At 70.6% G+C, this 54,898-nt stretch carries 54 protein-coding genes (1 of these 54 cut by a window edge); 28 read left to right on the forward strand and 26 right to left on the reverse strand.

The window, feature by feature from the left end; translation table 11 throughout:
* The coding region (locus tag VJ693_RS07455) for a hypothetical protein (RefSeq protein ID WP_324152915.1) at positions 1-207 on the forward strand (207 nt) is incomplete at its 5' end.
* A gap of 55 nt (positions 208-262) precedes the next feature.
* Here VJ693_RS07455 and VJ693_RS07460 read toward each other — a convergent pair.
* The 4 genes from VJ693_RS07460 to VJ693_RS07475 all read right to left on the reverse strand — a co-directional run bounded on the left by VJ693_RS07460 (position 263) and on the right by VJ693_RS07475 (position 4,462).
* Entirely contained in the window at positions 263-1,018 is a 756-nt protein-coding gene (locus VJ693_RS07460; protein WP_324152917.1) for a hypothetical protein, read from the reverse strand.
* Positions 1,019-1,689: 671 nt separating this feature from the next.
* A complete protein-coding gene (locus VJ693_RS07465) occupies positions 1,690-2,658 on the reverse strand; it encodes an alpha/beta hydrolase (RefSeq protein WP_324152919.1) in 969 nt (322 codons plus the stop codon).
* A 22-nt stretch (positions 2,659-2,680) separates the two neighbouring features.
* Positions 2,681-3,385 carry an SDR family oxidoreductase gene (locus VJ693_RS07470; RefSeq protein ID WP_324152921.1) on the reverse strand — a complete coding sequence of 235 codons (705 nt, stop codon included), beginning with the start codon at positions 3,383-3,385 and terminating at the stop codon, positions 2,681-2,683.
* A 75-nt stretch (positions 3,386-3,460) separates the two neighbouring features.
* The gene (locus VJ693_RS07475) at positions 3,461-4,462 is read right to left on the reverse strand and encodes an NADP-dependent oxidoreductase (RefSeq protein WP_324152922.1); all 1,002 of its coding nucleotides are present in this window, start codon (positions 4,460-4,462) and stop codon (positions 3,461-3,463) included.
* 128 nt (positions 4,463-4,590) lie between these two features.
* Between VJ693_RS07475 and VJ693_RS07480 the strand changes: the two genes are divergently transcribed.
* Both VJ693_RS07480 and VJ693_RS07485 read left to right on the forward strand, forming a co-directional pair.
* Positions 4,591-5,202, forward strand: coding sequence for a TetR/AcrR family transcriptional regulator (locus tag VJ693_RS07480; RefSeq protein WP_324152924.1), 612 nt, complete (start codon positions 4,591-4,593; stop codon positions 5,200-5,202).
* Between the two features lie 95 nt (positions 5,203-5,297).
* A complete protein-coding gene (locus VJ693_RS07485) occupies positions 5,298-6,011 on the forward strand; it encodes an enoyl-CoA hydratase/isomerase family protein (RefSeq protein ID WP_324152925.1) in 714 nt (237 codons plus the stop codon).
* 75 nt (positions 6,012-6,086) lie between these two features.
* On the opposite strand, the gene VJ693_RS07490 is transcribed toward VJ693_RS07485, so the two are convergent.
* From VJ693_RS07490 to VJ693_RS07510, 5 genes are all read right to left on the reverse strand, one after another.
* On the reverse strand, positions 6,087-7,013 hold the full coding sequence (locus VJ693_RS07490) for a YihY/virulence factor BrkB family protein (protein ID WP_324152926.1): 927 nt from the start codon (positions 7,011-7,013) through the stop codon (positions 6,087-6,089).
* A gap of 56 nt (positions 7,014-7,069) precedes the next feature.
* The gene (locus VJ693_RS07495; protein WP_324152928.1) at positions 7,070-7,990 is read right to left on the reverse strand and encodes a Tim44-like domain-containing protein; all 921 of its coding nucleotides are present in this window, start codon (positions 7,988-7,990) and stop codon (positions 7,070-7,072) included.
* Positions 7,991-8,084: 94 nt separating this feature from the next.
* On the reverse strand, positions 8,085-10,337 hold the full coding sequence (locus tag VJ693_RS07500; protein ID WP_324152930.1) for a xanthine dehydrogenase family protein molybdopterin-binding subunit: 2,253 nt from the start codon (positions 10,335-10,337) through the stop codon (positions 8,085-8,087).
* Between the two features lie 10 nt (positions 10,338-10,347).
* Positions 10,348-10,821, reverse strand: a complete 474-nt coding sequence (locus VJ693_RS07505; RefSeq protein WP_324152932.1) for a (2Fe-2S)-binding protein — start codon at positions 10,819-10,821, stop codon at positions 10,348-10,350.
* 33 nt (positions 10,822-10,854) lie between these two features.
* On the reverse strand, positions 10,855-11,898 hold the full coding sequence (locus tag VJ693_RS07510) for an XdhC family protein (RefSeq protein ID WP_324152934.1): 1,044 nt from the start codon (positions 11,896-11,898) through the stop codon (positions 10,855-10,857).
* 143 nt (positions 11,899-12,041) lie between these two features.
* Between VJ693_RS07510 and VJ693_RS07515 the strand changes: the two genes are divergently transcribed.
* The gene (locus VJ693_RS07515; protein ID WP_324152935.1) at positions 12,042-13,007 is read left to right on the forward strand and encodes an AraC family transcriptional regulator; all 966 of its coding nucleotides are present in this window, start codon (positions 12,042-12,044) and stop codon (positions 13,005-13,007) included.
* A gap of 3 nt (positions 13,008-13,010) precedes the next feature.
* On the opposite strand, the gene VJ693_RS07520 is transcribed toward VJ693_RS07515, so the two are convergent.
* The 9 genes from VJ693_RS07520 to kdpF form a co-directional block, all read right to left on the reverse strand.
* Entirely contained in the window at positions 13,011-13,742 is a 732-nt protein-coding gene (locus VJ693_RS07520; RefSeq protein ID WP_324152936.1) for a transporter substrate-binding domain-containing protein, read from the reverse strand.
* Between the two features lie 116 nt (positions 13,743-13,858).
* The gene (locus tag VJ693_RS07525) at positions 13,859-14,737 is read right to left on the reverse strand and encodes a pirin family protein (protein ID WP_324152937.1); all 879 of its coding nucleotides are present in this window, start codon (positions 14,735-14,737) and stop codon (positions 13,859-13,861) included.
* A gap of 138 nt (positions 14,738-14,875) precedes the next feature.
* Positions 14,876-15,568 carry a two-component system response regulator KdpE gene (kdpE, locus tag VJ693_RS07530; protein ID WP_324152938.1) on the reverse strand — a complete coding sequence of 231 codons (693 nt, stop codon included), beginning with the start codon at positions 15,566-15,568 and terminating at the stop codon, positions 14,876-14,878.
* Positions 15,565-18,303: a DUF4118 domain-containing protein gene (locus tag VJ693_RS07535; RefSeq protein WP_324152940.1), complete on the reverse strand. Its 2,739-nt coding sequence runs from the start codon at positions 18,301-18,303 to the stop codon at positions 15,565-15,567. The genes kdpE and VJ693_RS07535 overlap by 4 nt, the downstream gene beginning before the upstream one ends.
* Positions 18,300-19,265 carry a magnesium and cobalt transport protein CorA gene (locus VJ693_RS07540; protein ID WP_324152942.1) on the reverse strand — a complete coding sequence of 322 codons (966 nt, stop codon included), beginning with the start codon at positions 19,263-19,265 and terminating at the stop codon, positions 18,300-18,302. Before VJ693_RS07540 ends, VJ693_RS07535 begins: the two co-directional genes overlap by 4 nt.
* 45 nt (positions 19,266-19,310) lie before the next feature.
* A complete protein-coding gene (kdpC, locus tag VJ693_RS07545) occupies positions 19,311-19,934 on the reverse strand; it encodes a potassium-transporting ATPase subunit KdpC (protein ID WP_324152944.1) in 624 nt (207 codons plus the stop codon).
* 20 nt (positions 19,935-19,954) lie between these two features.
* Complete coding sequence (gene kdpB, locus VJ693_RS07550; RefSeq protein ID WP_324152945.1) at positions 19,955-22,060, reverse strand: potassium-transporting ATPase subunit KdpB; 2,106 nt, start codon at positions 22,058-22,060, stop codon at positions 19,955-19,957.
* 4 nt (positions 22,061-22,064) lie between these two features.
* Positions 22,065-23,855 carry a potassium-transporting ATPase subunit KdpA gene (gene kdpA / locus VJ693_RS07555; RefSeq protein WP_324152947.1) on the reverse strand — a complete coding sequence of 597 codons (1,791 nt, stop codon included), beginning with the start codon at positions 23,853-23,855 and terminating at the stop codon, positions 22,065-22,067.
* On the reverse strand, positions 23,855-23,947 hold the full coding sequence (kdpF, locus tag VJ693_RS07560) for a K(+)-transporting ATPase subunit F (protein ID WP_324152949.1): 93 nt from the start codon (positions 23,945-23,947) through the stop codon (positions 23,855-23,857). The genes kdpA and kdpF overlap by 1 nt, the downstream gene beginning before the upstream one ends.
* A gap of 305 nt (positions 23,948-24,252) precedes the next feature.
* Between kdpF and VJ693_RS07565 the strand changes: the two genes are divergently transcribed.
* The 5 genes from VJ693_RS07565 to VJ693_RS07585 all read left to right on the forward strand — a co-directional run bounded on the left by VJ693_RS07565 (position 24,253) and on the right by VJ693_RS07585 (position 30,105).
* Positions 24,253-24,636: a hypothetical protein gene (locus tag VJ693_RS07565; protein WP_324152951.1), complete on the forward strand. Its 384-nt coding sequence runs from the start codon at positions 24,253-24,255 to the stop codon at positions 24,634-24,636.
* A 108-nt stretch (positions 24,637-24,744) separates the two neighbouring features.
* On the forward strand, positions 24,745-25,911 hold the full coding sequence (locus tag VJ693_RS07570; RefSeq protein ID WP_324152953.1) for a substrate-binding domain-containing protein: 1,167 nt from the start codon (positions 24,745-24,747) through the stop codon (positions 25,909-25,911).
* Complete coding sequence (locus tag VJ693_RS07575) at positions 25,908-27,881, forward strand: sensor histidine kinase (RefSeq protein ID WP_324152954.1); 1,974 nt, start codon at positions 25,908-25,910, stop codon at positions 27,879-27,881. The genes VJ693_RS07570 and VJ693_RS07575 overlap by 4 nt, the downstream gene beginning before the upstream one ends.
* Before the next feature lie 92 nt (positions 27,882-27,973).
* Complete coding sequence (locus VJ693_RS07580; RefSeq protein ID WP_324152955.1) at positions 27,974-28,651, forward strand: protein-L-isoaspartate(D-aspartate) O-methyltransferase; 678 nt, start codon at positions 27,974-27,976, stop codon at positions 28,649-28,651.
* 14 nt (positions 28,652-28,665) lie between these two features.
* Positions 28,666-30,105, forward strand: coding sequence for a cytochrome P450 (locus VJ693_RS07585; RefSeq protein WP_324152957.1), 1,440 nt, complete (start codon positions 28,666-28,668; stop codon positions 30,103-30,105).
* A 3-nt stretch (positions 30,106-30,108) separates the two neighbouring features.
* Here the strand turns inward: VJ693_RS07585 and VJ693_RS07590 are convergent, their stop codons facing one another.
* Positions 30,109-30,414: an antibiotic biosynthesis monooxygenase family protein gene (locus VJ693_RS07590; protein ID WP_324152959.1), complete on the reverse strand. Its 306-nt coding sequence runs from the start codon at positions 30,412-30,414 to the stop codon at positions 30,109-30,111.
* A gap of 438 nt (positions 30,415-30,852) precedes the next feature.
* Between VJ693_RS07590 and VJ693_RS07595 the strand changes: the two genes are divergently transcribed.
* The 10 genes from VJ693_RS07595 to VJ693_RS07640 all read left to right on the forward strand — a co-directional run bounded on the left by VJ693_RS07595 (position 30,853) and on the right by VJ693_RS07640 (position 40,161).
* Positions 30,853-31,389, forward strand: a complete 537-nt coding sequence (locus VJ693_RS07595) for a hypothetical protein (protein ID WP_324152961.1) — start codon at positions 30,853-30,855, stop codon at positions 31,387-31,389.
* A 62-nt stretch (positions 31,390-31,451) separates the two neighbouring features.
* The gene (locus tag VJ693_RS07600; protein WP_324152963.1) at positions 31,452-32,570 is read left to right on the forward strand and encodes a cytochrome c oxidase subunit II; all 1,119 of its coding nucleotides are present in this window, start codon (positions 31,452-31,454) and stop codon (positions 32,568-32,570) included.
* Between the two features lie 40 nt (positions 32,571-32,610).
* Entirely contained in the window at positions 32,611-34,356 is a 1,746-nt protein-coding gene (locus VJ693_RS07605; protein ID WP_324152965.1) for a cytochrome c oxidase subunit I, read from the forward strand.
* A 10-nt stretch (positions 34,357-34,366) separates the two neighbouring features.
* Positions 34,367-34,990, forward strand: a complete 624-nt coding sequence (locus VJ693_RS07610) for a bb3-type cytochrome oxidase subunit III (RefSeq protein ID WP_324152966.1) — start codon at positions 34,367-34,369, stop codon at positions 34,988-34,990.
* A gap of 16 nt (positions 34,991-35,006) precedes the next feature.
* Positions 35,007-35,750: a heme-copper oxidase subunit III family protein gene (locus VJ693_RS07615; protein WP_324152967.1), complete on the forward strand. Its 744-nt coding sequence runs from the start codon at positions 35,007-35,009 to the stop codon at positions 35,748-35,750.
* A gap of 9 nt (positions 35,751-35,759) precedes the next feature.
* A complete protein-coding gene (locus tag VJ693_RS07620) occupies positions 35,760-36,101 on the forward strand; it encodes a cytochrome C oxidase subunit IV family protein (protein ID WP_324152969.1) in 342 nt (113 codons plus the stop codon).
* Between the two features lie 9 nt (positions 36,102-36,110).
* Positions 36,111-37,031, forward strand: a complete 921-nt coding sequence (gene cyoE, locus VJ693_RS07625; protein ID WP_414652239.1) for a heme o synthase — start codon at positions 36,111-36,113, stop codon at positions 37,029-37,031.
* A 106-nt stretch (positions 37,032-37,137) separates the two neighbouring features.
* A complete protein-coding gene (locus tag VJ693_RS07630; protein WP_324152971.1) occupies positions 37,138-37,551 on the forward strand; it encodes a hypothetical protein in 414 nt (137 codons plus the stop codon).
* 21 nt (positions 37,552-37,572) lie between these two features.
* Entirely contained in the window at positions 37,573-39,591 is a 2,019-nt protein-coding gene (locus VJ693_RS07635) for an AsmA family protein (RefSeq protein ID WP_324153007.1), read from the forward strand.
* Between the two features lie 144 nt (positions 39,592-39,735).
* Positions 39,736-40,161, forward strand: a complete 426-nt coding sequence (locus VJ693_RS07640) for a response regulator transcription factor (protein ID WP_324152973.1) — start codon at positions 39,736-39,738, stop codon at positions 40,159-40,161.
* 7 nt (positions 40,162-40,168) lie between these two features.
* Here VJ693_RS07640 and VJ693_RS07645 read toward each other — a convergent pair whose 3' ends face one another.
* On the reverse strand, positions 40,169-40,801 hold the full coding sequence (locus tag VJ693_RS07645) for a response regulator transcription factor (RefSeq protein ID WP_324152975.1): 633 nt from the start codon (positions 40,799-40,801) through the stop codon (positions 40,169-40,171).
* A gap of 93 nt (positions 40,802-40,894) precedes the next feature.
* Between VJ693_RS07645 and VJ693_RS07650 the strand changes: the two genes are divergently transcribed.
* From VJ693_RS07650 to VJ693_RS07665, 4 genes are all read left to right on the forward strand, one after another.
* On the forward strand, positions 40,895-42,256 hold the full coding sequence (locus tag VJ693_RS07650) for a CHASE3 domain-containing protein (RefSeq protein WP_324152976.1): 1,362 nt from the start codon (positions 40,895-40,897) through the stop codon (positions 42,254-42,256).
* 139 nt (positions 42,257-42,395) lie between these two features.
* Positions 42,396-42,728 carry a hypothetical protein gene (locus tag VJ693_RS07655; RefSeq protein ID WP_324152978.1) on the forward strand — a complete coding sequence of 111 codons (333 nt, stop codon included), beginning with the start codon at positions 42,396-42,398 and terminating at the stop codon, positions 42,726-42,728.
* Between the two features lie 60 nt (positions 42,729-42,788).
* Positions 42,789-43,229: a BON domain-containing protein gene (locus VJ693_RS07660; RefSeq protein ID WP_324152980.1), complete on the forward strand. Its 441-nt coding sequence runs from the start codon at positions 42,789-42,791 to the stop codon at positions 43,227-43,229.
* A 19-nt stretch (positions 43,230-43,248) separates the two neighbouring features.
* Complete coding sequence (locus tag VJ693_RS07665; RefSeq protein ID WP_324152981.1) at positions 43,249-43,404, forward strand: hypothetical protein; 156 nt, start codon at positions 43,249-43,251, stop codon at positions 43,402-43,404.
* A gap of 14 nt (positions 43,405-43,418) precedes the next feature.
* Here the strand turns inward: VJ693_RS07665 and VJ693_RS07670 are convergent, their stop codons facing one another.
* Complete coding sequence (locus tag VJ693_RS07670) at positions 43,419-44,714, reverse strand: HD domain-containing phosphohydrolase (RefSeq protein ID WP_324152983.1); 1,296 nt, start codon at positions 44,712-44,714, stop codon at positions 43,419-43,421.
* Positions 44,715-44,968: 254 nt separating this feature from the next.
* Between VJ693_RS07670 and VJ693_RS07675 the strand changes: the two genes are divergently transcribed.
* Both VJ693_RS07675 and VJ693_RS07680 read left to right on the forward strand, forming a co-directional pair.
* Complete coding sequence (locus tag VJ693_RS07675) at positions 44,969-45,490, forward strand: DUF6622 family protein (RefSeq protein WP_324152985.1); 522 nt, start codon at positions 44,969-44,971, stop codon at positions 45,488-45,490.
* Positions 45,491-45,527: 37 nt separating this feature from the next.
* Positions 45,528-46,637, forward strand: a complete 1,110-nt coding sequence (locus VJ693_RS07680) for a polymer-forming cytoskeletal protein (RefSeq protein WP_324152987.1) — start codon at positions 45,528-45,530, stop codon at positions 46,635-46,637.
* 14 nt (positions 46,638-46,651) lie between these two features.
* On the opposite strand, the gene VJ693_RS07685 is transcribed toward VJ693_RS07680, so the two are convergent.
* The 5 genes from VJ693_RS07685 to cobA form a co-directional block, all read right to left on the reverse strand.
* Complete coding sequence (locus VJ693_RS07685; protein ID WP_324152989.1) at positions 46,652-48,415, reverse strand: diguanylate cyclase domain-containing protein; 1,764 nt, start codon at positions 48,413-48,415, stop codon at positions 46,652-46,654.
* Complete coding sequence (locus tag VJ693_RS07690) at positions 48,412-49,449, reverse strand: extracellular solute-binding protein (protein WP_324152991.1); 1,038 nt, start codon at positions 49,447-49,449, stop codon at positions 48,412-48,414. Before VJ693_RS07690 ends, VJ693_RS07685 begins: the two co-directional genes overlap by 4 nt.
* Before the next feature lie 94 nt (positions 49,450-49,543).
* Complete coding sequence (locus VJ693_RS07695; RefSeq protein ID WP_324152992.1) at positions 49,544-50,065, reverse strand: GNAT family N-acetyltransferase; 522 nt, start codon at positions 50,063-50,065, stop codon at positions 49,544-49,546.
* Positions 50,062-50,661 carry an XRE family transcriptional regulator gene (locus VJ693_RS07700; RefSeq protein WP_324152994.1) on the reverse strand — a complete coding sequence of 200 codons (600 nt, stop codon included), beginning with the start codon at positions 50,659-50,661 and terminating at the stop codon, positions 50,062-50,064. Before VJ693_RS07700 ends, VJ693_RS07695 begins: the two co-directional genes overlap by 4 nt.
* 54 nt (positions 50,662-50,715) lie before the next feature.
* Complete coding sequence (gene cobA / locus VJ693_RS07705) at positions 50,716-51,540, reverse strand: uroporphyrinogen-III C-methyltransferase (RefSeq protein ID WP_414652238.1); 825 nt, start codon at positions 51,538-51,540, stop codon at positions 50,716-50,718.
* A 156-nt stretch (positions 51,541-51,696) separates the two neighbouring features.
* On the opposite strand from cobA, the gene VJ693_RS07710 reads away from it, so the two are divergent.
* The 3 genes in view from VJ693_RS07710 to VJ693_RS07720 are tightly spaced (at most 20 nt apart) and all read left to right on the forward strand, a layout consistent with a single transcriptional unit that may run on beyond the window.
* Positions 51,697-53,427, forward strand: coding sequence for a cytochrome D1 domain-containing protein (locus VJ693_RS07710; RefSeq protein WP_324152996.1), 1,731 nt, complete (start codon positions 51,697-51,699; stop codon positions 53,425-53,427).
* 20 nt (positions 53,428-53,447) lie between these two features.
* Positions 53,448-53,810, forward strand: coding sequence for a cytochrome c (locus VJ693_RS07715; protein WP_324153009.1), 363 nt, complete (start codon positions 53,448-53,450; stop codon positions 53,808-53,810).
* Positions 53,807-54,898: the 5' portion of a cytochrome D1 domain-containing protein gene (locus tag VJ693_RS07720; RefSeq protein ID WP_324152997.1), read on the forward strand. 99 nt of this gene lie beyond the right edge of the window; only the first 1,092 of its 1,191 coding nucleotides appear in the window; it begins with the start codon at positions 53,807-53,809; its stop codon lies beyond the right edge, outside the window. The genes VJ693_RS07715 and VJ693_RS07720 overlap by 4 nt, the downstream gene beginning before the upstream one ends.

The following is a 54,898-nucleotide window of genomic DNA, read 5'->3' on the forward strand; positions in this document are numbered from 1 at the left end:
ACGCCCGCAGGCGGACGACTCGGCCTCTATACGGGCACAGATCCGATCCGGCACAGGCTCCTCGGCCTCGGCGACACCGTCTTCGGCGCCACCGTGGTCGACTTCGCATTGAATCCCGTTTCGATCAATGGACTCGGCCAGATGGCGATCCGCGTCGCGCTCGGCGATCGGCGCCAATTCATCTTGCGCGGCGACCCGGTGGCGTGAGGTGCGCGTTGGTGCACGTTGCCTCCTGACGCAGCGCAACACGTTCGCCGACCCGTCACCGGCTATACGAGATCAGCGCCTGCGAAGAATGGCTGACGTTGGAGGTCGGTGAGTCTTGCGGGTATTGATAGTTGGTGTCGCACTTGACAACACGGCCCAGCTGAATGGACCACCAGCAGGTCGACACCGATGTGTACGGCGTCGAAGGAGGCCACCCAGTACCGGCATCTGAATACGACGCTTCGATTCGAATGCGAAGGGTGTCAAATGTCCCCGCGGGAACGGTGATGCGCTCCAGCGCCTCCACCGTCCGCGTCTCGACGAGGCGCTCCTTGTTGTTCGAGCTGCATGCGGAAATCACGTCGCTCGTCCAAGTCTTTCCGATGTGCAGCGGGTACTTGAAGGCCTCGTAAGCCGGCGTATACGTGCAGATGTCCGGAAAGCTGCTCGTCCAGTCGAACTCGTAGGTCAGCTGGCGCCCTGCGCTGTCATAGGTGTTGCGGCTGATGGGCTCGCTCGAGTAGTCGACGACGGTGTGTTCCTCCACATAGGCGCCATCGGGCTGCACCGACGTCACTTCATCCCGCCAGACCTTGCTGAACGTGCGGCCACTGATCATCGTGAATTCCGGCGTCCAGTGGTAGGTTTCTCCCACCACCGCGGACACGCGGCCGTATTCCGTCGGCGGCGGCTCGTTGCCGCCGCCCTCGCCACCCCCGCCGCCGCCGCAAGCACCCAAGAGCATCGTCGCCGCCAGCGTGGCCGCGCCAACGACGCGTGCGCACGTCCGCCTCCACAAACCCTTTCGCATGCTTCCCCTCCCGTTGGAGTCCGTCGCGCGCGACGATAGCGAACAACCCAGGCCACTGGCTCAACGAATTGCTGAGGGCCGTTTCGCACTGCACGAGTGCGCGAGGGTTCGCGTCACACCACCACCAGCGAGCCGCCAGCGTGGCTGGTCACGGGCATTGAGTTCGCCGTGAACATGAACCTGTTGACGTAGAAGCTCGCGTTCGTTGGCAGCCCCCTCGGCTTCTTGTGCGGCCCCGCGCAAGTCTCAACACATGAAGGGTCGACGATGGACTCGACCCTTGGAGCTTCGCGAGCAAGCGCCGCCCATGCGATCTTGTCTGATGATCTGGCAAATCTGCAGCGAACGACCGGTGAAGTTCCTGCGTCGCCCGTACAGGAGGCGCTCGACGGGTGACGGCGCCGACATCGGGAACAGCAGCAGGTCGGGCCCGTCGCCGAGCATCCGATCCCATACCTCACGCAGGCTGCTGTCGTAGCAGATGGCCACACCGATGCGTCCAGCCGGATGTTGAGCCCGGGCCGCTATCGCACATTGACCTCGCTCACGGCAAGGGCGCCACGACAGGTCTGGTGGCGGTCATTTCGCCCCTGATCGGACCGCGGCGTTGGAAGTCTTGCCGTCTCTGCCAGAGGCTGTTCATCGCTTGCGAGCACGACAGTTTCCCAGCCCTAGCGCGCGAGGAACTCGAGTGCCTCGGGCACGAGCTCAGCGTGGTTTTGGAACAGGCCGCCATGGCCGGCATCGGGGTAGATGACCAGGGTGCTGTTCGGAAGCCGACGCGCGAGATCGTGCGAATTCGGTGTCGGGACCATCCTGTCGTCGTCGCCGTTGACGATCAGGACGGGCTGCTTGACGACGGAGAGGTCAGCGGGTTTCTTCCGGCCCCAAGCACTGAGCGCCTGGAGCTGCGCCACGTAGGCGCCCACGGCGATCTCCTTGTCACGGTTCTGCGAACGCTCCTCCAATCGCGCCAGGAACGCCTTGCCCGCCTGGATGCCGTTGGGTGTGCGGGTGAAGAACAGGTACTGCTTCGGATCCTGGCCTGTGAGCAAGCCCCGGAGCAAATCGTAGTTCGCAACGCCAGCCACGGCGCTGATGCCTTCTCCGCCAGCCGGACCAGTGCCGGCCAGAATCATCTTGCGCACGAGCTGCGGTTCCTTCAGCACGATTTCCTGCGCGATCATTCCGCCCATCGAGAAGCCGAACAGGTCGACCTGCCTGAAACCCGTCGCTTTGATGAAGCTGATGGCGTCGACCGCCATCTGTTCGATTGAGTTCGAGGGCGTTCCGGTGGACGCACCGACACCTCGGTTGTCGAACACGATCACGTGGTGCCTGTCCGCGATGCCGTCGACGACGCGAGGGTCCCAGTTGTCCAGCACGGCGGCCAAGTGGTTCAGGAAGACAACGGGGGTGCCGCCATGCTGCTTGCCGAGCTCTCGGTAGGCGAAGGCGACGCCACCGGCGGACAGGGTCTGTGTCGGCACTGTGATCCAGCTGAAGCCTGGTGCTTGGGACACCTTCGCTTGATTGGCCTGGGCACTGTCCGGTGAAGCGTCACGCGACTGCGCTGGCGCTGAAGTGAACAACGAGGTCAAGGCCAATGTCAGGGCGACTCGATGGATGAGGTTGCGCATGCTGTGCTCCGTTGAAGCAGGTTCACGCCTGCTGGGGAAGGTAGCTGGGCCGCGCCGCCGTCAACCCGTGCTTGACCTGCTCGGTGAGTTCGTCGGCCAGCACTTCGTCGAGGCCCGCTTCGAGTCCGTCCAGTGCCCGCTTGACGATCGCTTCGGGGCTGGACTTCGGTACATCGAACCCACGCGTGAGATCGGTGTCGACGTAGCCCATGTGCAGCGCCAGCACATGCGTCGCCTGCTCTGCCAGTTCGGCGCGCAGCGCATTGGTGAGCGACCAGGCGGCGGATTTGCTCGCCGAGTACGCCGCCAGCCCACCGCCGCTGACCCAGGAGGCAACCGACAAGACGTTGAGGAAGCCGCCTCCACCGTGGCTCTTGAGGATCGGCGCGAAGGCCTTGCTGATCCGCAATATGCCGAAGAAGTTGGTCTCGAAGATGCGCCGCGCGACGTCTTCGCTGTCTGCGGCGAGAAACCCGCCGGGCTGGGCGATGCCGGCGTTGTTGATGACCAGCGTCACGTCCGATGCCAGCGCTGCGGCGGCGGCCACCTCCTCCGCCTTGTTGACGTCCAGCCGCAGGGCGTGAACCCCACGTTGGGTGATGGCGGCGGGGTCGCGTGCAGCCGCATAGACCTTGCGGGCACCCCGCGCGAGCAGTTCATTTGCGAATGCGAGGCCGATGCCACGGTTCGCGCCCGTGACAAGCGCCACGGCGTTCTCGATCTTCATTGCGTTCTCCAAAGTGGGTGAGGAAGTGGGTGGGCACCGGCGCGGGCGCGCCGCCCGTCTGCGTGTCGATGGCAGCTATCGCATCTGCACGACGACCTTGCCCTTGGAGCGGCCCTGGGCGAGGTATTCCAGTGCTTGCTTGGCCTGCTCGAAGGGGAACACCTTGTCGATCACGGGCCGGATGCGCTGCGTCTCGAGCAGATTGCCGATCTGGGCGAGTTGATCGCCGTCGGGGCGCGCAAAGAGGAACGAGTAGTCGACGTCCTGCTTCTTTGCCAGGCGCATGATCTTGCGGCTCATCAGCGCGAATACGACCGTCAGGACGAGATTGAGCCGGCGAGCGCGAGCGAACGCGACGTCCAGTGGCCCGACCAGCGAGACGATCTTGCCGTGTGCCTTCAGGATGCCGATGGACTTCTCGATCGAGTCACCCCTGACGGTGCCCAGCGCCGCGTCGTAGCCACGCAGCACGGCCTCGAACTCCTGCCTCTTGTAGTCAACCACCTTGTCGGCGCCCAGGCTGCGGACCAGTTCGACATTGCCGGTGCTGGTGGTCGTGCCCACCTCGGCTCCCAACCACTTGGCCAACTGGATCGCGAAAGTGCCGATACCGCCGGAGCCTGCCGGGATGAACACCTTCTGCCCCGAGCGCAGACCGATGCGCTCTTTCAGCGCCTGCCACGAGGTCAGTCCGACCATCGGGATCGATGCTGCCTGCACGAAGTCCAGGTTGGCCGGCTTCAGTGCGGCATCGCTCTCGGGCACGACCGCGAACTCGGCGATCGAGCCCGTGCCCCGGTCGAAGATGTTGGCGAAGACCGCATCGCCCGGCTTGAAGCGGGTCACCCGGTTGCCGACCTCGATCACCACGCCGGCCAGATCGCTGCCCAGCGTGGCAGGAAGCTGGAACTTCACGACGGCCTTGAAGAGCCCGGTCGGAATCATGTTGTCGATCGGGTTCACGCTCGCCGCGTGGACCTGGACCAGCAGTTCATCGGCCTTGATCGTGGGGCGTGGGACGTCGGCGAACCCGATCTCGGGAGACTTGCCATAGCGTTTGAAGGTGAGTGCTTTCATGGGGGCTCGCATTGCTTCGGTGTGTGCTTCTCGCCGGGGCTTGGCGAGTCGAATGACTCAATGATGATGGTCATAATCTTAAAAGTCAAGACTTTGATGATGAGTATCATCAATGTATAGTTGCAGATATGAAGGTCACCAAGGCACAAGCGCAGGCCAATCGAGCTCACGTCATCGAGACGGCCTCCCAGCTGTTTCGCGAGCACGGGTTCGATGGGGTCGGCGTTGCCGATCTGATGGCGGCAGCGGGCTTCACCCATGGCGGCTTCTACAAGCACTTCGGCTCCAAGGCCGACCTGATGGCGGAGTCGACGGCGTGCGGCATCGCGCAGACCAAGGCGCTGTCCGAAGGGGTGGACGCCTCGACGTTCGTCCGCCACTACCTCTCGCGTGGGCACCGGGACCATCGCGCCACCGGTTGCACGATGGCTGCGCTCGGCGGGGATGCCGCACGGCAACCAGAGTCGGTCCGGGTCGCCTTTGCCGACGGCGTCGAAAAGCTGGTGGAAACGCTGAGCCAGCAGAGCGGCACGTCGACTGCAGCGGACGCCGCGCAGGCGCGAGCCAAGGTTCTCGACGTGTTGACGCACGCGGTGGGCGCCCTCGTCATGTCGCGGGCTTGCCCGGACGATTCACCTCTGGCCGATGAAATCCTTGCCGTGAGCCGGGATGCCATCCTCGAGTCGTTTCGGCCGCGACAGGCGACCAGGGCCACTTCGCGCCGGCGAAGCGCTGGCTGACCTGTCGGACTTTGCGCATCCACGCGAAGCATCCCCGGCCCGCGCGCGAGCACTGTCGCCGAGCCGGCTTGACAGCGTTTTGCTACCCTGAGTGCATGGTGGAACCGACACTGCTTTCGACGCTCGGCAAAGGCGTCTTGACGTTGACGCTGAACCGCCCCGCGAAGCTCAACGCGATCGACAACGCCTTGGCAGTCGCATTGCTCGAAGAACTACAGGCAGCAGCCAACAACCCAGAGGTGCGTGTGATCCGCCTGCGTGGCAATGGGCGGGCCTTTTGCGCGGGGCGCGATATCAGCGCGCCGCCCACCGAGCGGGATCTCGAACTGGTCCAGGGCGTTGCCGTGGCCATCGTGCGCCACCCCAAGCCCGTGGTGGCGGCCGTGCACGGCTGGACCGTGGGCGCAGGGTTCGAGTGGACGATGGACGCCGATGTGGTGGTGGCTGCAGACGATGCGAGGTTCAAGCTGCCCGAAGCGTCGATCGGCGTCTTCGTGACCGGTGGTCTCATGGCTACTCTGCCAGCCATCGCCGGACTGTCGCGGGCCAAGGCCATGATGCTGTTGGGCGAGGAGTTCAGTGCACGTCAGGCTGTCGACTGGGGACTGGCCCACCGGGCGGTACCGACCAATCAACTGGACGAAGTCTCGATGGCTGCGTGCCAACGACTCGCGGCGCTCGATCCGACCGTCGTTGCACACTACAAGCGCGTGCTCAACGCTGTCGGCCTCGACCGATTCGACCGTGCGATCGAGGAGGAATCGAACGCGACTCATGTGCTGGTGAAGGCTCCTCCACTCGGGACCTGAGCGCCGCATCGGCGCGGAGTCGGTGCAGAGTCCCCGCATGCCCCCAGACCTCCAGTGCCGCCCCTGACCAAGGGCTCAGCGCCCGGCCGGCCCCGGGCGTTCGACCACGAGCTCGCGATGAACCAGCACCGCCGAGTTGCGCGGCACCACCGCCAGCCCGCTCGCCTGCAGGCAGGTCCGCGTGAAGGCCGCCCCGAACAGCAGGATCAGCGACGAGTAGTAGACCCACAGCAGCACCAGCACCACCGAGCCGGCGGCGCCGTAGGTCGAGGCCGTCGCGGTGTAGGCGAGGTAGGCCGCGATGGCGTAGCGGCCGATCGAGAACATCACGGCCGTGACGAGCGCGCCCAGGGCCACGTCGCGCCAGCGCAGCACCACGTCGGGCAGCACCTTGAAGATGGCGCCGAACAGCAGCGCCACCACCACCAGCGACACCACCAGCTCAGTGCCGCTGAGCAGCGCTGCCACCGCCGGCACGAACTGGTGGGTGAACTGCAGCGCGGCGCGCAGCACGACGCCGAGCAGCAGCGAGACGAGCAGCACGAAGCCGATCGACAGCACGACGGTCAGCGACAGCAGGCGGTTGCGGATGAAGGTCCGGACGCTGCCGCGGTCCGGCCGCGCCGCGACGCCCCAGATGGTGTTCAGCGAATACTGGATCTGCGCGAAGACGGTGGTGGCCCCCATCAGCAGCGCGCCGATGCCGAGCACCGTCGGCAGCAGGCCCGACTCGCGGATGCGCGAGCGGGCGACGGCCTGCTCCACCGCCACCGCCGCGGGGTGGCCCATCACATCCTGCAGCTGGGCGACGATCTGCCCCTGGGCCGCCTCCTCGCCCAGCACGATGCCGATGACCGCCACGGCGATGATGACGGTCGGTGCCAGCGAGAACAGTGTGTAGAAGGCCAGCGAGCCCGCGTGGCTGAAGGCGTTGCTGTCCAGCCAGAGGCGGCCGGCGTCGAGGGTGATGCGCCACCAGCGCAAGGCGGCTTGCTTCCACATGGGTCAGCTCCGTCCTGTCATCTCCCTCGCCTGCCTCGCGCGGGCGCGGTGGGCCGTCAGGCCGTGGTGCTCTGCGCGATCCCGGCGATGGCCCATTCGCGGCTGCCGTCGGTGGGCTTCACGAGGTGCCAGACCTCGTCGAACGGCGCCGCCGGAGCACCGAGCTCTTCGCGCACCAGGCCGTGGAAGCGCACGCTGACGATCTGGCGCTCGCCTTCCTCGGCAAAGTCGATCACCTGGGCGTCGAGCTGCACCACGTCGGTCTGCTGGGTGGCATCGTGGCGGTCTTGCAGGTCGAGCCGGAAGGTGGCGAACATTTCGGGCGTGGCGAACTGGCGCAGGTCCTCCAGGTTGCCGGCATCGTTGGCGGCCTGCATGCGGATGAAGATCAGCTTGGCGATGCGTTCGAAGGCGGGCGCGTCGAAGCCGGGCGGCAGGCGGCCCAGCGCGACCGCCGATGTCGCAGCCAGGCTCGCCCCGGCCACCCCCGCGGTGGCGCTGCCCGTGCCGTAGGTGGGGGCCTGGCGCTGCGGCGTGGCGGTGCCGGCATGGGGCATGCCCGCCGGCGCCAACCGGGGGCCGCGGTTCGCCGTGGCGGGGCTGAGACGCCGCAGCAGGAAGCGCACGGCGAACACGGCCACCCCGGCCAGCAAGACCATCGTCAGCACATTGCCGAACTCGGCCCCCATGCCCAGGTGGCTCGCCAGCGCGGCCAGGCCGAGGCCAGCCGCCAGGCCGGCGATGGGGCCCATCCACGAGCGCCGCGGCGGGGTCATCGGCGCGGCCGCCGTGCCGGCCGCCGCGGTGCCGGGCGTGGCCGCCGGCTGGGCCGGCGCGGCTTGCGTCGGCTGGGGGGCGGGCGCTTGCCGCCTCATGCCCGAGGTGCGGCCCCCGCCCAGGCGTGCAGCCTCGGCATCGGCGGCCACGAAACTCAGGCCGGCCAGGGCCACGAACAGCGACAACAGGATTCGTTTCACGCGAGCTTTCCTCGTACGGGGAAGCCCATCATATGGGGGCGGGCGCCGCCGAACACAAGCCGGCGGCGCCCGGAGCCCGAATGCCGGCGCGCCCTCAGGCCAGCTTGAACGGCAGCTCGCGCAGCGGCTTGCCGGTCAGCGCCGCGATCGCGTTGGCAAACGCCGGGGCCAGCGGCGGCAGGCCCGGCTCGCCCATGCCGGTCGGTGCGTCGGCGCTGGGCACGGTGTAGACGGCGATCTGCGGCATGTCGGTGATGCGCGGCACGGGGAAGTCGCCGAAGTTGCGCTGCTCGACCACGCCGTCCTTCAACGTGATCGCGGCGCCGGGCAGGCACATCGACAGGCCCATCAGCGCCGCGCCCTGCACCTGCGCCTCGACCGTGCGCGGGTTGACGACGAAGTTGCAGTGCACGCCGGCCGTCACCCGGTGCAGCACCGGCTTGCCGTCCTTCACCGACGCCTCGACGACGTAGGCGACCACCGAGTTGAAGGACTCGTGCACCGCCACGCCCCAGGCCTGGCCAGCCGGCAGCTTCTTCTTGCCGTAGCCGCTCTTGTCGACCGCGAGCTGCAGCGCGGCGCGGTGGCGCGGATGGTTCTCGCCGATCAGCTTCAGGCGGTAGGCCACCGGATCCTGCCTGGTCGTGCGGGCGATCTCGTCGACCAGCGTCTCCATCACGAAGGCGGTGTGGGTCGAGCCCACGCTGCGCCACCACAGCACCGGCACGTTGAGCTTGGGGTGCTGCACCGTCAGCCGCATCGGCAGCTCGTAGGGCTCCTTCATGCCCTCGACCGCGGTGGCGTCGATGCCGTCCTTGACCATCATCGGCTCGAAGGGCGTGCCGGCGAGGATCGATTGCCCGACGATCACGTGGTCCCACGCGGCGACGCGGCCCTCGGCATCGAAACCGATGCGCGCGGTGTGCAGGTGCATCGGGCGGTAGTAGCCGCCCTGGATGTCGTCCTCGCGACTCCACAGCGTGCGGATCGGCGCGTCGATGCCGGCCCCCTTGGCCGCCTTGGCGACCGCACACGCCTCGACGACGTAGTCGCTGGTCGCAATCGCGCGCCGGCCGAAGCCGCCGCCGGCCATCTGCACGTTGACCTTCACGTTCTGCGGCGGCACGCCGAGCACCTTGCTCGCGGCCATGCCGTCCAGCCCGGGCATCTGCGAGCCCATCCACAGCTCGGCGCGGTCGCCCTGCAGCTGCACCGTGCAGTTCAAGGGCTCCATCGGCGCATGCGCCAGGTAGGGGAAGACGAACTCGGCCTCGATGCGGTGCGGCGACCTGGCCTGATCCGCCAGCGCCGACACGTCGGCGTCGAACTTGCGCGGGCCCGGTTGCTTGGCCAGCGCGCGGTACTGATCGAGCTGGCGCGCGCTGTCGACGCGCTCGACGCCGGCCGTGTCCCATTCGAGCTTCAGCGCCTCGCGGGCCTGCTTGGCAGGCCAGTAGCCGTCGGCGACGATCGCCACGCCCTCGCCGCCGCGGTCCACCGGGACGCGCAGCACCGCCTTGACACCCTTGACCGCCTTGGCCGCGCCGTCGTCCACGCTCTTGAGCTTCGCGCCGAACACCGGCGGGCGCGCGACCACCGCGGTCAGCTGGCCGGGCAGGTGCACGTCGATGCCGTAGCCTTGCTGGCCGCTGCTCTTGGCCTTCGCGTCCAGCCGCGTGGTCGCGTGGCCGATCAGGCGGAAGTCCTTCGGGTTCTTCAGCGTCACGTCCGAAGGCACCGGCAGCGCCATCGCGGCCTCGGCCAGCTCGCCGTAGCCGAGCTGCTTGCCGCCCGGGCCGATGACCGCACCGTTGCGCGTGCGCAGCGTGGCGGCATCGGCCTGCCAGCGCGCCGCGGCCGCGGCCACCAGCATGGCCCGCGCGCGGGCGCCGAGCTCGCGGTACTGGGTGTAGCTGTGGGCAATCGAGCCCGAGCCGCCGGTGATGTGCATGCCGAAGACCGGGTCGACGTAGGCCGGGTCGTTGCTGCCATGCTGGCTGCGGACCTTGGACCAGTCGGCATCCAGTTCCTCGGCCAGGATCATCGGCAGCGCGGTCTGCACGCCCTGGCCGAAATCGAGCCGGTTGATCGTGACGGTCACGATGCCGTCGCGGGCAATGTGGACGAAGGCCGAGGGCTGCTGCGTGGGCTTCAGGCCGGCCGGCTTGGCCGCGGCGCCATCCTGCGCCAGCGCGGCCAGCGGGAACGCACCGAGCGCGAAGCCGCTGGCGGCACCGAGCTTGAGGAAGCTTCGCCGGGCGATGCCCGGCGTCTGCCCCGCATCGCGTGAAAGCATGGCCTGCAGCGCCTTGGGCAGTTCGTGGGCGAAGTCTTGTTCGAAGTGCATGGAGGCTCCTTCAGGCCAGGGCCTTGGCGGCGTCGCTCACCGCGGCGCGGATGCGGGCATAGGTGCCGCAGCGGCAGATGTTGCCGGCCATCGCGGCGTCGATCTCGGCTTCGGTCGGCCGCTTGCCCTTGGGCAGGGACTTGAGGAAAGCGGTGGCCGACATGATCTGGCCGCTCTGGCAGTAGCCGCACTGCGCCACGTCGTGCTTGACCCAGGCCGCGTGCACGGCCTGGCCGACCTTGTCGTGGCCGTCGGTGACCGCCTCGATGGTGGTGATCTTCTGGCCGGCCGCGCCCGAGATCGGCGTCACGCAGGAGCGGATGGCCTTGCCGTTCATGTGCACCGTGCAGGCACCGCACTGCGCCGCGCCGCAGCCGAACTTGGTGCCGGTCAGGCCCAGCGTGTCGCGCAGGGCCCAGAGCACCGGGGTCGTGGGGTCGACATCGAGCTGCTGCTCGCGGCCGTTGACGTTCAGGGTGGTCATGCAGTGTCCTCCTTGGTCATGACATTTGAAGCGTTAGCAACAGGCGGCGGCCTGCAGCTCGGGTTGTTGCATCGGGGCGGCGCGCCGGTTCTTGGCCTCGGCCACGCCCATCACCGCCGGCAGCGCCACGCCGTTCTTCAGCGCGAGGATCTCGGCCAGCACGCTGATGGCGATCTCGGGCGGCGTCTTGCTGCCGATGTACAGGCCGATCGGGCCGCGCAGGCGCTCCAGCGCCGGCCGATCAAGGCCGAAATGCTCGGCCAGGCGCGCTCGGCGGGCGCTCTGGTTGCGCCGGCTGCCGATCGCGCCGACGTAGAAGGCCTCGCTGTCCAGCGCCTCGAGCAGCGCGAGGTCATCGAGCTTGGGATCGTGCGTCAGCGCGACCACGCCGCTGCGGCGGTCGGGACGGAAGGCGCGCACCGCGTCGTCGGGCATGTCGGTGACCAGCGTCGCACCCGGCACGTTCCAGGCGCCGCGGTATTCCTCGCGCGGGTCGCACACCGTGACGGCGAAACCGCAGGCGATGGCCGTCGACGCCAGCACCTCGGCGAGCTGGCCGGCGCCGATCAGCAGCAGGCGGTAAGCGGGGCCGAAGGTGTTGGCCAGCTCACCACCGTCGGCACCCAGGTCGACGCGCAGTTCCTCGGGCGCATCGGCTGCGGCCAGCCTCACCCGGCCGTCGGCCAGGCGAACGTGGCGGCGCACCAGCCGGCCTTCATCGAGCATGCGCACGAGCTCGGCCAGGCCGGCGGCGTCGGGCTCGTGCTCGAGCAGCAGCTCCAGCGTGCCGCCGCACGGCAGGCCGAAACGGTGCGCCTCGTCGGCGCTGACGCCATAACTGACGAAAGCCGGCGGGCCCGCCGGCCAGGCCTCGGCGGCCCGGTGGATCAAGTCGTCTTCGATGCAGCCGCCGGAGACCGAGCCGACCACGGCGCCATCCTCGCGCAGGGCCAGGATCGAGCCCACCGGGCGCGGCGACGAGCCCCAGGTGCGCACCACGGTGGCCAGCAGCGCGCGGCGCCCGGCGGCACGCCAGTCGCGCAGGTGGCGCAGCACCGTCACGTCGAGGTTTTCCATGGCGGCGAGTGTCAGTCAGGGGCCCCGGTCGCCGTTAGCCTGATGCTGCGAGTTGTTTGCCTGATCGTCCGGTCATGGCGAGCCAAGGGCAACAAGCGGTTGCCGCTTCGCTAGCATTCACCGCCTGACCCAGGAGAACGGCCATGCTGCAGCGAGTGAACGAGCCCGACCCGGATGCCGGGCGCATGGAGACGGCGCGCCGGGTGGTTGCCGAGGTCATTCGCCGCCGGGCGCCCGATGGCGAGATGCACCGCCCGGCCGCGCTGCCGGCGCTGGCGATGTTTCGCAGCACCGCCGCGTCGGGCCCCGTCTGCGGCGTCTACGAGCCCGGGGTCGCGCTGATCGTGCAAGGCAGCAAGCGGGTGCTGCTGGGCGCCGACACGTTCCTGTACGGCGTCAACGATGTGCTGATCACCTCGCTGAACCTGCCGACCGTCGCGCAGATCCTCGAGGCCAGCCCCGACAAGCCCTACCTGTCGCTGTTCCTGGCGATCGACGTGCACGAGATCGCCCGGCTGATGGTGGACGGCCAGGTGCCGCCGCCACGCGCGCAGACGGCCGAGCGCGCGATGGCCACCGGCCGCGTCACCTGGCCGCTGCTGAGTGCCTTCCAGCGCCTGGTCGAGCTGCTGGACGAGCCGGAGGCCATCCCGGCCGTGGCACCGCTGGTGCAGCGCGAGATCCTCTACCGGCTGCTGGTCAGCGACCAGGGCGACCGGCTGCGGCAGATGGGCTCGGTGGGCAGCCAGAGCCACCAGATCGGGCGGGCGATCGACTGGCTCAAGGCCCATTTCGCGCAGCCGCTGCGCATCGACGAGCTGGCGAGCCAGGTGCGCATGAGCACCTCGACCTTCCACCACCACTTCCGCGCGCTGACGGCGATGAGCCCGCTGCAGTACCAGAAGTGGCTGCGCCTGAACGAGGCGCGGCGCCTGATGCTGGCCGAACGGCTGGACGCCTCGACCGCCGCGTTCCGGGTCGGCTACGAGAGCCCGTCGCAGTTCAGCCGCGAATACAGCCGCCAGTTCGGCGCGCCACCGATGCGCGACATCGCCGGCCTGCGCCAGGAGCAGCGGCCGGGCCCCGCGCGCGTGGCGACGGTCGAGTGAGGCTCACGGCACCTCGACCGTGATCGCCTTGTTCAGGCGCTCGATCACCTCGTCCGGCACCGCCTTGCTGCACAGGATGTGACGCCGTTCGCCGGGCGGCAGGTCGGTGAAGTGAACGACCTTCAGCCCGGCGGCCGGCCCGTCGGTCTGCTCGGCGAGGTAGGTGGCCTCCTCTTCGGCCGCGAACATCAGGTGGGCGCGTTGCGCCGCGACCATGCGCGCCATCGCCTGCGTCTCGGCGCTGGTCACCACCCGCGCCGGGCGGATCTGCGCGAGCATGCCGTCGATCAGCGGGCCGTAGGAAAAACCGTCCTTCACCAGCACGGCGAGGCCCGGGTGGCGCAGCGTCTCGGCCAGGGTCGCCGCGGGCGGCGTGAAATCGGCGCGGGCCAGCGCGACGGTCGGCCGATCGCGGTAGATCGGCTTGGTGAACTTGAACTGCTGGTCGCGCTCGGCGTTGCGGAACCAGCCGACCGCGCAGGCCGGTGTCGGGCTGTCCTTCAGCGTCACCAGCTGGCGCACGGTCGGCAGCTGCACCCAGCGGAACGCGATGCCCGCGCCCTTGAAGGCCTGGGCGGCCGGCGTCGCGGTCAGGCCGACCACGTCCTCGCTGCCGGGTCGCCTCATCACGTACGGCGGCCGCTCGAAGTAGTACAGCTCGATGACCTCGCCCGCCTGCACAAGCGCGCCGGCACACAGCACACTCAGCGCCGCGGCGCGCGTGACGCCACCCACCAAGCAAGGCGTTCCGAAGGAGCCGCCGCCCTTCAAGTGGCGTGCGCGGATCCGGCTTTGCCGGTCCGCTGCGCGAGCCCCCTCGGGGGGCAGCGACCGGAGGGAGCGTGGGGGCCTCATACACCGGGATGCAAGGGCCGCGGCGGCATCAGCAGGCCGCCGGTCTCGCCGGGGATCGCCTCGAAGCCGCCGGCGGCCCAGCGCTCGGCCGCGCGTTCGATCAGCGCGCGGTCGCTGGCGACGAAGTTCCACCACATCACGCGCGGCGGATCCAGCGGCGCGCCGCCGATCACGACCACCCGCGTCGGCAGGGCCGAGCGCAGCACGGCCCCGTCGGGCCCCAGCACGACCGCCATCTCGCCGGCGGGCAGCACCTCGCCCTTGAGCTCGATGCACTCCTCGGGGCTGTAGATCGCCATCTCATCGGCCAGCCGCGGCAGCGTCCACGGCACACCGGCCGGCAGCGCGATGTCGAGGTACAGCATCGGCGACGCGGCGCGCACCGGCGACGCCAGGCCGAAGCCCTCGCCGAGCAGCAGCCGCACCGTCGCGCCATCGATGTCCAGCTGCGGTATCGCCTCGGCCGGCACATGCTGGAAGGCCGGCTCGCCCTGCTCCGCGTCCGGCGGCAGCGCGACCCACAGCTGCAGCCCGTGCAGCCGGCGCGGCCGGCCACGCTGGGCCTCGGGCGTGCGCTCGCTGTGCACGATGCCGCGGCCGGCGGTCATCCAGTTCACGGCGCCGGGGGTGATCTCCTGCACCGTGCCGAGGCTGTCGCGGTGCAGGAAGCCGCCTTCGAACAGGTAGGTGACGGTGGCCAGGCCGATGTGCGGGTGCGGGCCGACATCGGTGTCGGCCTCGGCCGGCAGCGACACCGGTCCGAAGTGGTCGAAGAAGACGAACGGCCCGACCGATCGGCGCGCGGCCACGGGCAGGGCCCGCCGCACCTGCAGCCCACCGGCCAGGTCAGTGACCCGAGGCGTCCAACGTTGCATCCGCGCCTCCTTCTGTCAGTGTGCACCCCATCGGGCGCGCGCAGCGCCGCCCCACCAAGTCGTCTGCGCGGATCCGGCTTTGCCGGTCCGCTGCAGAAGCCCCCTCGGGGGGCAGCCCCCGGAAGGGGGCGTGGGGGCTCACAGTCTGAAACGATAGCCGATCCCCGCCTCGGTGACGAGGTGGCGCGGCATCGACGGGTCGGCCTCGATCTTCTTGCGCAGGTTGGCCATGTGCACCCGGACGTAGTGGGTGTCCTCGGCGTGGCCGGGCCCCCAGACGGCCTGGAGCAGCTGGCGGTGCGTGATCACGCGGTCCGGCTGGGCCGCCAGATGGGTCAGCAGGCGGTATTCGATCGGCGTCAGGTGCACGGCCAAGCCGGCGCGCTCGACGACGCGGCGCGCCAGGTCGATGCGAACTTCGCCGAACGCGACAACCGGCTCGCCGGCGGGCGTCTGCCGTGCATGCCGGCGCAGCTGCGCGCGCACGCGGGCCAGCAGCTCGCCGGCGCCGAAGGGCTTGACGAGGTAGTCGTCGGCACCGGCATCGAGCGCCGTGATCTTGTCGGCCTCGCTCGAGCGCGCCGACAGCACGATGACCGGCATCGCCGACCAGCCACGCAGATCCCGGATGAAGTCGACACCGTCGCCATCGGGCAGGCCGAGGTCGAGCACGACGAGCTCGGGCCGGCGGGTGCCGGCGTCGATCAGCGCCCGCTTGACGCCATCGGCCTCGAACACCTCCAGGCCTTCGGATTCGAGCGCCAGCCGAACGAAGCGGCGGATGTCGGCCTCGTCCTCGACGACCAGCACGCGTGCGGGGGCCGCGCTCACCGCCAGTCCTCCGGGCTCGCTGCGGGCAGCGCCAGCGCCTGGTCGGCCCCGACATCGCTGGGCGGCTCGCCGCGCGGCAGCGTGATGGTGAAGCGCGCTCCCCCACCCGCCGGGCCACCCGGCCGCGTCTGGCCGCGGATCGTGCCGCCATGGGCCTGCAGGATGGCGCGGCAGATGGCCAGCCCGAGGCCCACGCCGGGCGTGGCGCTCTCCTTGCGCCCGCGTTCGAACTTCTCGAAGATCGCCTCCTCGCGCCCGCGCGGCAGGCCCGGGCCATGGTCGTCGACGTCGACGATGACCTCGTCCGCGTCGGCTCTCGCGCTGATCTCGATGGCCGAGCCGGGCGGCGTGTACTTGGCGGCGTTCTCGAGCAGGTTGACCAGCACCCGCTCGATCAGCGCCGCATCGAGGTGCAGCAGCGGCAGGTCGTCGGCGAGCGCCACGTGCACCGGCCGGCCCGCGAGGGCCGGTGCCACCGCCGCCAGCGCGCTGCCCACCACCTCCTCCAGCGGCTGCCATTGCCGGTTCAGCTGCACCGCGCCGGATTCGAGCCGCGCCATGTCGAGCAGGTTGGCCACCAGCGCATTCATGCGCAGTGCCGACTGGCGCATCGCCTGGGCGATCTCCTGTTGCGGCCCGGCCAGCGCCGGGCGTGTCAGCGCGAGCGAATCGGCCAGCCCGACCATCGCCGCCAGCGGCGTGCGCAGGTCGTGCGAGATGGCCGACAGCAGCGAATTGCGCAGCCGCTCGGACTCCATCTGCACGGTCGTCGTCTGCGCCACCTCGATGTAGTGGATGCGCTCGAGCGAGATTGCCATCAGCGAGGCGCAGGTGTCGAGCACGCGGCGCTGCTCGGGGCCCCACAGGCGCGGGTCGGCCGGCTCGATCGCGAGCACGCCGCGCAGCCGCATCGGTGCCTTCAGCGGCAGCACCAGGCAGGCGCTGGCGGGCAGCGTATCGGTGCCGCGCCCGGCAGCCTCGCCGCGGTCGTAGGCCCATTGCGCGACGCCCATGTCGACCGCCGCCGTACCGCCGGCGGCCGGCTGCAGGCGGTCCTGCCCATCGGCCACCAGCAACGCGCTCTTGGTGCCGAACTCGGCCTCGAGGAAACGCGCGCCGATTTCGGCCACCTGATCGCTCACCAGGGCGCCGGAGAGATCGCGCGACATCTCGTACAGGCCCCGCACCCGATGCTCGCGCTGCGTGGCCGCTTCGGCCTGCACCTTCAGCCCGGCGGTGAGCTGGCCGACGACCAGCGCAACCACCAGCATCACGGCAAACGTGACCAGGTACTGCGCGTCGCTGACGGCGAAGGTGAAGCGCGGCGGGACGAAGAAGAAGTCGAACAGCGCGACGCCGAAGAACGCCGCCGCCACCGCCGGCCCGCGCCCCCACAGCAGCGCGACGCCGATCACCGCGAGCAGGAACAGCATCACGATGTTGGTCAGCTCCAGCACGCCCAGCAAGGGCGTGGCGGCCAGGGCGATCGCCGAGCAGACTGCCAGCGCCGCCGCGTAGCCGCGCCAGGCGCCGGCGGCCAGCGCGGGCGGCGGCTCGGCGGCCGGGCCCGGCCTTGCCGCACCCGCCGGCGGCAAGGCGACCTGCAACACGTCCAGGTCGCCCGCCTGCGTGGCCACCATGTCGGCCAGCGACCGCTGCCAAGGCCAGCGCAGCGGCCGCTCGCGCCGGCCCACCACCAGCCGCGCGAGGTTGTGCTCGCGCGCGTAGCGCACGAGCGCCGGCGCCGCGTCGGGCGCAGCCAGCGTCGCGGTGGTCGCGCCCAGCTCCTGCGCGAGCTTGAGCACCCGCAGCACATGCTGGCGCTCGGCCTCGCCCACGCGCTGCAGTGCCGGCGTCTCGACGTGCACCGCGTGCCAGCTCACATCGAGCTGCGCGGCCAGGCGGGCGCAGCTGCGCACCACCTTCTCGCCGTGCTCGCCCGGGCCCACGCAGGCCAGCAGCGCCTCGCGGTTCGGCCACACGGGTGCGACCGCACTCTGGCGCCGGTAGGCCTGCATCTCGTCGTCGACGCGGTCGGCGGTGCGGCGCAGCGCCAACTCGCGCAGGGCGAGCAAATTGCCCTTGCGGAAGAAGTTCTTCGTCGCACGCTCCGCCTGGTGCGCGATGTAGACCTTGCCAGCCGCCAGGCGCTGCAGCAGCTCGTCGGGCGGCAGGTCGACCACGACGACCTCGTCGGCCTCGTCGAAGATCCGGTCGGGCACCGTCTCCCAGACGCGGATGCCGGTGATGCCGCTGACGATGTCGTTCAGGCTCTCCAGGTGCTGCACGTTCATCGTCGACCAGACGTCGATGCCGGCGTCGAGCAGCTCCTCGACGTCCTGCCAGCGCTTGGGGTGGCGCGAGCCCGGCGCATTGCTGTGCGCCAGCTCGTCGAGCAGCACCAGCGCACCGGCGTGGCCGGCGGCCCAGGCCAGCGCAGCGTCGAGGTCGAACTCCTGCAGCGTGCGCTCGCGGTAGGGCACCGCCTTGCGCGGCAGCAGCGGCAGGTCGCGCAGCATCGCCTCGGTGTCGCTGCGGCCATGCGTCTCGACCAGGCCGACGATCAACGCCGCCCCCTGGGCCTTCGCCGCGCGCGCGGCGAGCAGCATCGCGTAGGTCTTGCCGACACCGGCCGAGGCACCGAAGAAGATCTTCAGCTTGCCGCGCCGGGCGCGTGCCTCCTCGGCCTGCACACGTTGCAGCAGGGCGTCGGGGTCGGGGCGCTGGTCGGTCATAGCCAGCCGGCGCGGCGGAAGCGCCACCACAGCAGCCCGGCGGCACCGGCGATCAGGCCCAGCGCCATCGGGTAGCCGTAGTGCCACTTCAGCTCGGGCATGCCCTCGAAGTTCATGCCCCAGATGCCGGCCAGCGCAGTGGAGACGGCAAAGATCGCCGCCCAGGCCGCCAGCCGCTTGGTGGTTTCGCTCTCCTCGATCGTCACCATCGACAGGTTGACCTGGATCGCCGTGCCGATGGTGTCGCGGATCGCGTCGATCGAGCCGTTGATGCGCACGAGGTGGTCGTGCACGTCGCGGAAGTACTCCTGGGTCGACACGCACACGGCGGGCACGCGGCCGCCGTGCAGCTTCGAAGCCACCTCGAGCAACGGCGCCACCGCATGGCGAAGCACGGTCGCGCGGCGCTTGAGCGCATACAGGCGCTCGATGTTCCAGCGCGCCGCACCACGGTCGAAGATCTGCGTCTCGATCTCGTCCAGGTCGGTCTCGATCGCATCGAGCAACGGGAAGTAGCGGTCGACCACCGCGTCCATCAGCGCATAGAAGACGAAACCCGCGCCATGGCGCAGCAGGTGCGGCTCGCGCTCGCAGCGCTCGCGCACGCCAAGGAAGTGTTGGGCGCTGCGGTTGCGTACCGACAGAACGAAGTTCGCGCCGACGAAGACATCGACCTCACCCACATGCAGCTCGCCGCGCTCGACCTCGAGCAGCTGCATCACGAGGAACAGCGTGCCGCCGAACTCTTCCAGCTTGGGCCGCTGGTGGCCATGGCGCGCGTCCTCGACCGCCAGATCGTGCAAGCCGAACTCGACCTGCATCTGCGCCAGCTCGTCGTCGGTGGCATCGCGCAGCGCGACCCAGACGAAGCAGCCCGGGCGCCCGAGGTAGTCGCTGATCTCCTCGGCGCTCAGATCGGCAAGCTTGCGGCCATCTTCATAGGCGACACAGTTGATCAGCATGGCGGGGTGCGGGACTTGGTGTTCAATCTTCGCACGCCCCCTGGCCTACCGGGGCCTCGCCGGCAGCGCGTCCAGCGCGAGGTTCAGCTTCAACACGTTGACGCGGGGCGTGCCGAGAAAGCCCAGCCAGGCCGGTTCGCTGTGTTGCTCGATCAGCGCGCGCACGTCGGCATCGGGCAGGCCACGGGCACGGGCCACGCGGGCAGCCTGGTAATCGGCCGCGGCGCGGCTGATGTGCGGGTCCAGCCCGCTGCCCGAGGCCGTGACGAGGTCCACCGGCACCGCCGCCGTGTTGCCCGGGTCGGCGGCGCGCAGGGCCTCGATCCTGGCCTTGACCGCGTCGTGCAGCGCCGGGTTGCTCGGGCCCAGGTTGCTGCCGGTCGAGGCACCACCGTTGTAGGCCATCGGGCCGGTGGCCGAGGGCCGGCTCCAGAAGTGCCCGGGGGCGCTGAATGCCTGGCCGATCAGCGTCGAGCCGACGACGCGGCCGCTGGCATCCTTCACCAGGCTGCCGTTGGCCTGCTCGGGAAAGACCGCCTGGGCCACGCCGGTGGTCAACAGCGGGTAGGCCAGGCCGGTCAGGAGCGACAGCGCGATGAACAGCGTCAGCGCGGGCCGCAGCAGGCCCTCGGCCGGTTGGGCTTCCAGGTGGGTGGCTTGAACTTGCATGGTGTGACTCCGTTGTCGCTTCAGCTCAGGCCAAGGGCGACCAGCAGCCAGTCGATCAGCTTGATGCCGATGAAGGGCACGATGACGCCGCCGAGGCCGTAGATCAGCAGATTGCGCCGCAGCAGCAGCGCGGCACCGACCGCGCGGTAGGGCACGCCCTTGAGCGCCAGGGGGATCAGCGCGACGATGATCAGCGCGTTGAAGATCACCGCCGACAGGATGGCCGAGCTCGGGCTCGCCAGCCGCATCACGTTCAGCGCCTCGAGCTGCGGGTAAGTGGTGACGAAGGCCGCCGGGATGATCGCGAAGTACTTGGCGATGTCGTTGGCGATCGAGAAGGTGGTCAGCGAGCCGCGCGTCATCAGCATCTGCTTGCCGGTCTCGACGATCTCGATCAGCTTGGTGGGGTTCGAATCGAGGTCGACCATGTTGCCGGCCTCTTTCGCCGCCTGCGTGCCGGTGTTCATCGCCACCGCCACGTCGGCCTGGGCCAGTGCCGGCGCGTCGTTGGTGCCGTCGCCGGTCATCGCGACCAGCCGGCCTGCGCCCTGATGCTCGCGGATCAGCTTCAGCTTGGCCTCGGGCGTGGCCTCGGCGAGGAAATCGTCGACGCCGGCCTCGGCCGCGATCGCCGCAGCGGTCAGCCGGTTGTCGCCGGTCACCATCACCGTCTTGATGCCCATGCGGCGCAGCTCGGCGAAGCGCTCCTTGATGCCGCCCTTGACGATGTCCTTCAGCTCGATCACGCCCAGCACACGGACCTGCCAGGGGCCGCCTTCGCGCCCCGTGCCGTCGCAGACCACCAGCGGTGTGCTGCCGCGGCGGGCCACGTCGTCGACCTGCGTCTGCAGCGCGAGCGGGAAGCTGCCGCCCAGCGCCTCGACGTGCTTGCGCACCGCATCGGCCGCGCCCTTGCGCACCTGGCGCCCCGGGTGGGTCCCGTCTTGCAGATCCACCCCGCTCATGCGGGTCTGCGCCGTGAAGTGCACGAAGTGAGCGCCGAGCGCCGCGACATCGCGCTCGCGCAGCTTGAACTTCTGCTTGGCCAGCACGACGATGCTGCGCCCCTCGGGCGTCTCGTCGGCCAGCGAAGCAAGCTGAGCCGCGTCGGCGAGCTCGGCCTCCTTCACGCCCGGCGCGGGCAGGAAGGCCGAGGCCTGGCGGTTGCCCAGCGTGATGGTGCCGGTCTTGTCCAGCAGCAGCACGTCGACATCGCCGGCGGCCTCGACCGCACGGCCCGAGGTCGCGATCACGTTGGCCTGCATCATGCGGCTCATGCCGGCCACGCCGATGGCCGACAGCAGGCCGGCGATCGTGGTCGGGATCAGGCACACCAGCAGCGCGATCAGCACCAGCAGGCTGACCGGCTGGCCGGCACCCGTGGCCTCGACGCTGAACTGCGAGAACGGCAGCAAGGTGACGACCACGCCGAGGAAGACGATGGTCAGCGCCACCAGCAGGATGGTCAGCGCGATCTCGTTCGGCGTCTTCTGGCGCTTGGCGTTCTCGACCATCGCGATCATCCGGTCGACGAAGGTCTCGCCGGGGTTGACCGTGACACGGGCGATGACCCAGTCCGACAGCACGCGCGTGCCGCCAGTCACGGCCGAGAAGTCGCCGCCGGACTCGCGGATCACCGGCGCCGATTCGCCGGTGATCGCGCTCTCGTCGACCGAGGCGACGCCCTCGACCACCTCGCCGTCGGCGGGAACGACGTCACCCGCCTCGATCAGAACGATGTCGCCCTTGCGCAGGCTGTCGGCCTCGGTCGGGTGCCACTTCATCGTGGTGCGCGAGACGCCGGCCGTGAACGCGCCCTCGAGCTTCTTGGCCCAGGTCTTCTTCTTGAGCCCGCGCAGCGAGGCCGCTTGGGCCTTGCTGCGCCCTTCCGCCAGCGCCTCGGCGAAGTTGGCGAACAGCACGGTGAACCACAGCCACAGCGCGACGCCGATCGTGAAGCCGCCGGGTTGCTGCGCCGCCAGCAGCGTGGTGAACGCGCTGCCGACGAAAACCACGAACATCACCGGGTTGCGCCACTGGACGCGCGGATCCAGCTTCTTGAACGAATCGACCAGCGCCGGGCGCACCAGCATCGGGTCGAACAGGGGGAGTGTCTTCTTGCTCATGTGATCACTTCCAGAGCATCAGGTGCTCGACCACCGGGCCCAGCGCCAGCGCGGGAACGTAGTTCAGCAGGCCGACCAGCAGCACGGTGCCGATCAGCAGCGTGATGAACAGCGGGCCGTGGGTGGGCAGCGTGCCCGCGGTGACAGCCAGGCGCTTCTTCGCCGCCAGCGAGCCGGCGATGGCCAGCACGGGCACGATCACGCCGAAGCGGCCGAACCACATCGCGATGGCGAGCAGCACGTTGTAGAAGGGCGTGTTGGCCCCCAGGCCGCCGAAGGCGCTGCCGTTGTTGTTGGCGGCCGAGGACAGCGCGTACAACACCTCGCTGAAGCCATGCGCCCCGGGGTTGAAGATGGTCGCCCGGCCGTCCGCGCTCATCACCGCGATCGCTGTACCCACGAGCACCAGCAGCGGTGTCACGAGGATGGCGATCGAGACCATCTTCATCTCGTAGGCCTCGATCTTCTTGCCCAGGTACTCGGGCGTGCGGCCGATCATCAGGCCGGCGATGAAGACGGCCATGATCGCGAACACCAGCATGCCGTACAGGCCGGCGCCGACGCCGCCGAACACCACCTCGCCGAGTTGGATCAGCACCAGCGGCACCGCGCCACCGAGCGGCGTGAACGAGTCGTGCATGCCGTTGACCGCACCGCAGGAAGCGGCGGTGGTGATGGCCGCGAACAGGCCCGTGGCGCCGATGCCGAAGCGGGCCTCCTTGCCTTCCATGTTGCCGCCCGGCTGGGTGGCGCTCGCCGCCTGGTCGGCACCGAGCGAGGCCAGCACCGGGTTGCCCTGCTGCTCGAAGCTCATCGCGGCCATCGCCATCACGACGAACATGACCGCCATCGCGGCGATCACCGCGAGGCCTTGGCGCTGGTCGCCGACCATGCGGCCGAAGACGAAGCACAGCGCGGCCGGGATCGCGAAGATGCCGAGCATCTGCAGGAAGTTCGCCAGTGGCGTCGGGTTCTCGTACGGATGCGCCGAGTTGGCGTTCAGAATGCCGCCACCGTTGGTGCCGACCATCTTGATCGCGAGCTGCGAGGCCAGCGGGGCCATCGCCAGCGTCTGCGTGTCGCCGCGCTTGTCCTCCATCACCGGCTGGCCCTGGCCGTCCTTCAGCGCCTGGCCGTCGGCGCCGAGCCTGGGCTCCTGCCAGGCCTGCGTCTCGACGGTCCTGGCCTCGACGTAGGCGCCCAGGCTCTGGATCGCGCCCTGCTGGACCAGCACCAGCGCGAAGACGAACGAGATCGGCAGCAGGATCCACAGCGTCGCCCGGGTCAGGTCGGCCCAGACGTTGCCGATGGCCGAGGCGCTGTGGCGCGCGAAGCCGCGCACCAGCGCGATGACGACGACGATGCCGGTGGCGGCCGAGAGGAAGTTCTGCACCGCCAGGCCCAGCATCTGGGTCAGGTTGCTCATCGTCGTCTCGCCGCCGTAGCCCTGCCAGTTGGTGTTGGTGACGAAGCTGATCGCCGTGTTGAACGACGAGTCGGGCGTCACCGGGCCCATGCCCTGCGGGTTGAACGGGAGCATGCCTTGCAGGCGCTGCAGCGCATAGACCGCCAGCACGCCCAGCCCGTTGAAGATCAGCAGGCCGATCGTGTAGCGCAGCCAGCCCGATTCATGCTCGGGCTTGACGCCGGCCAGCCGATACAGCGGCGCCTCGATCTTCTTGCCGAGCTCGAAGCGGCCGGCCATCACCTTGTCGATCCACGTGGCCAGTGGCCAGGCGATCAGCGCCAGCACCACGAGATAGGCGACCAGCAGGCTCCAGGAGGACGCGGTCATCAGGAAAAGTCCTCCGGCCGCAGCAGCGCGGCAACGAGGTAGACGAACAGCCCGGCCGCCAGCACGGCGGCGATCACGGTCAGCGCGCTCATGACGGCTTGCGTGCGTGCATCAGGTGCGCGCAGCCCTTGGCCAGCCCGAACACGACGAACCAGAAAGCTGTCGCCAGGCACAGATAGATCAGATCCATGAGACCTCCTCGTCACAGTGGGAGGGATCGTACGAAGCACGGTGTCAAGTTGGCCGCAAGACTGGCCCGCGTGGCATCAAGAACGCATCAAGACACCGCTGGCGGTGGCCTGCCAGAGGCTGTTCCGTAAAGAGTCTTCACACCAGCCTCCACGCCGATGCGAGAATCTTCGCCTCGCGCCCCGTCACCACTCGCGCCACGCCCGCCGTGCCCAACATCACCCTCGCCCGCCGCCAGAACGCACTGGCGCTGTTCCAGCAGTTCGCCGAAGGCCGCATGCGCGCCGGCGAGCCGCCCAAGGGCCTGGAGCAGGCGTTTGCGCGGGCCCTGCAGGTCAGCCCCAGCATGTGGAGCCAGATCAAGTCGAGCCGCCCGATCGGCGACAAGCTGGCGCGGCAGATCGAGGCCGCCTGCGGCCTGCCGCGCGGCTGGCTGGACGACGAGCACGACACGCCCGGGCTGTCGCCCGCCGAATCGCAGTTCCTGGAGCTGGCTTTGCAGGCCTGGCGCGGCAGCAACGCGAACGGACGCCGGGCGCTGAAGTCGATGCTGAAACAGGCGCTCCAGGCGGCGCCGGCCAGCGCCGCCTGAGGCCCGCCGCCGGCTGACCCTGGTCGATTGCCACCGCGGGTGGCCGCTGATACCCTCATCTCGCGTTGGCGGCCCCCAGCAGTTCGGCGGCCGGGCGCAGGAGGTCGCATGCCGCTGGTCCGCCCTCGCCGTTCTGACGCCATTCCGGGTGCCGCTCGGGGTGCCGTCCTGGGTGCGGCCCTGTGCGCGCTGCAGCTGTCCGCGGCGAACGCCGGCGCCGCCGCCCCCGACCCGGGCATGCTGCAGCGTGCGGGCGAGATCGTCGCCCGCTACTCGGCCGCCGCGCCGGCCTGGGACGGGCCGTCGAGCGGGCCGCCGGGCCTGTCGGGCAAGACCCTGGTGGTGGTGGCCGACAACCTGCGCAACGGCGGTGTGATCGGCGTCGCGCAGGGCGTGCGCGAAGCCGCTCGCGAGCTGGGCTGGAAGGTCAAGCTGATCAACGCCTTCGGCCAGGATGGGGGCCGCGCTGCCGCGCTGGCCGCGGCCGTGGCGGCCCGGCCCGATGCCGTGGTGCTGGCGGGCCTGCCGGCGCAGCGCTTTCAGGCGGATCTCGCACCCTTCGCGGCCGGCGGCATCCCGGTGGTGGGCTGGCACGCCGGGCCCGAGCTCGGGGCGATTCCCGACACCCCGGTGGCGATGAACATCACCACCGAGCCGCTGGACGTGGCCCGCGCCGCCGCCAGCGTGGCGATCGTCGACGGCCAGGGCCGCGCCGGCGTGGTGATCTTCAGCGACTCGCGCATCGGCATCGCGTGGGCCAAGGCCCAGGCGATGGCCGAGGTGGTGCAGCAATGCGCGACCTGCCGCGTGCTCGAGGTGGTCGACCTGCCGCTGGCCTCGCCGGCCGAGCAGGTGGCCGCGGCCGGCCGGGCGCTGCTGGCCCGCCACGGGGCCGGGTGGACCCATGCGCTGGCGATCAACGACCTGTACTTCGACCACCTGGCGCCGATGTTCGCTGCGCTGCCCGAGGGCGCGCCGACGCCGTCGCTGGTGTCGGCCGGCGACGGCAGCGCCTCGGCCTTCATGCGCATCCGCGCCGGGTTGTTCCAGACCGCCACCGTGGCCGAGCCGCTGCTGATGCAGGGCTGGCAGGCGGTCGACGAAGTCAACCGGCTGCTCTCGCACCAGCCGCCCAGCCTGTACTTCGGGCGCCCGCGCCTGTTCACCGCCGCGAACCTGAACACCGATGGCGGGCCACGCCTGCGCTTCGACCCCGACAACGGCTACCGCGACGCCTACCGCCGCATCTGGCGCGGCGGGCGGGGGGCGCCATGAACACGCAGCGCGAGGCCGCCGAGCCGGGGCACAGCGGGCCCGGCTCGCTCAAGCGGCAGTTGGCGCAGAGCCTGCTGACCCTGCTGCTGCTGTTCGTGCTGATCTGCGCCGGCAGCCTGGTCGGGATCCACACGATCGAGCGCAACTTCCGCCGGCTGACCGACGAGCGCCTGGTCTTCGTGCAGGCCGCGCAGTCGCTGTCCTTGCAGGCCATGCGGCTGCAGGTCGACAGCGCCATCCTGCGGACCGCGCTGGACCCCCAGGAGTTGCAGGCCGCCTTCGCGCGCATCGAGGAAGGCCAGGGCGTGGTGGCCGAGCTGACGGTGCGGCTGGCCGCCAGCGACGACGCCGGCGTGCTGGACCTGCATAGCGCCAGCGACATGCTGCGCGCGGCGGCCTCCATCGCCGTGCAGCTGCGCCGGCGCCAGCTGCAGGGCGGGCAGGCCGACGCACCTCCCGCCGGCAACGGCAGCGGCGCCGATTCGGCGCGCTGGCGCGCCACCAGCGACGAGCTCAACCGCGCCACGATCGCCCTGGTGGAGGCGGCCCACCAGCAGGCGCAATGGCACACCCAGCGCTTCGGCGAGGCGATGGCCCGCCAGGCCCGGGCCTTGCGCGAGCAGGAGATCTGGTTCGCCGGACTGGCCCTGGCCACGCTGCTCGCCGGCGCGCTGATCGGCTACCTGTTCCTCGGCCGCCGCATCGTCAGGCGCCTGCTGATCGTCAGCCGGGCCTTGCAGAAATCGCCGGCGGACGCGCCCCGGCTGCCGCTGCCGGTGCACGGGCGCGACGAGATCGCCACGATGGCGCGCCGCGTCGAGAGCTTCCTCGGCGACCAGCAGGCCCTGATCGCGACGCGCCAGGCGCTGGAGGGCGAGCGCCTGCGGCTGGCCGCCATCATCGAGAACACGGCCGATGCGATCGTCGTCGCGCGCGACGATGCGGTGATCCAGGTGAACCCGGCCGCCGAGACGCTGTTCGGCCGGCCGCGCAGCGCGCTGGTGGGCTGCACGGTGGAAAGCCTGGTGCCCGGCCTGTCGCACTCGCCGGCACTGCGCAGCGGCATCACCGAAGAGCGGCAGGCGCTGACCAGCCACGGCGAGCTGCCGGTCGAGGTGTCGCACAGCGCGCTGTTGGCCAGCGGCGAGGCGCTGCGCGTGCTGGTGCTGCGCGACGCGACCATCCACCACCAGGCCGAGGCCTACCTGCGCAGCGCACGCGACGCGGCCGAGCAGGCGCGGCAGAGCCAGTCGCGTTTCCTGACCCATGTGACGCACGAGCTGCGCACGCCGCTGAACGGCGTGCTCGGCTTCGCCCAGATGCTGCAGCTCGACGAGACGCTGGCGCCCGCCCAGCGCCGCCATGTCGACAACATTGCGCGCTCCGGGAAGCACCTGCTGGAGCTGATCGAGGACCTGCTCGACCTGGCCCGCATCGAGGCCGGCCGGTTCGAGCTGGCGCCGCAGCGCGTGGTGCTGCGCGAGGCGATCGACGGCGTGATGGAAATGATCGCGCTGCGCGCGCGGGACCAAGGCGTGCAGCTGGAACAGGCCATCGCCCCTGGCACGCCCGACACCCTCGTGTGCGACCCGCGGCGCCTGCGCCAGGTGCTGATCAACCTGCTGGGCAACGCGGTGAAGTTCGCGCCCGGCGAGCAGGTGCGGCTGCAGGTGAGCAGCAGCTCGAACGACGGCCGCGAGGCGGTGCGCTTCGAGGTCAGCGACACCGGGCGCGGCATCGCGCCGGAGCACCAGGAGCGCATCTTCCAGCCCTTCGAGCAGGCCGGCGATGCGAAGGGCCACGTTGCCGGCACCGGCCTGGGCCTGGCCATCACCCGCGAGCTGGTCGCGCTGATGGGCGGCCGGCTCGGCCTGCGCAGCGGCGTGGGCCGCGGCAGCGTGTTCTGGTTCGAGCTGCCGGTCGCCGCCGCGCCGACCACCGGGAAGGCGCCGGCGCGGCCGGTGCGCTGATCCCCCTACCGCTGCGCTGGCGGCGCCGGCCGGGCCGGCGTAGCATTTCCAGGCACACCGAGGCGCCGCCCACTCTGGCGCGGCGAGGCGCCATGGACGATGACGACGACTATGCGCAAGCGCGTGCCAGCATGCTGGCCGAGATCACCGCGCTGGTGATCTTCAACTGCGGCCGCCTGGGCAAGGCGGCGCTGAATCGGCGCGTCCTGGAAGCCCTGGGCGAGGTGCCGCGGCACGCCTTCGTGCCGGCCGAGTTGCAGGCCTGCGCCTATGCCGACACCCCGCTGCCGATCGGCTGCGGCAAGACGATCTCGCAGCCCTTCATCGTCGCGGTGATGACCGACCTGCTCGACCCGCGCCCCAGCGACCGGGTGCTCGACATCGGCACCGGCCTGGGCTACCAGACGGCCATCCTCTCGCGCCTGGCCAAGCACGTCTACAGCGTCGAGCTGATCGAGGCGCTGGCGCTGGCCGCGCGGATGCGCCTGGCGCGGCTGGGCTGCACCAACGTCACGCTGCGGGTGGCCAACGGGCGCCAGGGCTGGCCCGAGCAGGCGCCGTTCGACAAGATCATCGTCAGCGCCGCGCCGCAGGAGGTGCCGCCCGCGCTGATCGACCAGCTCGCCCCTGGCGGCCGCATGGTCTTGCCGGCCGGCCCGCCGGACCACCAGCAGCTGCTGGTGCTCGACAAGGCGGCCGACGGCTCGGTGTCACAGCGCAAGGTCTTTGCCGTGCGCTTCTCGGTGCTCGAAGACACCGCCCCACGCTGACTCAGGGAGACCCCATGGACATCAGCCCACCCGTGCGGGCCGCACCGCGCCTGCGCCAGATCGCCGAGCTGCCCGGCCCGCGCGGCCTGCCTTGGCTGGGCAATGCGCTGCAGATCGAGCGCGAGCGTCTGCACCAGCAGGCCGAGGCCTGGGCCGAGGAATACGGCGAGGTCTACCGCTTCGCGCTGGGCGAGCGGCAGCTCGTCGTGCTGTCCAACCCCGAGGTGGTTGCCGCCGTGCTGCGCGACCGGCCCGACGGGTTCGCGCGCAGCACGCGCCTGGGGGACATCGCCCGTGAGTTCGGCTTCGACGGCGTGTTCACCGCCAACGGCCAGGCGTGGCGCCGCCAGCGGCCGATGGTGATGGCCGGGCTGGACCCGGCCCACATCAAGGCCTTCTTCCCGACGCTGGTGCGCGTGACCGAGCGCCTGATGGGCCGCTGGACGCGCGCCGCCGCGGCGGGGCAGGCCATCGACCTGCAGGGCGACCTGATGCGCTACACGGTCGACGTGACCGCGGGCCTGGCCTTCGGCACCGACATCAACACCGTCGAATCGGGCCAGGAGGTGATCCAGCAGCACCTCGACAAGATCCTGCCGGCGCTGTTTCGCCGGCTGGTGGCGCCGTTCCCCTACTGGCGCTGGGTGACGCTGCCGCAGGAGCGCGCCCTCGCCGGCCACCTGGCCGCTCTGCACACGGCCGTGCGCGGCTTCATCGACGCGGCGCGCGGCCGCCTGGCCGGACAGCCGGGCCTGCGCGAGCGGCCCCGCAACCTGATCGAGGCGATGCTCGTCGAGCGCGAGCGCGAGGGCAGCGCGCTGACCGATGCCGATGTGGTGGGCAACGTGCTGACGATGCTGCTGGCCGGCGAAGACACCACCGCCAACACGCTGGCCTGGCTGATCTGGCTGCTCAACGAGAACCCGACCGTCATCCTGCGCGCCGGCGCCGAGGTGCAGGCGGTGCTCGACGGCGGCACCCACCCGACGCAGTACGAGCAACTCGCCCGCTTCGACTACCTCGAGGCCTGCATCCACGAGACCATGCGCCTGAAGCCGGTGGCGCCGATCATGATCCTGCAGGCCGCGCAAGACCGCGAGCTGGCCGGCGTGGCCATCCCGGGCGGCACCCTGGTGATGTGCCTGATGCGCCCGGGCGCGGTCGCCGAGGCGAACTTCCCCGACGCGAAGGCCTTTCGGCCAGAGCGCTGGTTGGCGGGCGGCGGCCCGGCGCAGGCCGCGAGCTCCGCCAGGCGCGTGGCCATGCCCTTCGGCGCCGGCCCGCGCATCTGCCCGGGGCGCTACCTCGCGATGGCCGAGATGAAGATGGTCGCCGCGATGCTGCTCGCGTCGTTCCGCATCGATGCGGTCGACGCCCCCGGCGGCAAGGTGGCCGAAGAGCGCCTGGCCTTCACGATGTCGCCGGTGGGCTTGCGGATGCGCCTGGGGAAGTGAAGCTCACGGCTTGAGGTCGACCACCACTTCGCCGGAAACCGGGTCGGTCACGCCCAGGCCGCCGCCCAGGTCCTCCAGATCGTCACGGAAGGTGTCGAGCAAGCCGATCATCTTCGGTCGCGCGGCGACGATCGAATCGAACGAATCCCACTCGCCGACCATGCAGTAGGCACGCTCGCCGGTCTTCACCAGCGAGCCGCGCACAAAGCCCTTGAAGGTCGGGTCGGCCCGGCGGTGGGCCTCGATGAATGCCTCTTCGCGGCCCGGCTTGACACGGAACCGCACGACGTTGAACGCAGCTGCTGGCATGGCCACTCCTTTCGAGACGAGTCAAAGCGGCAGGAACTCTCGCCGCCAACGTTCGTCGACGGCGAGTCACCGCTCTTACGCCGATCGGGCGTGGCGGTCAATGCCGCGATCCGCAGGGTCGCGGCCCACCTCCCCTGGCGGTTCAGGGGGAGTAGTGGCCGCCTTGCCGGTGGCGCACAACAGGAGTAAAACCAACCTCAACGGTTGCATTCTTTCTTGCTCGCATCTTGGCAAGGGGGTGGTATGCGCAGGCTCACATGCCCGCTGCGAACCGAGCGACCCCGCATCGTCAGCGCGGTGCCGGGTCACCCGCAAAACGCTCCCTCACGCGGGGGCCGGTGCACTGTTGCGGCCGGGCTCCTCGACCTTGTCCTTGTCGGATCCTCTCCCGCCCTGCCCGGCCGCTGACGCGGCCGTTTTGCGTTCTTGGAGGTAACCATGGAACTGCGACTTCGCTTGCACCACTGGGAGGGCCGCTCGCCCGACCTGACGGCCGCCGCGGTGGCCGGCTTCGCGGCCGGCGCGGTGTTGATGGTGCTCGAGCTGGCCTGGGCCGCCGTGTTCCGCAGCGATGCGCTGTGGCGCATCCCGCAGCTGGTGGCGGCGCTGACGCTGGGGCCGTACACGACCCTGCATGCGCCGGCCCATGTGTTCGACCCGACGATCGTCGGCGTGGCGCTGCTCACGCACTACGCGCTGGGCATTGGCTTCGGCATCGTGCTGGGCGCGGTGATCGCCGGCTACCACTATGACAACGACGATGGCGGCGGCGTCTCGCTGCCGGTCATCGGCGCGCTGTTCGGCGCGGCGCTTTACGTCGTGAACTTCTATGGCCTGACCGAAGCCTGGGGCTGGTTCACCGAGATGCGCGCCTGGGGCACCTTCGTCGCGCACCTGGTGTTCGGCGTCACCGCGGCCGTGCTGTACGGCAGGCTCGCGCACGCCCGCCAGCGGCGGCACGCCGCGCGAAGCTGAACGGCGCCGGCGCCTGCCCACCGAGGCGCCGGCCGGACCCGCACGACCAGGAGGCCGAAGCCATGGGCGTTGCCATCGCGTTGCTGCTGATCGTCGTCGCCAGCGTCGTCTTCCACTGGCTGACGCCGTGGTGGCAGACGCCGCTCGCGTCGAACTGGAACCAGATGGACCAGACGCTGTCGATCACGATGGCGGTGACCGGCGCGTTCTTCATCGTCATCATGCTGTTCGTGGCCTACACGGTGTGGCGCTTCAAGCATCGACCGGGCAGCCAGCGCGCGGCCTACCAGCCCGACAACCGCAAGCTCGAGCACTGGCTGGTCGGCATCACCTCGGTGGGCATCGTCGCGCTGCTGGCGCCGGGGCTGAAGGTGTATGCCGACTACGTGCGCCCGCCGGCCGCCGCGATGCAGTTCGAGGTGCTGGGCCAGCAGTGGCAGTGGCGCTACCGCTTCGCGGGAGACGACGGCAAGCTCGGCGGCAGCGACGCGCGCTTTTTCAGCGCCGCCAACCCGTTCGCGCTCGACCCGGCCGATGCCGCCGGCCAGGACGACGTGATCGTCAACGGCAACGAGCTGCACCTGCCGCTGGACCTGCCGGTCAAGGTGCTGGCGCGCTCGCACGACGTGCTGCACGACTACTTCGTGCCCGAGTTCCGCGCCCGCATGAACATCGTGCCGGGCCAGATGAGCTGGTTCTGGTTCACGCCGACCAAGGCCGGCCGCTACGAGGCGATGTGCGCACAGCTGTGCGGTGTCGGCCACCCGGCGATGCACGGCCTGGTCGTCGTCGAGGACGAGGCCGCGTTCAAGGCCTGGCTGAAGCGGCAGACCACCTTCGGCGCCAGCCAGAAACCCGCGGCCGCCGCAGGCGCAGGCGCCAGCCTGGCCGACAAGGGTGCCGCCCTCGCGCAGGCCAAGGGCTGCACCGCCTGCCACACGGTGGACGGCGCGCCGGGTGTCGGCCCGACCTGGAAGGGCCTGTACGGCAAGACCGAGACCTTCGTCGACGGCTCGACCGCCAAGGTCGACGAAGCCTTCATCCGCGCCTTCATCAAGGACCCGAAGGCCCGCGCGATCAAGGGCTTCGCGCAGGTGATGCCGCCGATCCCGCTGGCCGACGACGAGATGGACGCGCTGGTGGCCTACATCAAGTCGCACGGCGCGGCGTCGCCGCAATAGCCGCAGCAGCCGCAGCAGCCGCAGCAACGAGGACAGCACGATGGCCTACGTCGACACCGAAGACCTTCACCACCACGAGCCGCAGAGTTTCATCACCAAGTACGTCTGGAGCCAGGACCACAAGGTGATCGCGCTGCAGTACGGCGGCACGGCCATCCTGGTCGGCCTGGTCGGGCTCGTGCTGTCGAACCTGATGCGGCTGCAGATCGGCTTCCCCGGCGTGTTCGAGTTCATCAACGCCGAGCGCTACTACCAGTTCGTCACCATGCACGGGATGATCATGGTGATCTACCTGCTGACGGCCCTGTTCCTGGGCGGCTTCGGCAACTACCTGATCCCGCTGATGATCGGCGCGCGGGACATGGTGTTCCCCTACATGAACATGCTGAGCTTCTGGGTCTACCTGCTCAGCGTGGTCGTGCTGATGATCAGCTTCTTCGTGCCGGGCGGGCCCACCGGCGCCGGCTGGACGCTTTACCCGCCGCAGGCCGTGCTGCCCGGCACGCCGGGGCACGACTGGGGCATCATCCTGATGCTGGTCTCGCTGGCGATCTTCATCGTCGCGACGACGATGGGCGGCCTGAACTACGTGACCACCGTGCTGCAGGCGCGCTGCGAGGGCATGACGCTGCTGCGCATGCCGCTGTCGGTCTGGGGCATCTTCGTCGCGACCGTGCTGGCGCTGTTGGCCTTCCCGGCGCTGTTCGTCTCGGCGGTGATGATGCTGCTGGACAAGACGCTGGGCACCAGCTTCTTCATGCCGGCGCTGGTGTCGATGGGCCAGGTCACCGGCTACAAGGGCGGCAGCCCGCTGCTGTTCCAGCACCTGTTCTGGTTCTTCGGCCACCCCGAGGTCTACATCGTCGCGCTGCCGGCCTTCGGCATCGTGTCGGACCTGATCAGCGTGCACGCGCGCAAGGCGATCTTCGGCTACCGCACGATGGTCTGGGCGATCGTCATCATCGGCGGGCTGAGCTTCGTCGTGTGGGCGCACCACATGTTCGTCTCGGGCATGAACCCGTGGTTCGGTTTCTTCTTCGCGACCAGCACGCTGATCATCGCCGTGCCCACCGCGATCAAGGTCTACAACTGGGTGCTCACGCTGTGGCGCGGCGACATCCACCTGACCGTGCCGATGCTGTTCACGCTGGCCTTCCTGCTCACCTTCCTGGCCGGCGGGCTGACGGGGCTGTTCCTCGGCAACGTCAGCGTCGACATCCCGCTGTCGGGCACCTATTTCGTCGTCGCCCACTTCCACATGGTGATGGGCGTGGCGCCGCTGCTGGTCGTGTTCGGCGCGATCTACCACTGGTACCCGAAGATCACCGGCCGCATGCTCGACGACCGGCTGGGCACGTTCCACTTCTGGGTCACGTTCCTCGGCACCTACCTGATCTACTTCCCGATGCACTACCTGGGTGTGCTGGGCATGCCGCGGCGCTACTACAACTACGAGGGCTACCAGTTCATCCCGCCCTCGGCGCATGCGCTGAACGAGTTCATCACCGTGGTCGCGCTGTTCGTCGGCGCGGTGCAGATGGTGTTCGTGTTCAACCTGCTGTGGAGCCTGCGCCACGGGCAGAAGGCGCCGTCGAACCCATGGCGGGCCGCCTCGCTCGAATGGTTCACGCCCGACACGCCGCCGAAACACCTGAACTGGGGGCCGACGCTGCCCACCGTGCACCGCTGGGCCTATGCCTACAACATGCCGGGCGGCAAGGAAGACTTCATCCCGCAGAACGCGCCGGCGTCCGCGGGCGGCACCGAACCCTCCCAGGAACATTGAGGGCAACGCCATGAACACCCACGCCCTGTCCCAGGCCGAAGCCGGCGGCGAGCCCCACCATGCGCGGGCCGCCGGCACCGCGTTGTGGCTGTTCATGGGCGTCGCGACCACCTTGTTCTCGCTGTTCATCGTGGCTTATGCGATGCGCATGCTGGATGCGCCGGACTGGTCGCCGATCACGCTGCCGCCGCAGCTGTGGCTGTCGACGGCGCTGCTCATCGCCGGCAGCGTGCTGATGCAGCGCGCCGGTGCCCTGGCCCTGGCCGGCAAGCCGGCAGCGATGCGCGCGATGCTGGTGGGCGGCGGCGCCGCGGCCGCCGCCTTCGTCGGCTCGCAGCTGTGGGGCTGGCAGTTGCTGATCGACCAGCGCGTGATGCTCGGCGCCAACCCGGCGGCGAGCTTCTTCTACGTGCTGACCGCGCTGCATGGCCTGCACGTGCTGGGCGGCCTGGTGGCCTGGAGTGTCGCGGCGCAGGCCTTGTCGCAGCCGGCGGCCGAGTTGCCGGGCAGCGCCTGGCGCATCGTGCTGTGCGGGCGTTACTGGCACTTCCTGCTGGTGGTCTGGGTCGCGCTGTTCGCGGCGCTCGCGTTGTTGACGCCCGAAGTCGTTCGTTTCATCTGCGGCCGCGGATGACAACCGGAGAGATGCCATGGCCGACATCCCGCTGAATTCGCCGAGCGCCGTGCCAGGCGGGCGCAGCGCCACACCGGCAGCGGCCGCCCCCACCGGCGCGCAGCCCGCCGGCTGGCGCGGCCTGGTGGCCGACTGGTCGGGCGACCAGCAGACCTTCCAGGTCGCCTGGGGCAAGGCGATGATGTGGATCTTCCTGCTGTCCGACACCTTCATCTTCGGCTCGTTCCTCACGGGCTACATGACGGTGCGCACCTCGACCACCGTGCCGTGGCCGAACCCGAGCGAGGTCTTCTCGCTCGACATCGGCGGCAAGCCGGTGCCGCTGCTGCTGATCGCGGTGATGACCTTCATCCTGATCAGCTCGAGCGGCACGATGGCGATGGCGGTCAACTGCGCCTACCGGCGCGACAAGGCCACGGCCGCCAAGCTGATGTTCGCCACTGCCGCCTTCGGCGCCACCTTCGTCGGCATGCAGGCCTTCGAGTGGAGCAAGCTGATCCTCGAGGAGGGCGTGCGGCCCTGGGGCAACCCGATGGGCGCGGCGCAGTTCGGCTCGACCTTCTTCATGATCACCGGCTTCCACGGGCTGCACGTGACGGCCGGCGTGATCTATCTGTCGGTCGTCGCAACCAGGCTGCTCAACGGCTTCTACGACAAGCACAAGGGCGGCAACTACCAGATCGTCGAGATCGCCGGCCTGTACTGGCACTTCGTCGACCTGGTCTGGGTCTTCATCTTCGCCCTGTTCTACCTCTGGTAAGGAGTCGCCATGGAGCATGTCGCCCAACCCGGCGCCGCGCCGGTCCAGCACGCGCAACAGCACCCGATCAGCCTGTACTTCAAGATCTGGGGCCTGCTGTTCGTGCTGTCCACGCTGTCATACCTGGTGGACTACTTCCACCTGCAAGGCGGCCTGCGCTGGACGCTGATCCTCGTGTTCATGATGCTCAAGGCCGGCCTGATCGTCGCCGTCTTCATGCACATGGCCTGGGAGCGGCTGGCGCTGATCTGCGCGATCCTGCTGCCGCCAGCGCTGCTGATGGTGCTGGTCGGGCTGATGGCCTCCGAAGGGCACTATGTCAACCTGACCCGGATGCTGTTCTTCCGTTAGGAGCCGATCATCGCCAACGAACTCAGCCTGCCGGCTGGCCGACGCGCGCCCTGGCGCAACTACCTGGAGCTGACCAAGCCGCGCGTCGTCGCGCTGATGCTGTTCACCGCCGTCGTCGGCATGCTGCTGGCGAGCCCGGTCGCACCGCCCTGGGCCGTGCTGGCCTTCGGCTCGGCCGGCATCGCGCTGGTCGCCGGCAGCGCGGCCGCGCTGAACCACCTGGTCGACCAGCGCATCGACGCGGTGATGGCCCGCACCCGCGGCCGCCCGCTGCCGCGCGGGGCGCTCGGCACGCCGCAGGTGGCGCTGTTCGCCGCCGCCATCGGGCTGGCCGGCACGGCCTTGCTGCTCGTCTTCACCAACCCGCTGTGCGCCGCGCTGACGGTGGGCTCGCTGATCGGCTACGCCGGCGTCTACAGCCTGTTCCTGAAGCACCGCACGCCGCAGAACATCGTGATCGGCGGTGCGGCCGGCGCGGCGCCGCCGCTGCTGGGCTGGGTGGCGGTCAGCGGCCACATCGACCCCGGCGCGCTGCTGCTGTTCCTGGTCATCTTCGTCTGGACACCGGCGCACTTCTGGGCCCTGGCGATCCACCGGCGGGACGATTACGCCCGCGCCGGCGTGCCGATGCTGCCGGTGACCCACGGCGTGCCCTTCACCGCCGCGCGGGTGCTGCAGTACGCGCTGGCGCTGCTGGCGCTCACGCTGCTGCCGCTGCCCATCGGGCTGGTCGGCGGCCCCGGCGGCTGGCTTTACACGCTGGGCGCCGCGGGCTTCGGTGGGCGTTTCGTCTGGTACGCGTGGCGGCTGCGCCAGGATCCGGCGCGCTGGGCGATGCCGACCTTCCGATTCTCGATCGTCGATCTGTTCGCGCTGTTCGCGCTGCTGCTGGCCGAGCACTACCTGACGCTCGCGCTGGCCGCGCTGTAGGCGATTGCCTGCACGGCGAGCGGGCGCTGTCCGATAGGACGCGCGCCGCGCCGCTTCGATGATGGCCGACATGGCACTGCTTGCGACAGCCCGAAAGGAACGCACCATGTTCAAGGCCTCCGTGATCGCCCTGTCACTGCTCGCGCCGTTGGCGGCCTCGCTGCCGCTGCCGGCCTCGGCCGCGGTCGACATCGGCGTGGCCATCCGCATCCCGCCGCCAGCCCCTCGCTACGAGGTGGTGCCGGCCCCGCGGCCCGGCTTCGTCTGGGTGCCGGGCTACTGGGCCTGGCGCGGCAACCAGCATGTCTGGATCGGCGGCACCTGGGTGGCCGGCCGCCCCGGCTACGTCTACAACCACCCGCACTGGGTCGAGCGCAACGGCCAGTGGTACTTCACCGGTGGCCACTGGGCCCGGCACGACAAGGACCGGGACGGCGTGCCCAACGCACGCGACAGCGACCGCGACGGCGACGGCGTTCCCAACTGGGTCGACCGGCACCCCAATTCGACCGGGCGTTGACGCGGTGGCGTCCGGGCCGTGATGCCGCCCCTGGCCAGACGACTGCTGTGGCCGCTGGGCGCGCTGGCGCTGCTGCTGGCCGCCTTCGGCATCGGCGAGGCCAGCGGCTGGCGCTTCCTGGCCGGGCCGGCCGAGCGCTGGGCCGGCCGCCACCTGGACCGCGAGGTCCACTTCGGCGGCAGTGCCGGCCGGGCCGGCGATCCTGGGTTCCGGCTCTCGCTGCTCGGCCACGTGCGGCTTCGACTCGCCGAGCTGCGGGTGGCCAACCCCGCGTGGAGCCAGCTCGGGCCGATGGTGCAGGCGCGCCAGGTCGAGTTGCGCCTGCGCTGGCGCGATCTGATGGCCGCCCGCGATGGCCAGCCGCTGACGCTGCAATGGCTGCAGGCCGACGGGCTGGAGCTGCAGATCGAGCGGCACGCCGACGGCCGCGCGAGCTGGCAGTTCGGCCGCCGCACCGCGGCCGAGACCGGCGCTGCGCCCGCCATCAACGGCGTGCACTTCGAGACCCTGCAGGTCCGTGACGGCCGGCTGACGCTGCGCGATGCGCCGACCGCGCTGCGCCTGGACGGCCAGTTCGGCTACCTGCCCGACGCGTGGCAGGGCCAGCAGCCCGGCTGGGTCGGCGAGGCCCGGGGCGCCTATGGCCCCTGGCCGGTCGAGCTGAAGCTGCGCACCGGCAGCGTGCTGCCCGAGGTGGCCAGCCTGCAGGCCAGCGAGGTGCCGGTGGTGCTGACCGGCGGTGCCGGCACGGCGCGCCTGAGCTTCGACGGCATGGTGCACGACCTGCTGGGCCAGCCCCGCTTCAAGGGCCGCTACGTGCTCGGCGGGCCGTCGCTGGCGGCCGTCGGCGAGCCGCTGGGCATCACTCTGCCGACGACACCGCCGTTCACGATGCAAGGCGAGATCGAGCGCGACGGACCGCGCTGGGCGACGCGCGTGCAGTCGGCGCGCATCGGCCGCAGCCAGCTCGCAGGCGAGTTCGAGTTCCGCCGCCCCGCTGGCGCGCTGCCCTCCTTGAGCGGCGAGCTGCGCGGGCCGGTGCTGTGGCTGCAGGACCTGGGCCCCGCGATCGGCACGCGCGCCAAGCCCACGCTCGGCACGCCCGCGCTGCCGCCGCCGGCGCACGCGCCCGAGCGCGTGCTGCCCGACCGCCCGCTGGACCTGCCCTCGCTGTCGGTCATGCAGGCCGACGTGCGCATCCGGCTCGACCGGCTCGAGCTCGGCCACCCACGGCTGCAATCGGCCCAGCCGCTGCGGGCGCACCTGACGCTGAACGACGGCGTGCTGACGATCGAGGACCTCGACGCCACGCTGGCCAGGGGGCGGCTGTGGGGCCGCGTGCAGCTCGACGGCCGCCAGCCGCGCGCGCTGTGGAACGTGGACCTGAGCGCCAGCGGCCTGCGGCTCGAGCAGTGGATCGCCCAGCAGCGCCCCGCGGGCCAGCCGCCCTACGTCACCGGCGAGCTGGCCGGCCGCTTCCAGCTCCAGGGCCGCGGCCGCTCGGTGGCCGAGCTGCTCGGCGCGTCCAACGGCAACGCGCACCTGCTGTGGAGCGACGGCACGGTGTCGCACCTGGCGATCGAGGCCGCCGGCATCGACATCGCCGAGGTGCTCGGCCTGATGCTGCGCGGCGACGACACGCTGCCCGTGCGCTGCGGGGCGGCCGACCTGGCCGTGCGCGCCGGCCAGGTGGAGCCGCGCCTGCTGGTCGTCGATACGCCGGATTCGACGGTCTGGGGCAGCGGCAGCGTCTCGCTCGCCGACGAGCGGCTGGACCTGCTGGCCCGCGTGGCGCCCAAGGACATGAGCCCGCTCGCGCTGCGCACGCCGCTGCGCGTGCGCGGGACCCTGAGCGACCCGCGCGTCTCGCTCGACAAGGGCCCGTTGGCCCGGCGCGCCGTGCCCGCCGTGCTGCTCGGGCTGCTGAACCCGCTGGCCGCATTGCTGCCGCTGGTCGACACCGGCAGCCGCGAGGCGGCCGAACAGCACCTGGCGGGCTGCCACCGGCTGGTCGCGGAACGGGCCAAGACCAGGCGCTGAACCCACCCGAGGCCGCACCGATCGACGCCAGCGTAGGATTCCTCCGACACGAAACACCTCGTTGCACGTACGCCGGCGTCTTCACCGCACCGCAATAATTTGGCTCAGTCCGCTCGAACCCCCGCGCCTCCCGCGCATTGCCGCATGAACCCGCTTTCGCTCACCAGCACCGACCCGTCGAAGAACCCGCTCAGGTGCTTCCTGGTCGAGGACAGCGCGGTCATAAGGCAGAACCTCGTCGCCACGCTCGAGGAGCTGCTCGCCGTGCAGGTCGTCGGCACCGCCGAGGACGAGCGCAGCGCGCTCGACTGGCTGCGCACCAGCCCCGAGCCCTGCGACCTGATGATCATCGACATCTTCCTGCGCCAGGGCACCGGGCTGGAGGTGCTGCGCCAGGCGCACGCGCTGCGGCCCGACGCGCGGCTGGTCGTGTTGAGCAACTTCGCGACCGCCGACATGCGCAAGCGCTGCGCCCAGCTCGGCGCCGACCGCGTGTTCGACAAGTCGGCCGAGCTCGAGGAGTTGCTGGCCTACTGCGAAGAACTGGGCAAGCCGCTTGCCCGGTCCTGACGTGGCCTCATTGAATCAAGCCGTTCTTCAGCGCGTAGTAGGTCAGGTCGCTGTTGGACGACAGCTTCATCTTTTCCATCACGCGGGTGCGGTAGGTCGACACCGTCTTCACGCTCAGCGCCATCGAATCGGCCATGTGGCCGATCGTCTCGCCCTTGGCCAGGCGCAGGAAGACCTGGAACTCGCGCTCCGACAGCTGCTCGTGCGGCAGCTTGTCGGGGTTGCCGCCGAGCCCGTCGGCCAGCAGCTCGGCCACGGCGGCGGTGATGTACTTGCGGCCGCGGTAGACGGTGCGGATCGCGGTGACGATCTCCTCCGGGTCGCACTCCTTGTTCAGGTAGCCGCTCGCCCCCTGGCGCAGCAGCGTGGTCGCGTAGTGCGTTTCCGGAAAGCCCGAGAGAATCAGCACCGGCAGGTTCGGCTCGCGCGCCTTGATCGCGGCCAGCGCGTCGACCCCGCTCTGGTCGGGCATCGACAGGTCCATCACCAGCACGTCGACCTCGCCGGCACGCACGAGGTTCAGCGCCTCGCGGCCGTTGGCCGCCTCGCCGGTCACCCGCAGATCGACCTGCTCCGACAAGAACTGGCGCAGGCCGGTGCGCACGATCACATGGTCATCGACAATTCCTACCCGGATCATGGCGTGTCCATCATGGGTTGCAACATCGCGCTGGGAGTGTAGGCCGTGCTACCCCGCCTCGCAGCCTGGTTCGACCGGGGCAAATTCCGGGCCATGGCCTTTCCGCTGGCCGCGCTGGTGGCCGGGCTGCTGCTGGCGACCAGCGAGCTCGCCTACCTCGGCGCCGACGCCCGCCTGACGCGCCTGGCCTCCATGGACCAGGCCCGCTACGAGCTGCTGCGCGTGCTGCGCCGCGTGACCGATGCCGAATCGGGCGAGCGCGGCTACCTGCTGGCCGGCGGGCCCGAGTACCTGGCGCCCTACCAGTCCGCCCGCGCCGACGTGTTCGACAGCCTGCACCGGCTCGAGCAGCTGTACGGCGACGTCGGCGACGCCGAGGCCGAGGCGCACCGCAAGCGCATCGCGATGCTCGCGGTGTCCAAGCTCAGCGAGATCGACGAAGTGCTGCGCCTCGATGCCAGCGGGTCGCGCGGCACCGCGATCGAGATGGTGCGCACCGGCATCGGCCGCGACCAGATGGAGCAGCTGCGGCAGGAGGTCGACGCGCTGCTGCGGCGCCAGAACGAGGCCGGCCACGCGACGCTGGGCAAGGTCTACGACACGCTGCTGCTGAACCGCATCGGCGTGGCCGCGCTGACGGTGATCGGCCTGGCGGTGCTGGCCGCCTTCCTGCGCCTGAGCAACCTGCTCGACCGCCAGCTCGCCGAGCGGCAAGCCGAGGTGCGTGCCGAGCGCGACCGCCTCGAGCTCGAGGTCAGCGCACGCACCGCCGACCTGACCGAGCTCGCGCGCCACCTGCAGACCGCGCGCGAGGACGAGCGCGCGCGGCTGGCGCGCGACCTGCACGACGAACTCGGGGCGCTGCTGACCGCCGCCAAGCTCGACGTCGCACGCATCAAGCCCAAGCTGCTGCAGGCCGCGCCCGACCTGCAGCCGCGGCTGACGCACCTGGTCGAGGCGCTGAACAGCGGCATCGCGCTCAAGCGCCGCATCATCGAGGACCTGCGCCCATCGACGCTGAACAGCCTGGGCCTGGTGCCGGCGCTGGAGATCCTGTGTGCCGAGTCGAGCGAACGCATCGGGGTGCCGATCCACACCCGGCTGCAGCCGGTGCAGCTGGCGCCGGGAGCCGACCTGGTCGTGTTCCGCGTGGTGCAGGAATCGCTGACCAACATCGCCAAGTACGCCCGTGCCAGCGAGGTGCAGGTCAGCCTGGACACCGAGGATGGCGAGGCGGTGATCGAGGTGAACGACGACGGCGCCGGCTTCGACATCTCGAAATCGCCCGCCGGCAGCCATGGCCTGTTCGGCATGCGCTTTCGGGTCGAGGCCGAGCGCGGCCGGCTGCTGGTGCGCTCGGCGCCGGGCCGCGGCACCACGCTGACCGCGCGGCTGCCGCTGGCCGCCCCGAGCGCCCCGGACGCGCCGTCCGACGCCGCGCAGGACTCGGCGTAGGCGCCCTCCTACACCGGGGCGCTCGGCCGGCCGACATGCGGCCGCGCTGTCCGCCGCTCATGCCCGCGCCGGGGGCTGCCTACATTGGGTCCATTGCCGCCGGCAACCCCGCACGCGGCACCCATGAAAGGACCTTGCCATGACCAGCGTCACCCGTTCGTTCACGCGCGCCGCCGACACGGCGGCCGACCACCTCCAGGCCGGCGCGGACCAGCTGAGCCACATGAGCCAGCTCGCCCCGTCCGCCTTCAGCCGCGCCGCGGCGCAGATGGAAGAGCTGACCCAGCGCAGCATGGACCGGGCACGCGATGCGACCCACCAGGTGCGCGACCAGGCCCACCGCGCCGGCGACCGCGCGGTCGGCTACATCCAGCACGAACCGGTGAAGTCGATGTTGTTCGCGGTCGCGGCCGGCGCGGCGGTGGCCATGCTGGCCGGCTGGCTCGCGCGCTCGCGCGCCGACCGGTTCTGATCCTCGGCGGCCGGCCATGACGGCACCCGACGATGGACATTCCACGCAAAGGAGCACCCCATGAACACCCGAACCACCCGCCTTGCCCCCACCGCCCTGCTGGCGCTGTCGCTGGTCTCCGCCACCCTGCTGGTGGCCTGCGGCCGCAACGACGAGGAGCGCACCGCCGGGCAGAAGCTCGACAGCGCGATCGCCAAGACCGAGCAGAGTGCCAAGGAGGCGAAGACCGCGACGGAGAACGCCGCGAACCGCGTCGAAGGCGCGGCCGAACGGATGACCGCCAAGGCCGAGGACGTGGCCGTCACCGCCAAGGTCAACGCCGCGCTGGCCGGTGACCCGCGCCTGTCGGCGCTGAAGATCAACGTCGACACGGTCGATGGCAAGGTCTCCCTGAGCGGCTTCGCGCCCGACGTCGCCTCACGCGAACGCGCGACCGAGCTGGCCAAGGCCGTGAACGGCGTGGTCAGCGTCGACAACAAGCTCGAAGTCGCCAACAAGTAAGGGCAAGCCAGGGCGCGCCATGCGACGACTCGCTGCGATCCTCTATGTGGTCGTCACGCTGACGAGCCTGGCGACGGCCGCGGTGCAGCCGGTGGAAGCCGATCTGCTGGCCGCCAGCGCGCCCGCGATGGCCGACGCCTGGGCCGGCGCAGCCGAGCTGCCGCCGCCGCCCTGAACGGAGGTCCTGGGCTACTCGGCCATCGCCCGCAGGCTCAGGCACAGCTGCTCGAGCCGGCCGGCGTCGCCGGGGGCGAGTTCGCCGGCACGCAGCAGCGCGGCGCGCTCGATCCCCCGCAGGCGAAAGATCAGTTCATCCTCGATCGCTTCGACCTCGGCCGCGTCGCGCACCGGCACGGCCGAGGCGCTCCACAAGCCGCTGGCGTTCCAGCCCAGGCGCAAGCGGCCGAGCAGGTGGCGCACCAGCGCGACGGCGTTCTTCAACGGCGGCGCCTCGGCCCGCGGGGCCAGCTCGGCCGCCTTGGCCTCGGCGGCCCGCAGCGCATCGTCCAGCCGCGTCAGGCGCGCCTGCACATCGGCGCTGGTGATGCGGGAGCGGTGGGGCGGCTCGGCGCGCGCGGCGGCCTCGATGGCGCCGATCCAGTTCAGGTCGAATTCGCCGGGCACCGCGCGCAGTGCGACGCTGGCGCGCGCCAGCGTCGGCACCTGCTCGCCCGCGCCGGCCGCCGCGGCGCCACGCAGGCTGCCGAGCGCCGCCTCGGCGACCGCGAGCATGCGGCCCAGCGGCGAGACCTCGTCGCGCTGCAAGCTGTGCGGGTAGCCGGAGCCGTCGAGCCGCTCGTGGTGCTCGGCGATCGCGCGCGACAGCGCGCCGGGGTAGTTGGTGAGCTGCGCGATCAGCAGGTGGCCGACGTGCGGGTGCACGACGAGCTGCTGGTAGCTGACGAAATCGAGCTCGCGGTCGGCCTCGGCCTCGCCGTAGCGGGGGTCGATGTACATCTCGCCCAGGTCGTGCAGCAGGCCGGCGAGCAGCGCCAGGCGCAGCTCGGCGACGCCGCCGCCGTGCCGATCCATCATCGCACCGCACAGCAGCATCGCCTGCACCGCATGGGTGAAGGCCTCGGGCCGCGAGGCCTGGGCCGCGGTCAGCAGCAGCTGCGGCACCGAGTGCAAGGGCAGGTGGCCGGTTTCCTTCAGCAGCCTCGCCGCGTGCGGCTTGAGCAGCGCCACCAGCGGGCCGCCGCGCTCGAGCTGCACCTCGGCCGCCTGCACCAGCGTGTGCGGGCTGACGCCGTCTTCGGCCAGCAGGCAGCTTTCGAGCGGGTTGCGCAGCTGCCGGTCCAGCAGCCGGCGCTGCAGCGCCGAGGACACCGGCTGATCGCGCGCCCACAGCTTGATGCCGGAGATGTCGAAGATGTCGCGCGAGGCGATGATGCTCTTCGTCTGGCTCGCCTCGAGAATCGTGGCCAGCGCATGCTGGTTGGCCACCGAGAAGGACGCACTGCGCAGGACGGCTGCATTCGCCATATGTCGGGTCTCCCTGGGTCGGCTGCGGGCTGACCGTGCTCATCGACCACGGCCGCCATGCATGAAACCCAATTGGTGACAGAACGCAACCGGGCGCGGCGCCAGCCAGGGCGCCGCGCCGCCGGCCGACCGTTCGCGCCCGCCGGCCGCACCCGGCGCCTCACCGAACCCGTTCGTCGCATCCGGCTCGCCGGCGGCCAGGGGCCCGGCCAGCATCACCACATCGCCACCCGAAACGCCAAGAGGAGCCGATGATGTCGATGCAGATCCTGAGCCACACCCCGCGCTGGGTGTTCGTGCTGTTCACCGTGCTGCTGCTGCTCGGCCTGTCGCAGCTGGCCGGACGCCGCGCCGGCTTGCGGCGCGTGTCCATCCTGCCGCTGGCCATGCTGGCCTGGTCGCTGTACGGCACGCTCGCGGCCTTCGCCGCCCAGCCGGTGGTGCTGCTCGGCTGGCTGGGGGCGCTGGCCGCCGCCTGCGCCGCGGTGGCGACGCGCCCGCTGCCGGCCGGCACGGCCTACGACCCCGCCACCCGCCGCTTCGCGCTGACCGGCAGCGCCTGGCCGCTGGTGCTGATGATGGGCATCTTCTTCACCAGGTACACCGTCGGCGTGCTGCTCGCGATGTCGCCCGGACTGGCCTCGGACAGCGGCTTCGGCTGGACGGTTGCCAGCCTGTACGGCATGCTCAGCGGCGTGTTCCTCGGGCGAGCGCTGCGGCTGTGGAAGCTGGCGCTGCCGACGCTGGCGCAAGCGCCGAGCCTGCGCGCGGCCTGAGCGCGCCCCGGGGGCTGGTTTGCAGCCGGAGGTCACGATGAAATCCTGGATCACCGCCATCGCCATCGGCGCCGCCTGCGCCATCTGCGGGGCCGCTGCGGCAGACGAGCACGACGGCGTCGCCGCGCGTGACCTGGGCACGGACCGGGCCATCGCCGGCGGCGCGCCCTCGCAGATGCAGCCCGTGGCCGGTGACCTGATGGCCGCCGGCGGGACGGTGGAGGTGCTGGCCGAGGTGGGCGGCGACGCGCTCCTTCTTGGCGGCACGCTGCGCCTGGACGCCGCGGTGCGGCAGAGCCTGTATGCGGCGGGCGGCCGCGTGACGATCGGCGCCCCGGTCCAGCACAACGCGCGCATCGCCGGCGGCAGCCTGGAGGTCTCGCCCGCCGGGCGCGTGGCGGGCAACCTGTCGGCCGCGGGTGGCGAGCTTCGCGTGCTCGGCCCGGTGGATGGCTATGTCGTCGCCGGCGCCGGCCGCGTGCTGATCAATGCGCCGGTGGCCGGCGACGTGCACGTGCGCGCGGGCCGGCTCGAGCTCGGCCCGCGGGCCGCGATCGGCGGCAAGCTGCGCTATGCCAGCGGCGACGAGATCGTGCGCGACCCGGCCGCGCGGGTCGGCGGCGGCATCGAGCGCGTGCCTCGGGCGCCCTCGCCCGAGCCGGGCCGACACCGTGGCGCCGTCGGCTGGGTCTGGACGGCGGGGCTGATGTTGCTGGCCGCGGTGCTCGCGGCGGCCCTGCCGCGGCTCGGCGAGCGCGTGCAGCGCAGCCTGAGCGAGCGGCCGGGCGCCAGCGCGCTGGCCGGCTTCGTGGCCATCGTCTGCGTGCCCGTGCTGGCGATCGTGCTGCTCGCCACCGTGATCGGCGCGCCGCTGGGCCTGCTCGCGCTGCTGGCCTACCCCGCGCTGCTGCTGGTGGGTTATGCCTCGCTCGGCGTCAGCGGCGGGCGCATGGCGCTGGCGCGCTGGAAGCCGCAGCGCCAGGCCCACCGCGGTTGGCAGGCGCTGGCCGCCGCGCTGTGCATGCTGCTCATCGGGCTGGCCGCCGCCGTGCCCTGGCTGGGCGGCCTCGTCGCGCTCGTCGTGCTGGTGCTCGGCGTCGGATCCGTCCTGCTTGCCGCGCAGCCCGGCGCTTCGGCGGCCGCCTAGCCGTCAGCCCCGGATCAGCTGACCGCCGCCGCCATCGTGTCGGCCCCGCCGCTGTCGCCGGCCAGGCAGACGCGCATCCGCCCGCCCGACTTGGCGCGGTACATCGCCTGGTCGGCGGCGGCGATCAGCTCGATGGCGCCTTCGCCGTTCTCCGGGTAGAGGCTGGCGCCGATGCTGGCGCCGAGCACCAGGTCCGTCTCGCCGCGGCGCACCGGCTGCGACAGGACATCGAGCACCTTGTGCGCAACGATCGACACCCCCTCGATGCCGTCGATCTCGTCGAGCAGGATGATGAACTCGTCGCCGCCGATGCGCGCCACGGTGTCGACCTCGCGCACCACGTGCTTCAGGCGCTGCGCCAAGGTGCGCAGCACATGGTCGCCCGCGGCATGGCCGAGCTCGTCGTTGATGGCCTTGAAGTTGTCCAGGTCGATGAACAGCAGTGCCAGCTGCCCGTCGGTGCGCTTGGCATGGGCCAGCGCGTGATCGAGACGATCGAGGAAGAAGCGCCGGTTGTGCAAGCCCGTCAGGCTGTCGTGGCTGGCCAGCCGGTCGAGCTCGCCCTGCTTCTGCTCCAGCGTCGCGAACTGCGCGCGAATCTGGCTTTGCATGGCCTCGATGCTGCGCGCCAGCAGGCCGATCTCGTCCTGGCGCGCGCTGGGCAGGCGGCCGCCCGGGGCGCCCTCGGCAAAACGCCGCACCGCGTCGACGATCTGGTTCAGCGGGCGGGTCATGGCCCGCGCCAGCAAGGCCGCCAGCAGCACGGCCAGCGCGCTGAACGCCACGACGATGCGGGCGCTGGCCGCGCCCAGCTGCTCGCTGTCCTTCAGCACGACGCTCAGCGGCTGGGCCAGGCCGAGGATGAACTCGTCCTCGCGCTGCAGCTCGCCCAGCGGCTGGCGCATGAAAGCCGCCACCACGGCGCCCTGGGCGCCCAGCGACGCCGTGGTGACGAGCTCGTCCTGGCGGCCCGGGCCCTCGCGCGTCATCGCCTGCGCGGCGGGAAAGGCATCCTGCAGGCGCGCCACCTGCCCGCGGTCGAAGGCGAAGGCCTGGGCGGGGTCCGGGTGGATCAGGAAATCGCCGGCGCTGTTGGTCAGGTACAGCTGCAAGCCGGGGGGCAGGTCGGCGGCGAGCTGGGCGAACAAGCCGTTCAGGTCGACGTTGATGACGACCACGCCGCGCGCCCGCCCATCCACATCGTGCACGGGGGCGGCCACCTGCAGCGAGGGCTTGCCCAGGCCGGCATGGGCGCCCACTTCGTGGTTGATGGCCGGGCGTGACACGTACACCGCGCCGGGGGGCAGGCGCAGCGTCTCGAACACATACGGGTAGTGCCCCTTCTCCTGCAGGTCGTCGCCGCTCACGCGCACCAGGCCGCCCTCGTCGCGATCGACGCGGATGCGCTCCAGCCCATGATCGGTCACGTCGATCAGGCGCATCTGGAAGTACTCGGGGTGGGTGTCCAGCAGGCGTTCGAACAACATCTCGACGTTGTTCTCGTTGAACGCCTGCACGCGCGGGTCGGCGCGGGCCAGCAGGCGCGCGGCCTGCGGGTGGTTGGCGAGCAGGCGCACGTCGCGCGCGGTGCCGTTGAGGCCCACCGCCAACTGGCGCACCAGCACCCGCGTGGCGGTCTGCAGGCGCTCCTCGGCGCCCGCGATCAGCATGGTGCGGCTGGCCGTGTAGCCGTAGTAGCCGGTCAGGGCGGCTGCCAGCACACCCACGCCGGCCAGCGCGAGCCCGAGGCGCCAGGCGATGCCCAGCTTCACCTTCATGGCGCCAGCACGCGCGAGGCGCGATCGCCGGAGCGGATGCGCGCCCACAACGCCTCGCGCCGGCCGGCGTCTTCGACCGGCTCGAGCCAGAGCAGGCGCACCTCGGGGCGGCTCGAATCCGATTCGGTGGTGGTGTTGGCCAGCCCCTGGCGCGACACCAGCAGCCGGCTGGCCTGCTCGCCCAGCAGCAGGTCGATCCAGGCATGGGCCAGCGCGGGTTCGCGGGCCCGGCGCGTGACGGCCCAGCAATCGAGCCAGGCCAGTGCGCCCTCGCGGGGGATCACATAGCCCGCGTCGACACCCTGGGCCTTCAGCAGATGCAGCTGCTGCGTGCCGTAGTTCGCATACATCAGCGCGGCGCCATGGCGCCGGAACAGGCTGATCGACTCCTCGGGCTGGTTGTAGAAGCCCAGCACGTTGCGCCGCAGGTCGATCAGCGCATCCACCGTGCGCGGCCACATCGGCGCTTCGATCTTGAACGGCGACGCGGCCCCGAGCATCTGGGCGGCCAGCGAGAAGCTGTGGGTTCCCCCGCCGTAGGCGAGCACCTTGCCCTGGTAGCGCTTGTCCCACAGCGCCGCGATCGAAGTCGGCGGGATGCCGACCTGGCGCTTGTCGTAGATCAAGCCCATCTCGGAGTAGGTGAACGGGATCGCATAGGTCTGCGCCACGCCGCCCTGCTTGTGCACCAAGCCGGGGATCGAGCTGCGCTGGCGAAAGCGCGGCAGCTGCGCCCGGGTGTTTGGGACCAGGGCCGGATCCACCGGTTGCACCAGCTCAGCCCGGATGTAGCGCTGCAGCTCGGCGGTATTCACCGCGAAGACGTCGAAGTCGCCGCCCCCGTTCGCGTTGAGCCGCTGCCACATCGACTCGTCGGTATCGATCACCGTCAATTCGACGTGGGCACCCGTCCGCGCCTCGAAGTCGTGCACGACCTCGGGCTCTGCATAGCCCGGCCACGCCAGCACGCGCAGCACCGGCGCCGCGGCTGCCCCCGCCGTTTGCGCGCAGGCCAGGGCGAGCAGCACGGCCACCTGAACCCACCTTCCCCGCATCGACACCCCGCCAAGTCACGCGAATCCCTCTGGCCATCTTAGGGCAAGGAAACCGCCGGGGGTACGGCCTGCCTCAGAGCCGCTTGTAGAAGAACGTCGTACCGCACGGTTCGCCGTCCGGCATCAGCGCGTAGTGGGGCACGCAGCCCACCGGCACCCAGCCCGAACGCCCGTACAGGCGCTCGGCGTCGCCGCCGGTCACGGTGTCGAGCACCAGCACGTGCTTGCCTTCCGCCCGCGCGGCCTCGTCCACCGCCGCCATCAGGCGTTGCGCGACGCCCTGGCGCCGGGCGCGGCGATGGACCAGCATCTTGGCCACGTCGGCGCGGTGCGGCTGGTTCTCGGGCAAGGCGGTGATCAACTGCACCGTGCCGACGATTCGGCCGGCCTCGTCGTCGGCCACCAGCAGCACACGCTCGCCGCGGGCGACGCCGTCGGCCACGCCGCGCCAGAACGCCAGTGCCTTCTCGCGCGACAGCGGCGCCATGAAACTGACCGAGGCGCCGCCGTCGACGCAATCGATCAGGACCTCCGCGAGGCCCTCGATGCAGGCCGCGGCTTCGTTGGCGCCGACGCGCCGGATCGAGACGTTCACGAGTAATTCCTCCGGGACGGCAGGAAGGGCAGCGTCGCCAGCGCGACGAGGTAGCGCGCCGGCGAGCGGCCGGGGTTGTGGAAGACGATGGGCGCATCCAGCCGCATCGCCAGGCAATCGCCGGCGGCCAGCCGCCAGTGCGCGTCGCCGACGGTCAGCTCCATCGTGCCGTCGATCATCCAGACCTGCTGGTGCACGTCGTTGTCGCGCGCCGATGTCTCGTAGGCGATGCGCTGGCCGGCCGGGAAGATCACATCGACCAGCTGGATCGGCGAGCGCGCCGGCGGTGACACGTTGCGCCGCACGTAGCCGCTGGCCGGGTCGGTCCAGAGCGGCTGCTCGGCCACGCGCGCCAGCGGCGAGGGCTCGGCGCTGGCGGCCAGGCCGGGGCTGGCCTCGAACAGCGAGGCGACGGTGACGCCGAGCGCGGCCGAGAGCTTGTCCAGCACGACCGCGGTCGGGCTGCTCTGGCCGCGCTCGATCAGCGAGATGTTGGAACGGCTGACGCCGCTGCGCTCGGCCAGCGCGTCGAGCGACAGGCCGGCGGCGTCGCGCAGCTCGCGCACACGGCGGGCGATGCGGTGGTTGATGTCCATGCCATCCAGTTTACTGGAATTCGACCTCCAGCAAACAGGATGATGCACCGGGAGTCAGGGCGCCGGATGCCTCGCCGAGGCGCGCGCCAGCAGCGGCTGCAGCGAGACCACCTGGCCGATGATCACCAGCGCCGGCGGCTTCACCTGCTCGGCGCGGGCAAGCTCGGGCAGACTGGCCAGCGTGCCGGTCAGGCAGCGCTCGCCGGGCAGCGTGGCGCGCTCGACGATCGCCGCCGGCGTGTCGGCCGGCAGGCCGTGCGCGACCAGCCTGGCGCAACTGCGCGCCAGCGTGCCGACGCCCATGTAGATCACCAGCGTCTGCCGCGGGCGGGCCAGTGCGGCCCAGTCGAGCTCGGGGTCGCCGCCCTCGCGGCCGTGGCCGGTGGCGAAGACCAGCGTCGCCGCGTGGTCGCGGTGCGTCAGCGGGATGCCGACGTTCGCGGCCGCCCCCTGCGCGGCGGACAGGCCGGGGATCACCTCGAACGGCACGCCGGCCTCGGCCAGGGCCTCGGCCTCCTCGCCGCCGCGGCCGAAGATGTAGCCGTCGCCACCCTTCAGGCGCAGCAGCGGGCGGCCGGCACGCGCATACCGCAGCATCAGCTCGATGATCGTCTTCTGCGACAGGCTGTGGTTCGACGACTCCTTGCCGACGTAGACGCGGTCGGCGCCTTCGGCCATCAGCGCCAGCACCGCCGGGCTCACCAGGTGGTCGTACAGCACCAGCGAGGCGCGGCGCAGCGCGTTGGCCGCCTTCACGGTCAGCAGCTCGGGGTCACCCGGCCCGGCGCCGACCAGGGTCACCAGCGCGGCGCGCGGCGCGGGCGGCGTGCTCGCCGGCGGGGGCGGTGTGAACAGCATCAGGTCGTCGAGCAATTGCATGGTGGCCGGCATTCCTTCGTCGCCATCGGTAGCTGGTGGCGGCGATGTTGGGCGGCACATCCGTTCTCGTCCTTGAAGCAGATCAAGGACCGACCCGCGGCTCGGGCACACGATGCCTTCGCTCGTCGCCTGACGCACAACCCACAGAGGACACCGATGAAGAACCCCACGCTGAACCGGCTGAGCGCCCTGGCGCTGGCCACGCTGGCCACCTTGGCAGGAGCCGTCGCGCACGCCGAGGACAAGAAGGACGTGACGCAGCCCGAAGTGAACTACCAGGCCGGCGGCTCGCCGCTGGCCGGCGAGCCGATGTACCAGAGCACGAACCCGAAGGCGCCGGCCATGACGCTGGCGGAGTTCGAGCTGGCCCGCAAGACCTACTTCGAGCGCTGCGCCGGCTGCCACGGCGTGCTGCGCAAGGGCGCCACCGGCAAGCCGCTGACACCCGACATCACGCTCGGCAAGGGCACCGACTACCTGAAGGTCTTCATCAGCTACGGCTCGCCCGCCGGCATGCCGAACTGGCTGACCTCCGGCGAGATGGACGAGAAGACCGTCGACGTGATGGCCCGCTACATCCAGCAGGATCCGCCCACACCGCCCGAATTCGGCATGGAGCAGATGAAGGCGACCTGGAAGGTCATCGTTCCGCCGGCGCAGCGGCCGAAGAAGAAGCTGAACAACTACAACATCGACAACATCTTCTCGACCACGCTGCGCGACACCGGCGAGGTGGCGCTGATCGACGGCGACACCAAGCAGATCATCAACATCGTCAAGACCGGCTACGCGGTGCACATCTCGCGCCTGTCGGCCTCCGGGCGCTACCTGTTCGTGATCGGCCGCGATGCCAAGGTCAACATGATCGACCTGTGGATGGAGAAGCCCGACAACGTGGCCGAGATCCGCATCGGCCTGGAGGCCCGCTCGGTCGACACCAGCAAGTACAAGGGCTATGAAGACAAGTTCGCGATCGCCGGCAGCTACTGGCCGCCGCAGTACGTGATCATGAAGGGCGACACGCTCGAACCGCTGAAGATCGTGGCCACCCGCGGCATGACGGTCGACAAGCAGGAGTACCACCCCGAGCCGCGCGTGGCCTCGATCGTCTCGTCGCACTACAAGCCCGAGTTCGTCGTCAACGTGAAGGAGACCGGCAAGACGCTGCTGGTGGACTACTCGAACATCGACGCGCTGAAGACCACCGAGATCGGCACCGCCCGCTTCCTGCACGACGGCGGCATGGATTCGACCGGCCGCTACTTCATGGTCGCCGCCAACCAGAGCAACAAGATCGCCGCGGTCGACCTGAAGGAAGGCAAGCTCGAGCGGCTGATCGACGTCGGCAAGATCCCGCACCCGGGGCGCGGCGCGAACTTCGTGCACCCGAAGTTCGGCCCCGTGTGGGCCACCGGCCACCTGGGTGACGAGACGATCTCGCTGATCGGCACCGACCCGAAGGGCCACAAGGACTACGCGTTCAAGAAGGTCGCCGAGCTCAAGGGCCAAGGTGGCGGGGCGCTGTTCATCAAGAGCCACCCGAAGTCGACCCACCTGTATTCGGACACGCCGCTGAACCCGGATCCGAAGATCTCGCAGTCGGTGGCGGTGTACGACATCAAGAACCTCGACAAGGGCTACACCGTGCTGCCGATCGCCGAGTGGGCGGGCCTGCCGGACGACGGCGCCAAGCGGGTTGTGCAGCCCGAGTTCAACAAGGCCGGCGACGAGGTCTGGTTCGCGGTCTGGTCGGCCAAGAACAAGCAGAGTGCGCTGGTCGTCGTCGACGACAAGACGTTGAAGCTCAAGACCGTGATCAAGGACCCGCGCCTGATCACGCCGACCGGGCACTTCAACGTCTACAACACGCAACACGACATCTACTGATCGAGCGCCGCGTGAAAGACATGCTCGTGGTGGCGGTGGCACTGGCGGTTGCCACCGGGGCCGTGGCCGAGCCCGCACCGGCGCGCCAGCAGCAGCTGGTGCGCATGGTGCGGCAGGACTGCGGCTCCTGCCACGGCATGCGGCTGACCGGGGGGCTCGGGCCGGCGCTGACGCGCGAGGCCCTGGCCGACCGGCTGCCCGAGAGCGTGGCCGCGACGATCTTCCACGGCCGCCCCGGCACGCCGATGCCGCCGTGGCGCGCGATGCTCGACGAGGGCGAGGCGCGCTGGATCGCCGAACGGCTGCAGGCCGGTTTTCCCGAGGAGTCCCCTCGGGGGGCCGACGCCGCCGGCGTCTTGGGGGTCGAAAGGAACTCACGATGATCGACCGCCGCGCCTTCCTGTTCGCCGCCGGCGCAGGCGGCCTGGCTCTCGCCGGTTGTGCGGCGCCACCCGCGGCCCTGCTGCGCGGCACCGGCGACCTCGGTGTCGTCGTCGAGCGCGCCCGCGGCACGCTGGCCATCGTCGACACCAGCCAGCGCACGCTGCTGGGCGAGGTCGCGGGCCTGGGCGACCTGTCGCATGCGTCGGTCGTGTTCTCGCGCGACGCCCGCTTCGCCTACGTCTTCGGCCGCGACGGCGGGCTGACCAAGGTCGACCTGCTCGAGCGTCGCATCGCGGCGCGCGTGATGCAGGCCGGCAACTCGATCGGTGGCGCGATCAGCGCCGACGGCTCGCTGGTCGCCGCGCAGAACTACACGCCCGGCGGCGTCAGGGTGTTCGATGCGCGCACGCTCGCGCCGGTCGCCGACATCCCGGCCGCCGACGTGAACGGCAAGCCCTCGCGTGTCGTCGGGCTGGTCGATCTGCCGGGCCGGCGCTTCGCGTGGAGCCTGCTCGACGCCGACGCGATCTGGATCGCCGATTTCTCGGACCCCGCGGCGCCGAAGCTGACCAAGCTCGCCGGCATCGGCCGCATGCCCTACGACGCGCTGGTCACGCCCGACGGCCGCCACTACATCGCCGGCCTGTTCGGCGAGGATGGCCTGGCCCTGGTCGACCTGTGGCAGGCCACGCCCAGCGCACGCCGCATCCTCGCCGGTTACGGCCGCGGCGAGCAGCCGCTGCCGGTCTACAAGATGCCGCACCTGCGCGGCTGGGCCGTCGCCGGCCGGCGCGCCTACCTGCCGGCGATCGGCCGGCACGAGGTGCTGGTGGTCGACACCGACAGCTGGCTGGAGGTGGGCCGCATCCCGGTCGCCGGCCAGCCGGTGTTCGTGATGGCGCGGCCCGACGGGCGCCAGGTCTGGGTCAACTTCGCGGTGCCCGATTACGACCGGGTGCAGGTGATCGATGTGCTGACGCAGCGCATCGTGCAGACGCTGACACCGGGCAAGGCGGTGCTGCACATGGAATTCACGCCGCGCGGCGAGGCCGTGTGGATCAGCAGCCGCGACGACAACCGCGTCAGC

It is taken from the genome of Ideonella sp. (assembly GCF_035254525.1).
Classification (GTDB): Bacteria; Pseudomonadota; Gammaproteobacteria; order Burkholderiales; family Burkholderiaceae_C; genus Ideonella.

What these genes read in the sequence shown, in the direction of transcription:
- VJ693_RS07460 (WP_324152917.1), bottom strand. Translation starts at nt 1,018, where the DNA reads ATGCGAAAGGGTTTGTGGAGGCGGACGTGCGCACGCGTCGTTGGCGCG.
- VJ693_RS07465 (WP_324152919.1), bottom strand. Translation starts at nt 2,658, where the DNA reads ATGCGCAACCTCATCCATCGAGTCGCCCTGACATTGGCCTTGACCTCG.
- VJ693_RS07470 (WP_324152921.1), bottom strand. Translation starts at nt 3,385, where the DNA reads ATGAAGATCGAGAACGCCGTGGCGCTTGTCACGGGCGCGAACCGTGGC.
- VJ693_RS07475 (WP_324152922.1), bottom strand. Translation starts at nt 4,462, where the DNA reads ATGAAAGCACTCACCTTCAAACGCTATGGCAAGTCTCCCGAGATCGGG.
- VJ693_RS07480 (WP_324152924.1), top strand. Translation starts at nt 4,591, where the DNA reads ATGAAGGTCACCAAGGCACAAGCGCAGGCCAATCGAGCTCACGTCATC.
- VJ693_RS07485 (WP_324152925.1), top strand. Translation starts at nt 5,298, where the DNA reads ATGGTGGAACCGACACTGCTTTCGACGCTCGGCAAAGGCGTCTTGACG.
- VJ693_RS07490 (WP_324152926.1), bottom strand. Translation starts at nt 7,013, where the DNA reads ATGTGGAAGCAAGCCGCCTTGCGCTGGTGGCGCATCACCCTCGACGCC.
- VJ693_RS07500 (WP_324152930.1), bottom strand. Translation starts at nt 10,337, where the DNA reads ATGCACTTCGAACAAGACTTCGCCCACGAACTGCCCAAGGCGCTGCAG.
- VJ693_RS07505 (WP_324152932.1), bottom strand. Translation starts at nt 10,821, where the DNA reads ATGACCACCCTGAACGTCAACGGCCGCGAGCAGCAGCTCGATGTCGAC.
- VJ693_RS07510 (WP_324152934.1), bottom strand. Translation starts at nt 11,898, where the DNA reads ATGGAAAACCTCGACGTGACGGTGCTGCGCCACCTGCGCGACTGGCGT.
- VJ693_RS07515 (WP_324152935.1), top strand. Translation starts at nt 12,042, where the DNA reads ATGCTGCAGCGAGTGAACGAGCCCGACCCGGATGCCGGGCGCATGGAG.
- VJ693_RS07525 (WP_324152937.1), bottom strand. Translation starts at nt 14,737, where the DNA reads ATGCAACGTTGGACGCCTCGGGTCACTGACCTGGCCGGTGGGCTGCAG.
- VJ693_RS07535 (WP_324152940.1), bottom strand. Translation starts at nt 18,303, where the DNA reads ATGACCGACCAGCGCCCCGACCCCGACGCCCTGCTGCAACGTGTGCAG.
- VJ693_RS07540 (WP_324152942.1), bottom strand. Translation starts at nt 19,265, where the DNA reads ATGCTGATCAACTGTGTCGCCTATGAAGATGGCCGCAAGCTTGCCGAT.
- kdpC (WP_324152944.1), bottom strand. Translation starts at nt 19,934, where the DNA reads ATGCAAGTTCAAGCCACCCACCTGGAAGCCCAACCGGCCGAGGGCCTG.
- kdpB (WP_324152945.1), bottom strand. Translation starts at nt 22,060, where the DNA reads ATGAGCAAGAAGACACTCCCCCTGTTCGACCCGATGCTGGTGCGCCCG.
- kdpA (WP_324152947.1), bottom strand. Translation starts at nt 23,855, where the DNA reads ATGACCGCGTCCTCCTGGAGCCTGCTGGTCGCCTATCTCGTGGTGCTG.
- kdpF (WP_324152949.1), bottom strand. Translation starts at nt 23,947, where the DNA reads ATGAGCGCGCTGACCGTGATCGCCGCCGTGCTGGCGGCCGGGCTGTTC.
- VJ693_RS07570 (WP_324152953.1), top strand. Translation starts at nt 24,745, where the DNA reads ATGCCGCTGGTCCGCCCTCGCCGTTCTGACGCCATTCCGGGTGCCGCT.
- VJ693_RS07575 (WP_324152954.1), top strand. Translation starts at nt 25,908, where the DNA reads ATGAACACGCAGCGCGAGGCCGCCGAGCCGGGGCACAGCGGGCCCGGC.
- VJ693_RS07580 (WP_324152955.1), top strand. Translation starts at nt 27,974, where the DNA reads ATGGACGATGACGACGACTATGCGCAAGCGCGTGCCAGCATGCTGGCC.
- VJ693_RS07585 (WP_324152957.1), top strand. Translation starts at nt 28,666, where the DNA reads ATGGACATCAGCCCACCCGTGCGGGCCGCACCGCGCCTGCGCCAGATC.
- VJ693_RS07590 (WP_324152959.1), bottom strand. Translation starts at nt 30,414, where the DNA reads ATGCCAGCAGCTGCGTTCAACGTCGTGCGGTTCCGTGTCAAGCCGGGC.
- VJ693_RS07595 (WP_324152961.1), top strand. Translation starts at nt 30,853, where the DNA reads ATGGAACTGCGACTTCGCTTGCACCACTGGGAGGGCCGCTCGCCCGAC.
- VJ693_RS07600 (WP_324152963.1), top strand. Translation starts at nt 31,452, where the DNA reads ATGGGCGTTGCCATCGCGTTGCTGCTGATCGTCGTCGCCAGCGTCGTC.
- VJ693_RS07605 (WP_324152965.1), top strand. Translation starts at nt 32,611, where the DNA reads ATGGCCTACGTCGACACCGAAGACCTTCACCACCACGAGCCGCAGAGT.
- VJ693_RS07610 (WP_324152966.1), top strand. Translation starts at nt 34,367, where the DNA reads ATGAACACCCACGCCCTGTCCCAGGCCGAAGCCGGCGGCGAGCCCCAC.
- VJ693_RS07615 (WP_324152967.1), top strand. Translation starts at nt 35,007, where the DNA reads ATGGCCGACATCCCGCTGAATTCGCCGAGCGCCGTGCCAGGCGGGCGC.
- VJ693_RS07620 (WP_324152969.1), top strand. Translation starts at nt 35,760, where the DNA reads ATGGAGCATGTCGCCCAACCCGGCGCCGCGCCGGTCCAGCACGCGCAA.
- VJ693_RS07630 (WP_324152971.1), top strand. Translation starts at nt 37,138, where the DNA reads ATGTTCAAGGCCTCCGTGATCGCCCTGTCACTGCTCGCGCCGTTGGCG.
- VJ693_RS07635 (WP_324153007.1), top strand. Translation starts at nt 37,573, where the DNA reads ATGCCGCCCCTGGCCAGACGACTGCTGTGGCCGCTGGGCGCGCTGGCG.
- VJ693_RS07640 (WP_324152973.1), top strand. Translation starts at nt 39,736, where the DNA reads ATGAACCCGCTTTCGCTCACCAGCACCGACCCGTCGAAGAACCCGCTC.
- VJ693_RS07645 (WP_324152975.1), bottom strand. Translation starts at nt 40,801, where the DNA reads ATGATCCGGGTAGGAATTGTCGATGACCATGTGATCGTGCGCACCGGC.
- VJ693_RS07650 (WP_324152976.1), top strand. Translation starts at nt 40,895, where the DNA reads ATGGCCTTTCCGCTGGCCGCGCTGGTGGCCGGGCTGCTGCTGGCGACC.
- VJ693_RS07655 (WP_324152978.1), top strand. Translation starts at nt 42,396, where the DNA reads ATGACCAGCGTCACCCGTTCGTTCACGCGCGCCGCCGACACGGCGGCC.
- VJ693_RS07660 (WP_324152980.1), top strand. Translation starts at nt 42,789, where the DNA reads ATGAACACCCGAACCACCCGCCTTGCCCCCACCGCCCTGCTGGCGCTG.
- VJ693_RS07665 (WP_324152981.1), top strand. Translation starts at nt 43,249, where the DNA reads ATGCGACGACTCGCTGCGATCCTCTATGTGGTCGTCACGCTGACGAGC.
- VJ693_RS07670 (WP_324152983.1), bottom strand. Translation starts at nt 44,714, where the DNA reads ATGGCGAATGCAGCCGTCCTGCGCAGTGCGTCCTTCTCGGTGGCCAAC.
- VJ693_RS07675 (WP_324152985.1), top strand. Translation starts at nt 44,969, where the DNA reads ATGTCGATGCAGATCCTGAGCCACACCCCGCGCTGGGTGTTCGTGCTG.
- VJ693_RS07680 (WP_324152987.1), top strand. Translation starts at nt 45,528, where the DNA reads ATGAAATCCTGGATCACCGCCATCGCCATCGGCGCCGCCTGCGCCATC.
- VJ693_RS07685 (WP_324152989.1), bottom strand. Translation starts at nt 48,415, where the DNA reads ATGAAGGTGAAGCTGGGCATCGCCTGGCGCCTCGGGCTCGCGCTGGCC.
- VJ693_RS07700 (WP_324152994.1), bottom strand. Translation starts at nt 50,661, where the DNA reads ATGGACATCAACCACCGCATCGCCCGCCGTGTGCGCGAGCTGCGCGAC.
- cobA (WP_414652238.1), bottom strand. Translation starts at nt 51,540, where the DNA reads ATGCAATTGCTCGACGACCTGATGCTGTTCACACCGCCCCCGCCGGCG.
- VJ693_RS07710 (WP_324152996.1), top strand. Translation starts at nt 51,697, where the DNA reads ATGAAGAACCCCACGCTGAACCGGCTGAGCGCCCTGGCGCTGGCCACG.
- VJ693_RS07715 (WP_324153009.1), top strand. Translation starts at nt 53,448, where the DNA reads ATGCTCGTGGTGGCGGTGGCACTGGCGGTTGCCACCGGGGCCGTGGCC.